The sequence below is a fragment of the Ignavibacteriales bacterium genome (assembly GCA_015709675.1).
Taxonomy (GTDB): domain Bacteria; phylum Bacteroidota; class Ignavibacteria; order Ignavibacteriales; family Ignavibacteriaceae; genus H2-BAC3.
In genome coordinates, this window is record CP054182.1 from 3,633,298 (window position 1) to 3,690,968 (window position 57,671).

General features: G+C 45.4%; 48 protein-coding genes and 1 tRNA gene (2 of these 49 only partly in view). 17 read left to right on the forward strand and 32 right to left on the reverse strand.

Features of this window, described 5'->3' with window-relative positions; genetic code table 11:
- On the forward strand, positions 1 to 1,231 hold the 3' portion of the coding sequence (locus tag HRU80_14335; GenBank protein QOJ29980.1) for a DUF2723 domain-containing protein. The gene continues 761 nt to the left of window position 1, outside the view; the window shows 1,231 of its 1,992 coding nt (coding positions 762-1,992); its start codon lies off the left edge, out of view; the stop codon is at positions 1,229 to 1,231.
- Positions 1,232 to 1,333: 102 nt separating this feature from the next.
- Here HRU80_14335 and HRU80_14340 read toward each other — a convergent pair whose 3' ends face one another.
- From HRU80_14340 to greA, 8 genes are read right to left on the reverse strand one after another with little or no spacing between them, the layout of a single operon-like run.
- Positions 1,334 to 2,422: a DUF4837 family protein gene (locus HRU80_14340; protein ID QOJ29981.1), complete on the reverse strand. Its 1,089-nt coding sequence runs from the start codon at positions 2,420 to 2,422 to the stop codon at positions 1,334 to 1,336.
- 5 nt (positions 2,423 to 2,427) lie between these two features.
- A complete protein-coding gene (locus HRU80_14345) occupies positions 2,428 to 3,105 on the reverse strand; it encodes a dolichol kinase (GenBank protein QOJ29982.1) in 678 nt (225 codons plus the stop codon).
- Positions 3,083 to 5,173, reverse strand: coding sequence for an ATP-dependent metallopeptidase FtsH/Yme1/Tma family protein (locus tag HRU80_14350; protein ID QOJ30567.1), 2,091 nt, complete (start codon positions 5,171 to 5,173; stop codon positions 3,083 to 3,085). The genes HRU80_14345 and HRU80_14350 overlap by 23 nt, the downstream gene beginning before the upstream one ends.
- 19 nt (positions 5,174 to 5,192) lie before the next feature.
- Complete coding sequence (hpt, locus tag HRU80_14355) at positions 5,193 to 5,750, reverse strand: hypoxanthine phosphoribosyltransferase (protein QOJ29983.1); 558 nt, start codon at positions 5,748 to 5,750, stop codon at positions 5,193 to 5,195.
- Entirely contained in the window at positions 5,740 to 7,071 is a 1,332-nt protein-coding gene (tilS, locus tag HRU80_14360; protein QOJ29984.1) for a tRNA lysidine(34) synthetase TilS, read from the reverse strand. Before tilS ends, hpt begins: the two co-directional genes overlap by 11 nt.
- Positions 7,072 to 7,104: 33 nt before the next feature.
- A complete protein-coding gene (locus HRU80_14365) occupies positions 7,105 to 7,740 on the reverse strand; it encodes a riboflavin synthase (GenBank protein QOJ29985.1) in 636 nt (211 codons plus the stop codon).
- Positions 7,721 to 8,827: a bifunctional diaminohydroxyphosphoribosylaminopyrimidine deaminase/5-amino-6-(5-phosphoribosylamino)uracil reductase RibD gene (gene ribD, locus HRU80_14370; GenBank protein QOJ29986.1), complete on the reverse strand. Its 1,107-nt coding sequence runs from the start codon at positions 8,825 to 8,827 to the stop codon at positions 7,721 to 7,723. The genes HRU80_14365 and ribD overlap by 20 nt, the downstream gene beginning before the upstream one ends.
- A gap of 10 nt (positions 8,828 to 8,837) precedes the next feature.
- Positions 8,838 to 9,314, reverse strand: a complete 477-nt coding sequence (gene greA, locus HRU80_14375; protein QOJ29987.1) for a transcription elongation factor GreA — start codon at positions 9,312 to 9,314, stop codon at positions 8,838 to 8,840.
- 664 nt (positions 9,315 to 9,978) lie between these two features.
- Between greA and HRU80_14380 the strand changes: the two genes are divergently transcribed.
- The 3 genes from HRU80_14380 to HRU80_14390 are packed head-to-tail and all read left to right on the forward strand — an operon-like array spanning position 9,979 to position 19,197.
- Positions 9,979 to 12,963, forward strand: coding sequence for a T9SS type A sorting domain-containing protein (locus HRU80_14380; protein QOJ29988.1), 2,985 nt, complete (start codon positions 9,979 to 9,981; stop codon positions 12,961 to 12,963).
- A gap of 5 nt (positions 12,964 to 12,968) precedes the next feature.
- Positions 12,969 to 16,052, forward strand: a complete 3,084-nt coding sequence (locus tag HRU80_14385; protein ID QOJ29989.1) for a T9SS type A sorting domain-containing protein — start codon at positions 12,969 to 12,971, stop codon at positions 16,050 to 16,052.
- 10 nt (positions 16,053 to 16,062) lie between these two features.
- On the forward strand, positions 16,063 to 19,197 hold the full coding sequence (locus HRU80_14390; GenBank protein QOJ29990.1) for a T9SS type A sorting domain-containing protein: 3,135 nt from the start codon (positions 16,063 to 16,065) through the stop codon (positions 19,195 to 19,197).
- A gap of 447 nt (positions 19,198 to 19,644) precedes the next feature.
- Here HRU80_14390 and HRU80_14395 read toward each other — a convergent pair whose 3' ends face one another.
- Together HRU80_14395 and HRU80_14400 are read right to left on the reverse strand one after the other, a co-directional pair.
- The gene (locus HRU80_14395) at positions 19,645 to 22,758 is read right to left on the reverse strand and encodes a PD-(D/E)XK nuclease family protein (GenBank protein QOJ29991.1); all 3,114 of its coding nucleotides are present in this window, start codon (positions 22,756 to 22,758) and stop codon (positions 19,645 to 19,647) included.
- Positions 22,755 to 23,258 carry a class IV adenylate cyclase gene (locus tag HRU80_14400; GenBank protein QOJ29992.1) on the reverse strand — a complete coding sequence of 168 codons (504 nt, stop codon included), beginning with the start codon at positions 23,256 to 23,258 and terminating at the stop codon, positions 22,755 to 22,757. The genes HRU80_14395 and HRU80_14400 overlap by 4 nt, the downstream gene beginning before the upstream one ends.
- 99 nt (positions 23,259 to 23,357) lie before the next feature.
- Here HRU80_14400 and HRU80_14405 point away from each other — a divergent pair, with 99 nt between their 5' ends.
- The gene (locus tag HRU80_14405; GenBank protein QOJ30568.1) at positions 23,358 to 23,999 is read left to right on the forward strand and encodes a hypothetical protein; all 642 of its coding nucleotides are present in this window, start codon (positions 23,358 to 23,360) and stop codon (positions 23,997 to 23,999) included.
- A 2-nt stretch (positions 24,000 to 24,001) separates the two neighbouring features.
- On the forward strand, positions 24,002 to 24,718 hold the full coding sequence (locus tag HRU80_14410) for a DUF2461 family protein (GenBank protein QOJ29993.1): 717 nt from the start codon (positions 24,002 to 24,004) through the stop codon (positions 24,716 to 24,718).
- Positions 24,719 to 25,488: 770 nt separating this feature from the next.
- Here HRU80_14410 and HRU80_14415 read toward each other — a convergent pair.
- Entirely contained in the window at positions 25,489 to 26,025 is a 537-nt protein-coding gene (locus HRU80_14415; GenBank protein QOJ29994.1) for a thioredoxin family protein, read from the reverse strand.
- Between the two features lie 88 nt (positions 26,026 to 26,113).
- Here HRU80_14415 and HRU80_14420 point away from each other — a divergent pair, with 88 nt between their 5' ends.
- From HRU80_14420 to rpsU, 6 genes are all read left to right on the forward strand, one after another.
- On the forward strand, positions 26,114 to 27,571 hold the full coding sequence (locus HRU80_14420) for a peptidase M14 (GenBank protein QOJ29995.1): 1,458 nt from the start codon (positions 26,114 to 26,116) through the stop codon (positions 27,569 to 27,571).
- An 8-nt stretch (positions 27,572 to 27,579) separates the two neighbouring features.
- Positions 27,580 to 28,170 (forward strand): sigma-70 family RNA polymerase sigma factor, encoded by a 591-nt coding sequence (locus tag HRU80_14425; GenBank protein QOJ29996.1) that lies wholly within the window; start codon positions 27,580 to 27,582, stop codon positions 28,168 to 28,170.
- Positions 28,167 to 28,994 (forward strand): hypothetical protein, encoded by an 828-nt coding sequence (locus tag HRU80_14430; GenBank protein QOJ29997.1) that lies wholly within the window; start codon positions 28,167 to 28,169, stop codon positions 28,992 to 28,994. Before HRU80_14425 ends, HRU80_14430 begins: the two co-directional genes overlap by 4 nt.
- Before the next feature lies 1 nt (position 28,995).
- Positions 28,996 to 29,454: a universal stress protein gene (locus HRU80_14435; GenBank protein ID QOJ29998.1), complete on the forward strand. Its 459-nt coding sequence runs from the start codon at positions 28,996 to 28,998 to the stop codon at positions 29,452 to 29,454.
- A gap of 187 nt (positions 29,455 to 29,641) precedes the next feature.
- Positions 29,642 to 30,022 (forward strand): hypothetical protein, encoded by a 381-nt coding sequence (locus tag HRU80_14440; GenBank protein ID QOJ29999.1) that lies wholly within the window; start codon positions 29,642 to 29,644, stop codon positions 30,020 to 30,022.
- A gap of 16 nt (positions 30,023 to 30,038) precedes the next feature.
- Positions 30,039 to 30,233, forward strand: coding sequence for a 30S ribosomal protein S21 (rpsU, locus tag HRU80_14445; protein ID QOJ30000.1), 195 nt, complete (start codon positions 30,039 to 30,041; stop codon positions 30,231 to 30,233).
- A gap of 87 nt (positions 30,234 to 30,320) precedes the next feature.
- Here rpsU and HRU80_14450 read toward each other — a convergent pair whose 3' ends face one another.
- Positions 30,321 to 31,169, reverse strand: a complete 849-nt coding sequence (locus HRU80_14450; GenBank protein QOJ30001.1) for a TIGR00730 family Rossman fold protein — start codon at positions 31,167 to 31,169, stop codon at positions 30,321 to 30,323.
- Between the two features lie 129 nt (positions 31,170 to 31,298).
- Between HRU80_14450 and dacB the strand changes: the two genes are divergently transcribed.
- Positions 31,299 to 32,570, forward strand: coding sequence for a D-alanyl-D-alanine carboxypeptidase/D-alanyl-D-alanine-endopeptidase (gene dacB / locus HRU80_14455; GenBank protein ID QOJ30002.1), 1,272 nt, complete (start codon positions 31,299 to 31,301; stop codon positions 32,568 to 32,570).
- A gap of 361 nt (positions 32,571 to 32,931) precedes the next feature.
- On the opposite strand, the gene HRU80_14460 is transcribed toward dacB, so the two are convergent.
- The 11 genes from HRU80_14460 to HRU80_14510 form a co-directional block, all read right to left on the reverse strand.
- The gene (locus tag HRU80_14460; protein QOJ30003.1) at positions 32,932 to 34,278 is read right to left on the reverse strand and encodes a T9SS type A sorting domain-containing protein; all 1,347 of its coding nucleotides are present in this window, start codon (positions 34,276 to 34,278) and stop codon (positions 32,932 to 32,934) included.
- Positions 34,279 to 34,765: 487 nt separating this feature from the next.
- Positions 34,766 to 35,092, reverse strand: coding sequence for a preprotein translocase subunit SecG (secG, locus tag HRU80_14465; GenBank protein QOJ30004.1), 327 nt, complete (start codon positions 35,090 to 35,092; stop codon positions 34,766 to 34,768).
- A 20-nt stretch (positions 35,093 to 35,112) separates the two neighbouring features.
- Positions 35,113 to 35,186 (reverse strand) — tRNA-Met (locus HRU80_14470).
- A 74-nt stretch (positions 35,187 to 35,260) separates the two neighbouring features.
- Positions 35,261 to 36,100 (reverse strand): M48 family metalloprotease, encoded by an 840-nt coding sequence (locus HRU80_14475; GenBank protein ID QOJ30005.1) that lies wholly within the window; start codon positions 36,098 to 36,100, stop codon positions 35,261 to 35,263.
- Positions 36,101 to 36,128: 28 nt separating this feature from the next.
- A complete protein-coding gene (obgE, locus tag HRU80_14480) occupies positions 36,129 to 37,136 on the reverse strand; it encodes a GTPase ObgE (GenBank protein ID QOJ30006.1) in 1,008 nt (335 codons plus the stop codon).
- Positions 37,137 to 37,139: 3 nt separating this feature from the next.
- Positions 37,140 to 38,789, reverse strand: a complete 1,650-nt coding sequence (locus tag HRU80_14485; protein QOJ30007.1) for a hypothetical protein — start codon at positions 38,787 to 38,789, stop codon at positions 37,140 to 37,142.
- A 196-nt stretch (positions 38,790 to 38,985) separates the two neighbouring features.
- The gene (locus HRU80_14490; protein QOJ30008.1) at positions 38,986 to 39,726 is read right to left on the reverse strand and encodes a succinate dehydrogenase/fumarate reductase iron-sulfur subunit; all 741 of its coding nucleotides are present in this window, start codon (positions 39,724 to 39,726) and stop codon (positions 38,986 to 38,988) included.
- A 24-nt stretch (positions 39,727 to 39,750) separates the two neighbouring features.
- Positions 39,751 to 41,664, reverse strand: a complete 1,914-nt coding sequence (locus HRU80_14495; protein ID QOJ30009.1) for a fumarate reductase/succinate dehydrogenase flavoprotein subunit — start codon at positions 41,662 to 41,664, stop codon at positions 39,751 to 39,753.
- A gap of 1 nt (position 41,665) precedes the next feature.
- Positions 41,666 to 42,352, reverse strand: a complete 687-nt coding sequence (locus HRU80_14500) for a succinate dehydrogenase cytochrome b subunit (GenBank protein QOJ30010.1) — start codon at positions 42,350 to 42,352, stop codon at positions 41,666 to 41,668.
- 140 nt (positions 42,353 to 42,492) lie between these two features.
- On the reverse strand, positions 42,493 to 44,025 hold the full coding sequence (locus tag HRU80_14505) for a potassium/proton antiporter (GenBank protein ID QOJ30011.1): 1,533 nt from the start codon (positions 44,023 to 44,025) through the stop codon (positions 42,493 to 42,495).
- A gap of 1,069 nt (positions 44,026 to 45,094) precedes the next feature.
- The gene (locus tag HRU80_14510) at positions 45,095 to 45,730 is read right to left on the reverse strand and encodes an NYN domain-containing protein (GenBank protein ID QOJ30012.1); all 636 of its coding nucleotides are present in this window, start codon (positions 45,728 to 45,730) and stop codon (positions 45,095 to 45,097) included.
- 307 nt (positions 45,731 to 46,037) lie between these two features.
- Here HRU80_14510 and HRU80_14515 point away from each other — a divergent pair, with 307 nt between their 5' ends.
- Genes HRU80_14515 through HRU80_14525 form a run of 3 tightly spaced genes read left to right on the forward strand, consistent with a single transcriptional unit; the run spans position 46,038 to position 49,379 of the window.
- Positions 46,038 to 46,826, forward strand: coding sequence for a TIGR00266 family protein (locus HRU80_14515; GenBank protein QOJ30013.1), 789 nt, complete (start codon positions 46,038 to 46,040; stop codon positions 46,824 to 46,826).
- 42 nt (positions 46,827 to 46,868) lie between these two features.
- Positions 46,869 to 49,049 (forward strand): DPP IV N-terminal domain-containing protein, encoded by a 2,181-nt coding sequence (locus HRU80_14520; GenBank protein QOJ30014.1) that lies wholly within the window; start codon positions 46,869 to 46,871, stop codon positions 49,047 to 49,049.
- Positions 49,050 to 49,058: 9 nt separating this feature from the next.
- Positions 49,059 to 49,379, forward strand: coding sequence for a YbaN family protein (locus HRU80_14525; protein ID QOJ30015.1), 321 nt, complete (start codon positions 49,059 to 49,061; stop codon positions 49,377 to 49,379).
- A gap of 7 nt (positions 49,380 to 49,386) precedes the next feature.
- Here the strand turns inward: HRU80_14525 and HRU80_14530 are convergent, their stop codons facing one another.
- The 9 genes from HRU80_14530 to sufB form a co-directional block, all read right to left on the reverse strand.
- The gene (locus HRU80_14530; GenBank protein ID QOJ30016.1) at positions 49,387 to 49,560 is read right to left on the reverse strand and encodes a type II toxin-antitoxin system VapB family antitoxin; all 174 of its coding nucleotides are present in this window, start codon (positions 49,558 to 49,560) and stop codon (positions 49,387 to 49,389) included.
- Positions 49,561 to 49,900: 340 nt separating this feature from the next.
- Complete coding sequence (locus HRU80_14535; protein QOJ30017.1) at positions 49,901 to 50,392, reverse strand: Rrf2 family transcriptional regulator; 492 nt, start codon at positions 50,390 to 50,392, stop codon at positions 49,901 to 49,903.
- Between the two features lie 152 nt (positions 50,393 to 50,544).
- A complete protein-coding gene (locus HRU80_14540; GenBank protein ID QOJ30018.1) occupies positions 50,545 to 51,075 on the reverse strand; it encodes a BrxA/BrxB family bacilliredoxin in 531 nt (176 codons plus the stop codon).
- Positions 51,076 to 51,173: 98 nt separating this feature from the next.
- Positions 51,174 to 51,491, reverse strand: a complete 318-nt coding sequence (locus HRU80_14545; GenBank protein ID QOJ30019.1) for a DUF59 domain-containing protein — start codon at positions 51,489 to 51,491, stop codon at positions 51,174 to 51,176.
- Between the two features lies 1 nt (position 51,492).
- Entirely contained in the window at positions 51,493 to 51,948 is a 456-nt protein-coding gene (locus tag HRU80_14550) for an SUF system NifU family Fe-S cluster assembly protein (protein QOJ30020.1), read from the reverse strand.
- The gene (locus HRU80_14555; GenBank protein ID QOJ30021.1) at positions 51,948 to 53,219 is read right to left on the reverse strand and encodes a cysteine desulfurase; all 1,272 of its coding nucleotides are present in this window, start codon (positions 53,217 to 53,219) and stop codon (positions 51,948 to 51,950) included. Before HRU80_14555 ends, HRU80_14550 begins: the two co-directional genes overlap by 1 nt.
- A gap of 2 nt (positions 53,220 to 53,221) precedes the next feature.
- A complete protein-coding gene (gene sufD / locus HRU80_14560) occupies positions 53,222 to 54,529 on the reverse strand; it encodes a Fe-S cluster assembly protein SufD (protein QOJ30022.1) in 1,308 nt (435 codons plus the stop codon).
- Between the two features lie 19 nt (positions 54,530 to 54,548).
- Complete coding sequence (gene sufC, locus HRU80_14565; protein ID QOJ30023.1) at positions 54,549 to 55,313, reverse strand: Fe-S cluster assembly ATPase SufC; 765 nt, start codon at positions 55,311 to 55,313, stop codon at positions 54,549 to 54,551.
- Positions 55,314 to 55,344: 31 nt separating this feature from the next.
- A complete protein-coding gene (gene sufB, locus HRU80_14570; protein QOJ30024.1) occupies positions 55,345 to 56,793 on the reverse strand; it encodes a Fe-S cluster assembly protein SufB in 1,449 nt (482 codons plus the stop codon).
- A 783-nt stretch (positions 56,794 to 57,576) separates the two neighbouring features.
- Between sufB and HRU80_14575 the strand changes: the two genes are divergently transcribed.
- Positions 57,577 to 57,671, forward strand: the 5' end (the start) of a protein-coding gene (locus HRU80_14575) for a PAS domain S-box protein (GenBank protein QOJ30025.1). Its footprint extends 3,706 nt past the window's final position; only the first 95 of its 3,801 coding nucleotides appear in the window; its start codon is at positions 57,577 to 57,579; its stop codon lies beyond the right edge, outside the window.

Sequence of the window (57,671 nt, forward strand, 5' to 3'; positions counted from 1 at the left end):
GCTTTTTATTTTTTTCACAACACTCTTTCTTGTTTATTCATATCTCCCTATACGGGGTCTGCAAAATCCTTCCCTTAACTGGGGAAATCCGGTTAACCTTGAAAATATTATACGGCATATCTCAGGAAAGCAGTATCAGGTATGGATTTTTTCATCAACCGAAGCTGCCCGGAAGCAGTTTGAATACTTCATCAGCCAGATACCGCTTGAGTTCACTCTGAATCTGGTTTTTGTGGCTATCGGGCTGGTTTACTCCTTCCTGAAAGCACGGAAGATGTTTATCTTCCTTCTGATTTCTTTTGTGAGCACGGTTCTCTATGCTATTAATTATGATATCGTTGATATAGATTCTTATTTCCTGCTTGCTTATATCAGCATGGCCTATTTTGCGTTATTCGGATTATATAAGGCCTATCAGTGGCTCGGTGATAAACAATTGCAGCTGGTTCTGCCTGCCTCACTGGTTGCTATTTTCCTGGCGGCTCAGATCTATCTGAATTATGAAAAGATAAACCAGAAGGATAATCTCTCGGTAAAGGATTATACAACTCACGCGCTTCTAACCGCGGATAAACATGCCATCATTTTTACCTATCAGTGGGACTTCTTTATTTCCGCTTCCTACTATTTTCAGTATGTCGAAAAAATGCGGACTGATGTGAAAGTGATAGATAAAGAACTGCTCCGCCGCTCATGGTATTTTCCCCAGCTCGATTCTTTCATGCCGGATATTATGGCGAAAATAAAACCTGAGCGCGAAACTTTCCTCCGGCTGCTGGCTCCGTTTGAAAAGGATCTTCCGTTTGATCCCCAGCCGCTTGAAACTGCTTACCGGAACCTGATGCTCCGGCTTATTGAAACCAATCTCGGGCAGAGGCCTGTATATATTGGCTCCGAGCTGGTTGAAGGGGAGTTAAAGCGCGGCGAACTGATTATGCCTGAAGGTGTGATCCTTATTCCCGACCTCTTCTTCTACCGCGTTACCAAAGGAAATAAATATATCCCCGCTTCTGATCTGCCTGAAGAACCTATACGGTTTCCTGCTTATAAGACATACTATACCAATTTCATCTATCAGAATGCAGCAGCCATGCTCACCCGCAGAATCTTTTATGAACTGCAGTTTAATAAGATGGAAAAAGCAAAGGCATATTATAATTATCTGCGGACTAATTACCCTGAATACACCCCGCCGGCCGGTCTGACCGAAACAATGGAAAAAAGCCCGTAGGAAGTATGAATTTTGAGGTATGAATTATGATTAATAAAAAAGCGCAGGTAACCAGATGAAGTTGCCTGCGCTTTTTTTTGTAAGAAAGCTGCTTCTTAAAAATTACTTTTCTAATGCAGAAAGTTTTTCCTTAATTTCTTTCTCCGTCATCTCAGATTTCAGTCTGAAGGACTGCAGCACCACATCCGCCTGCTGAATCAGATTCCTCTTATAATACTTTGGCGCATAAACTGAACCGTCAAGCATATAGATTCTGCGTGAGGATTCATCATAAAATGTGTAGCTCAGAAATGGTCCCCCCATGAACTTATCCGTCATGTGCCACAAACCCTGGGTAAGGAGTGCGTACCGCCCGTTGAAGTTTGTTTCGGTTACGGTATACGCTGAATCACCAACCACAACGTAATCCTTATCATCACTGGTGCGGATATACTTTTCTGTTATCCGGTTACGGATGGCATAGACGCTGTCCTTATCGAGAAGGGTCGGATCAGCATTATCTATCCAGTGAATAAATATCCAGATCTCAAGCTCGGTATTTGGTGTTCTTCTGATCCAGGCAAACTTATTTTCCGTATCAGTAATGGCAATCTTATAATCTTTCTGCACATAGATTGTCCAGTCAAATTTTTCAAGAAGAGCAGCACCGGCTTTTTTATCTTCAAACTTAGAGCCCATAAGCCCGGCTTTCAGGCGCTCATCACTTGCCTTCTGAAAGCCATAAAGAAGCTTGTCTGAATTCCTGAGAAGTTCATATTCCAGCGTCGCCATATCCTTCGCGGTGATAATCATCATGAGCTGCCCTTTTGCCCAGAAGTTCTTTCGTGAGATAAATGCTCCTTCGCCCCGTTCCATTTTTTCACGGGCACTTGAATCCAGCACTGTTTCTATATACCTGGAAACCTGGCTTCCGCTGTTGAGCGGTGCAATAAAAACCACATTCTTAAACGTCTTTAGATTGTTCAACTGCGTTATATCAGCGCGGCGTATGGTAAACAGCCGCTCTGGCTGCGGAGTTTCAATTTCTTTTTCAAATACCTGGCTGAGTGATTCCTGCAGCTCGGCAAACTCCAGAGAATCGGCAAAAACAAATATTTCATCTTCAAATCCGCGTGCGGGCTGCTGGGTTGTCTCGCAGCCGGAGAATATAAGAAGAGTAGCAGACAGAATGAGACTGTATATATATTTCATGGCTTTTACCTCGGAACGTTTGGCAAAATTAGCTGTACTTCAGGCATAAAAAGAATGAACAGACCCCACATAACAAAGCCCACCGTCATTGGAATAGACAGATTATCATCGGCCCAGCCGTGGGAGATATTCTCAATGATTGCTGCTGCTGCTGCGGCAGCGGCGGCAATAAGATATTCACCAATACCCGCGCCAAGTTTTGGAGTGAAGAGAATTACGATAAGCGCGCTGATAAAGAAAGCAGTGGTTCCGCCCAGACTTTTTTTAAGAAACGGGCGTATCCCATATTTTCTTCCGATGAGCGCCGCGGCAGAATCAGAAATGATAAGAATGGGAAAAGCGGTAAGGAAGAGCACCTTCGGGAAAATAATAACACAAAGCAGCGCTGAAATAAAAACATACGTGGCGCCGTTCAGATTTTTCTTCCTCTCATCAAGCTCATGTTTTCTGAGCATGAATCCGAATACCGTAAGGAAAAGTGATTTTATTCCGGGAGAAAGGTAACGGGCAAGGTCAAGGATGAGGGCCGCGGCAGTTACACCGGCGAGTATATATACAGCGGTTTCCCGGGTAATAAAATAATATATAACAGGAATAGAGAGACTGCAGAGATGAATGCCCTTGCGGATCAGTTCATCTCTGTAGTTAATCTCAGGAGCTTCAGTTCTCAGGCTGCTGTTCATCGGGCTGAGCATCTTCAGGAGATTTTTTTCTCTGCTCGAGCAGCGTCTTTACATGCTCCGGGAGTTCGTCTCCGTTTGACGGGCCCGGTTTTACGACAGCAGGAAGCTTTTCACCCTTCATCAGTCTGTCAATCTCTTCTGCATCAAGAATTTCCCTTTCGAGAAGTTCAAGTGAAAGCGTATGAAGCATGTCAATATTTTCCCGCAGCAGACGCTCGGCAGTGTCCATGCAGTTGTTTACTATTGCTCTTACTTCATTATCTATTTCAATAGCAGTCTGGTCTGAATATTCCCGGGTCTTCTGAATTTCGCGGCCGAGGAAAACTTCTTCTTCTTTCGTGCCGTAATTGAGCGGACCAAGTTTTTCACTCATACCCCACTCGCACACCATCTTTCTGGCAAGTTTGGTCGCGCGTTCGATGTCGTTTCCGGCACCGGTGGTGTAATGATTAAAAACTATTTTCTCAGCAGCACGTCCGCCGAGGAGTACGGCAATTCTCATCTCAAGATATTCTTTTGAGTATGAGTGCTTTTCATCCACAGGCAGATAATGAGTTACGCCGAGTGCTCTTCCTCTCGGGATGATGGTCACTTTGTGAACCGGATCTGACTCAGGAAGCATTTTTGCCACAAGCACATGACCAATTTCATGATAGCTGGTGGTCTTTTTTTCCTGGTCGGAAATTATCATACTCTTCCGCTCCATCCCCATCATTACTTTGTCTTTGGCTTCTTCGAAATCAGACATATCAACTCTGTTTTTATCCTTTCGGGCGGCAAGCAGAGCTGCTTCATTCACCAGATTTGCCAGTTCGGCACCGGCAAGTCCGGGTGTGCCTTTCGCAAGCACATCAAGTTTTACATTCACATCCAGCGGAATCTTTCTGGTATGAACTTTAAGAATTCCTTCCCTGCCTTTTACGTCCGGGCGTTCAACCACAACCTGGCGGTCGAATCTTCCCGGTCTTAAGAGTGCCGGGTCAAGCACGTCAGGTCTGTTTGTCGCGGCTATGATGATAACACCGTTATTCTGCTCAAAGCCATCCATCTCAACCAGAAGCTGATTCAGAGTCTGCTCACGTTCATCATGACCTCCGCCAAGTCCGGCACCGCGCTGGCGGCCGACTGCGTCAATTTCATCAATAAAGATGATACAGGGCGCGCTCTTTTTACCCTGTTCAAACAGGTCACGCACACGGCTTGCGCCCACACCTACAAACATTTCTACGAAGTCAGCGCCTGAAATCGAGAAAAATGGTACTCCGGCCTCACCTGCAACCGCACGCGCAATAAGAGTCTTTCCTGTACCGGGAGAACCTACAAGCAGCACTCCGCGTGGAATCTTTGCGCCAAGTTTCTGAAACTTAGCCGGTTCTTTTAAAAATTCAATAATTTCCTGAAGTTCTACTTTTGCTTCTTCATTGCCTGCCACATCCGCAAAAGTAATTTTGTTATTCGACTGGTTTATCAGTTTGGCTTTGCTTTTGCCAAAGGAGAAAATTCCTCTGGTTCCGCCGGCACCGCCTCCGCCCCCCTGCATTCTTCTCATAAATGCAAAGTAGAGAGCAATAAGGAGCAGCCAGGGAACAAAGGTAATAAGCAGGCTCATCCATTCATTGGACTGTTTGTCAAATGAATAGTTAATGCCCAGCGCTTTCCATTTCTCTTCCTCTGCAACAATCATCGGTTCGGGGAGATAGACAGAAATGTTTCTGACCTTGATTTCATTGATCATTTCTTCCTGTTTAAGCTCTCCCTTGAAGTAGTAATCGTTCAGGTCAGACTTGGTAATGATTGCTTTTTCAATCTTCTGTTCCTGAAGAAATCTCTTATAGTCGTTGTAGCTGACTTCGGCATAATTAACTCCAGTTCCGCGCATCATCTGAATTACGATAACTGCAGCTACAATTACCAGACCCCAGGTAAATACCGTACGGATTATTTTCGTCCAGTCAAATTCATCGTCAGGACGGTTTGAATAGTTTTTATTTCCATCGCCGCCGGAATTCTTGCCGCTCTTTTTCTGGTTTCCGGAATCCTTGGGCGTGTTATCTCTTTTTTCTGTCATAAATTGTTTATTCGTTTCATTATCCATTTTTCTGTTCCTCGCTCAACACATAGACTGCTCTCAGGTTCCGGTACTTCTGAGCGTAATCCAGACCAAAGCCTATAACGAATTCGCTGGGAATAGAAAAGCCAATATAATCAATTTTAAGGTCATATTGCATACTTTTCGGCTTAACCAACAGCGAGACAACGCTCACGCTTGCCGGGTTATGCTCTTTTATCAGGTCTAAAATGTATTTTACGGAAAGCCCTGAATCAACGATATCTTCAACGATAATCAGGTGTCTTCCTTCAATCGTGCAATTCAAATCCTTCAGAAGAGTTACCGAACCTGATGAGATTTTTGCCTCACCGTAGCTTGATAATTTTAAAAAATCCACCTCGCAGTCACCTTCAAAGTGTCTGACAAGGTCTGAAAAAAACATGAAAGATCCGTTAAGCACTCCCACAAAAATGGGGGTCTTTCCTCCAAAATCCCTGCTCAACTGTGCGGACATTTCCTTTGTCCGGACTGCAATCTGCTCTTCGGAGAGCATGGGAACAAACACATCACCGTTAATAACTATTTTATCTTTCATGGCATTGTATCCTGTAATAAAAATTTTCTGATCCGGTTACCTTAAACTTTTCACTCAGTCTCCGTCCCGCAATTGCTGCAATCTCACCCCCGGCTATGATCACCGCTTCCTGCTTCTTTTTGTAAAGCGGAATTCCCGCACTGTTAAGAAAGTCACTGACCAGGACGGTTCCTTTCATACCCAGCGGCTGAAACCGGTCGCCTGCATGCCAGTGTCTGACGGAAATCATGGTGATTTCATTCGCGCTTTCAATAAACTCAGTCCGGGGAGAGCCGGAAAAATCAGTATCCTCTTTTTTTACCCGCTCAAAAGAAATCTCTTTACCCGCAAATATGACGCTTTCTCCGGGTGAAATCCTCACTTCTTTCTCAGAATTTTCCGTTTCCCTGAAGATGATCACATCTTTGGGGGAATAAAAGAGGGAAAAACCTCCTCCAATCTGATACACTCCGGTCTCCGCGGATTCAATAAGCCGGTCACAATCTGTAACAAGAGAAGACGCGGGTTCTGTTCCGGTTTGAGTCAAAATCCTGCTTAAAGCATGTTTTCTGAGCACGGGTTCAAGTTTTCTTACCACCCCGGCATCATATACTGTTTCATTTTCAGCATGCTCTTTACGGGGCAGAACCGCTTCAGCAGTCATTCTGTCAAGAAAATCATTGATTTCCGATGAGTATCCGGCAAAACGGCTCAGTGACTCTTCAGGAGAAAGGTGCAGTTTTTCCCGCACCAGGGGGAGAATTTCATTCCTGATGACATTCCTTGCGTATTCGGAGGAATCATTGCTGGCATCTTCCCGCCATATATATCCTTCGGAGGCAAGCCATTCCCGTATCTCTCCCGGAGTAAGTGAAAGCAGCGGTCTGATAAAACTGCCTCTGAGAGGAGGGATTCCGGATAACCCGCGCAGACCGCTTCCTCTGAAAAGATGAAAAAGTACTGTTTCAGCTGAATCATGCTGATGATGCCCTGTCGCGGTTTTGGTATATCCGTCATGCTCCATCAGTTCTTCAAAAAACTGATAACGCAGCTTTCTTCCCGCCTCCTCCTCCGATAACCTGAAGTCGGATGCATAGTCCCGCACGTCTGCTTTCCGGCAGTAAAAGGGAACTTCATATTCAACGGCAAGCATCCGGCAGAATTCCTCATCGGCATCAGAATCACTCCCGCGCAGTCCGTGATTCAGATGGGCGGCTCCGAGTTCCAGATGATATATACCTTTCAGTTCAAGAAGAAAACGGAAGAGAAAAACCGAATCAGCCCCGCCGCTCAGTGCAATCAGCACCTTATCTCCCTTGTGAAGGAGTCCCTTTTTTTTCACAAATCCTGCGGTTCTTTTAAGCAGGGGGTGCATTTACCAGCCTTGTTCCTTCAGCCACTCTTCAGTAATCGCCGGTTTTTCCTTTATGCCTGCAGCGTTCAGTATATACTTGCCCAGCAGGTCAAACTCAAGATTCACACGGTCACCGGTTTTCCGGTCTTTCATGGTGGTCACTCCCCAGGTGTGAGGAATAATTGCTACGCGGAACCAGTCATCCCCTTTTTCGGCCACAGTAAGACTGATGCCGTCAATAGCTATAGAGCCAACCGGGATGATATATTTTGAAAACTCTGCCGGATACTGCACCGTTACCAGCCAGCTGTTGCTTAATTGCTGCAGTGATGTAATCTGACCGCGGGTATCAACATGGCCGGAAACAAAGTGTCCTCCAAGCCGGGTAGTTGGGAGCAGGGAGCGTTCAAGATTTACTCTGTCCCCCTGCTTCAATAATCCAAAGGTGGTTTTTTTCAGAGTTTCCTCAACAGCCTCAACGGTAAATTCACCGGGAGCGGCATGAATTACCGTCTGGCATGCACCGGAGACATTAATACTGTCACCTGTTTGTATATCTGATGTAACAACTGATGCTGCTATGGTAATTCTTCTACCAAGCCCCGCGTTCTGAATCCTGCTGATAACCCCTGTTTCTTCAACCAGACCGGTAAACATGTTTTAAGCTCTTTTCTGTTCTGAATGTCAGGCAGATATCTGTACCGCTGCTGCCCGTGGCGGTGTGCAAAAGCTGCGAACCCTGAGGAACTCCCCCAAACTCGGGATGGATAAAATTTTCCCCTCCGGCGATCATCTCAGTGGTTATATATATAATAAACTCATCAGTAAACCCGGAAGCAAGCAGGGATGAAGTAAGACGCGGTCCTGATTCCGCCATCACGGACCCGATTCCCTTTTTTCCGAGAACTGAAAAAACTTCATGAAGCAAAAGAAAACCCCGTTCATCCTTGCCGACCTCAATAACCTCAGCACCTTTCTCTCTCAGAAGCTCAGCTTTGGCACGGTCCTGATCCATGGCAGTGAATATATATACTTTCCGGCCGGCAGCAAAAAGCCGTGCAGAGGGAGATATACTAAGAGAGGAGTCAAGAATTGCAACCGCGGGATTCCTCCCGGCTGCTTTTCTGACCGTAAACATCGGATCATCAGCCGTTACGGTGCCGGAACCGGTGAGAATAAGATCATATTCACTACGCAGCCGGTGTACCATGGCTGCCGACTCGGTACAGGTGAGCTGTGCCGGCCTGCCCGGCTCACGGTTTACTTTACCGTTGAGTGACGCCGCGGTCTTGACCAGTATATACGGCATGCCGGTTGTGATATGTTTCAGGAAGAATTTTATTCTTTCCTTACATTCATCCTCAAGCAGCGGAACGGTCACATCAATACCCGACTCAATAAGTTTTTTAACCCCTTTGCCTGAGACCAGCGGATTCGGGTCCAAAGCGCCAACCACAACGCGGCTGATTCCTTTACTGATAATCAGATCGGCGCAGGGGGGTGTTTTTCCGAAATGGGAACAGGGTTCAAGGGAGACATACATTACTGCCCCGGTGAGATCTGCTTCGGCTGAATTGATGGCATTAACTTCGGCATGGGGTCCGCCATATTTCTGGTGGTACCCCCTGCCAATAACTTTTCCTTCTTTAACGAGCACACATCCTACCATCGGGTTCGGACTGACCTGACCCGCCCCCTTGCCGGCTAATTCTAAAGCCAGCCGCAGGAAGTGTTCATCGTTCAAAAAGTCTGCCTTAGTTTAATGATAAAATTTCCACCTCGATGGTACCCGCGGGCACTTTAATCGAAAGTTTATCCCCGAGCTTTTTGCCCATCAGCCCCTGGCCAATCGGACTGGTCACGGAGATTTTACCGCTGTTCATATCTGCTTCCTCGGGGGAAACCAGAGTATATTCCATTTCCTTATTCGTCTTAAGATTACGGATTTTTACCGTAGAGAGAATATGAACCTGCCCCTGCGGAAACTGGCTGAAGTCAATAACACGAGCTCTGCTGAGAAGGCCTTCCAGTTTGCTCAGGCGCATCTCAAACAGGCCCTGGGCTTCTTTGGCGGCATCATACTCTGCATTCTCTGATAAATCTCCATGGGAGCGGGCCTCAGAAATTTTCTGAGCCATCTGGGCTCTCCCATTGGTTTTCATCAGTTTAAGTTCATTTTCAAGCTCAATAAGGCGTTCCTGAGTCAGGTAAACCACATTGTTATCAGACATAGCTACTCTCAATAAGTATGAATAGGTGTATTTAAAAAAAATACCACCGCTTTTGGCAGTGGCAGTACAAACTTACGGAAAATGTTACCCTAAAGCAAGGTCAATCAAAGGAAACGCACAATTTACGATGTACGATGTCCCCCTGGGTGCAATTAGGGGAAAACCCGCCTGATCGGCAGGCGATAAGGTAATACAATATCCCTCAGAATGTAACCGCGGGGAGTGAAACTGTAAGCCCGGTACCGGCCGTTTTTTAAGAGAAGCCCCGTCAATTTCGGGAATGAGGATAAAGGATAAAACACCGGATTAGCAGTTTTTTTGCTGCTCATGAATTAGTGCAACACCTCTTGCGACGCCGCTCACAGCGGAATGAAATTCAATCTGCATCACACAAAAAAATTTTTGCAATTTAAAATATTCTTCTATTTTTACTCCCGGTTGTATTACAATTACCGTTTCACACTTTTACACTTTTTGTAGTCCTTTAGGTTCGCTGGTTCCCGTTGTCTGAGATTTAACCTTTAAGAAAGGATTCACCCTCTTGTTCGCTGTCAGTTAAAACCGCTTTTCCATGCAAGCCCAGGAAATGCTATGCCCATACCGGGGAGTGCATTTGTGCATTCTCCGTACAACCATATTTTTCCCATCCGGACGGAGATAAACTATGTTCTTTCCCCCGCGCAGAATTCTTTTGTTCTCACTTTCGATAGTTATACTTTTGGCTTCAGGAGTAAAGCCCCAGTCATGGAGCTGGAAAAATCCTCCCGCCGGTTCAGGTTTTATCTATGATGTAGAATATCTGGGTGGCAGCCGATGGATAAAGGGGGGAGAAGCCGGAGCAATTTTTCTTAGTACCGATGACGGCACTTCCTGGTCACAGGTTTTTAACCCCATGGGTAACCGCGCAATCAAAGATATTTTTCAGCTCAGTTCATCCGTGCTTTATGCTGCAGGATACGGTACTCCTGAAGCTGAGCCTTTCCGCATAATTAAAAGCACTGACTCAGGCAGTTCATGGAACGCGGTTTTTACCGGCTCACACGCGGGAGAAAAAATCTGGGTTTTCAGTGAAGATGTGTTTCTTGTGCTTCTCTCAGGAGGAGGCTTAATCAGAACCACAGACGGCGGCGTGACTTTCTCAGACAATATATATATGGGGGCCTCTGATAATTTTAACGAACTCTTTTTTATTAATAATCAGACCGGGTTTGCCTCCGGTGCGTCAGGTTATCTGGCTAAAACAACTGACGGCGGACTGACCTGGACTGCCGTATTCGCCGACCTGAACGCGGGCTTTAACTGTATCTGGTTTACTGATGCTCAGACCGGGTATTTCGGAAGCAGCTTCGGACGCATCATTAAAACTACAAACGGAGGGCAGACTTTTTCTCTTTATGAAACCGGCACCTTCGACTCATTCAGCGATATCGTTTTTTCCGGCAGCTCAACCGGCTATGCGGCGGGTTTGTTTGGTGCTGTCTACCGCACCACCAACAGCGGTGCAACATGGGTGAAGGAATCTGAGCAGTCCGGCCAGTTTTATGATATATACAGCATCAAGGCAAAGAGTACCGGTACAGCCATAGCCGCGGGTGCTTATGGGAACATGATTAAGCGGAACAATTCTCCTGACTGGTTCTTCCTGCAGCATACTCCGCTGGCTTCAGTTACTTCAATGGACTGGGCTGATTCACTCCGGGGATTTGCAACTATGTCAACCGGTCATCTACTCCGCACAAGCAACGGTGGTGAAACCTGGTCATCAGTTCTCATGAGGGAGGGTATATATGCTGACAAAGTCATCTTTGCGAATCAGAATCAGGGAACACTATTCATAGGCGCGGATTCAGCTTTTTATACATCAAACGGAGGAAATACCTGGAGCCGCTTTGCTCTTCCTGAAGGGACTTTTTCAATTGCCGAAGCACACTTCCCTGATAATCAGACAGGATACGCTGTAGGGCTTGCCGGAACGGTATTAAAAACCACAAACGGAGGTGCTTCATGGTTTTCACTGCCAATGGCTCAGGGGGTAAATCTGGATGATGTCTTTTTCCTGACTCCTCAGAAGGGCTTTGTGACCTCCTATTTCGGAGGCACTTACCGCACAACAAACGGAGGCACTTCATGGCAGCTTATTTCCGGTCTTGAGGGAACTGCTTCAAGTCTCAGCTTCCCAACCCCGATGATTGGATACTCAATAGGCGCGCCGGGCTATGCATTTAAAACAACTGACGGCGGTGATACCTGGTTTCCCATTACCGTTCCTGACAACAACCACCATTCTGTTGAATTTACTTCAGCAGAAACAGGATATACTGCCGGAGGCACAGGTTATATATACAAAACAACCAATGGCGGAGCATCCTGGGTGCTTGAACGTGCGGGAATCGGCACGCTTGACCAGACAGTCTATGATCTTGATCTCAATCCGGACGGCGGGCTCTGGGCAGTAACCGCATTCGGAGGCATACTCAAAAAAACCGGAACCGATATACTGGCAGTACAAACGCTTTTTTCTCCTTCAAATATGAGCACCGGTCTGCCCCTTATGCTTTTATTCCAGTGGAAACCTTTCCCTGATGCAGAGTACTATCAGATTCAGTATTCAGTTTATCCTGACTTTTCCGATTCGGTTACTGAACTGATAAGTACTTTTACATTTTATCAGATGATTGATGAACAGCTTGATTTGGGCAGAAGATACTACTGGAGAGTGAGGCCGGTGACTTTTGGTGAGCCGCGCAGTTTCTCGGATACATGGTGGTTTGAAACCTACGATCCTCCTTTGTTTCTGGGCGATGTTGATCTGAACTCAGCCGTGCAGTCGTACGATGCATCAATGATACTCCGGCATATTGTTTCTGCAATTCTGATAAACAAGCAGCAGAAAAGAAACGCGAATGTCACCACAAATGAAGCAATAACCTCCTTTGATGCCTCTGTTGTGCTCCGTTATATAACAGGTCTGGTTACTTCGCTTCCCTACGCCGAAACCGGAGCCACATTGGCGCATTTTCATTTCCTTAATCATCAGCCAGTGAATGATACTGTATCGGTGATTCCATTGCAGCTTTCAGACGGGGCCGGTATTTTCTCACTTGATTTGCTGGCTTCAGCCGGAGCCGGAATGCGGATAGACAGCATCCGTTCAAGAAGCGCGAATGTTATGAAAGCTGATAAGGCTGGATCAGACAAGGCAGGAATTGCGCTTGCCTCAGCATCTCCCTTCTGGATTGATTTCACCGGAGAAGCAGTGTGGATATATATCACCCATCCCCCCGGTCTTGAACCTCAGTTAACGGTTTCTTATCAGTTTAATGAATCAGGCGCGCAGATTATTACGTACGGAGCACCAGCCTCATCTGAAACGAATTCAGTACCGGCTGAGTTTTCCCTGTTTCAGAACTATCCGAATCCTTTTAATCCTGAAACCATTATCCGGTTCTCACTTGCCCATGAAGGATTTACCGAAGTCAGGATATATGATATACTCGGGAACGAGCTGACCCGCCCTGTTTACGGCATAATGAAAAGCGGTGCACATGAGATCCGGTTTGACGGCAGCAGTTATCCTTCCGGAATATACTTATGTGAACTGCGGTCAGGGGGTAAACGCTCTATCATCAAAATGCTACTGGTGAGGTAATTAGTATGAACAGACAGATACGTTTTCTGCTTTTAGTTCTTTTGCTCATTATCTGTGATTCACAGATTTCCGCCCAGCAATGGACGTGGAAATTCCCTGCCGCCAGCAGCAATTTTCTCTATGCGATCAGGCATATATCCGGTGAAAGCTGGATTACAGCGGGCGAACAAGGGGTAATTTTTAAGACAACTGATAACGGAAGTTCATGGAGACAGATACAAAACCCCGCAGGGAACAGGGATTTTACCGACCTTTACGCCGTTAATGGTTCAGTTATCTATGCCGCAGCGAACCGGAGTGATGAGATACCGCACCATATTACCATTAAAAGCACGGACGGAGGTGAAAGCTGGTTTGAGATTGCCTCAGTAAGTGATGCCTATTTTTATAAACTGCAATTTCTTACCGAACAAACCGGCTATGCATTGGCTGGGGAAAGAATCTACAAGACCACAAACGGCGGCCAGAGCTGGTCTGCACCTGTATATATCTCAACCGTTTACAGCATCTCTGATTTTCATTTTATCAATGAAACCGACGGATTTGCAGCAGGAGCATTCGGCGCGTTTGCCAAAACAACAGACGGCGGTGCAACCTGGACCACTTCAGTAAGCCCCTTCTCTTCCGGCCTGTATACTGTCTGGTTTATCAGCAGCACAACCGGTTTTGTTGCAGGGCTTTCCAATCAGATAGGAAAGACCACGGACGGCGGTGCAACCTGGAGCGAAACTACGTTAGCTTCGGCAACCGCATTTAATGAGATACAATTTTCCGGCAATACAGGAATCGCCGCCGGGTTCTTCGGTATGATCTACCGCACTACCAATGCAGGCCAGACATGGTTGCCTGAGTCAGTGCCCGGTTCGGCTGGCGAATATATACTGTCAGTCTCCATGAATGGTACAGGAACCGCAATGGCCGCCGGGCAGTACGGCGCAATCTACCGCCGCACAACTGAACCGGTCTGGTATGAAGTTAACCCCAGAAGACTTGCCTCAGCTACTTCAATCACATGGCCAACTGTGCAAAAAGGATTTGTAACACTTTCCAGCGGTCATCTGATGTCAACCAGCGACAGCGGCAACACCTGGAATGAACAGCCGCTGATTGAGGGTGTGTACGCAACCAAAGCCGGTTTCTTTGACCCGGACCATGGCGTTGTTTTCACCTGGTCTGATACATTCTTTTATACATCAAACGGCGGAACCTCTTGGATCAAACGCGTTATTCCCTCCGGTGCCACACCGCCAAATGCCGCAAGTTTCCCCGGGCTTTTTACTGGTTACGCGGCAGGAAATAACGGTTCAATTCTTAAAACCACTGACGGCGGACTTAACTGGGTTTACTCACGCGGACCTGACGGCGCCAGCATCCATGATATACATTTTATCAATGAAACAACTGGCTTTATTACAAGCGCGGGCAACGGCATTCATAAAACAACCGACGGCGGTGCAACCTGGGTCAGGAAAGCGTATTATCTGGCGCTCTCAATTTCATTCCCCACACCGTCAACCGGTTACGCTGCCGGGAGCGGAAGTTACGTACTTAAAACCACTGACGGCGGAGAAAACTGGGTATCCGTTACGGTGCCCAATACCGCGCTCAACAGTTATTCCACGCTCTTTGTTACGGATAAGATTGGATATATCAGCGGGCCCCATATATACAAAACCACTGACGGCGGCATTAACTGGTTTGCCGAACGGGACGGAATGGGTTACTCCGACCGGGTTGTCTATGATATAGACCTTTCACCTGACGGCAGCATCTGGGCGGTAAGCAGTTCAAGCGGTATACACAAATTGAACGAACCTCCCGCAACGGGAGGAACTCTGATACTCCCCGTAACTCAGGCAGTGGCAGGTGACAAGGTTCCAATTGATGTTTTTATAGATGTACCATTGAACAGGAATTTTCTCTCAGCACAATTCAGTTTTAACGGTTACGGATCAAACCTTATCTTTGACTCGCTATCCACATCAGGCAGCATCAGTTCGAATAATGACTGGTATACCTCGGTTAACAGTGCTGATAATACCATACGCTTTGCCGCTTCCGGAACCTTCCCTCACCGGGGCGCGGGCATCCTTGCCAGACTCTGGTTCACTGTTGCACCTGGTGCATCGGGTATTCTGCCGTTAAACTTTCTCTCTGCTCTGATTGATAACGGTGCTGCCACAACGGATACCATGAACGGAAGCATCTCACTGCTTGTGCCCAACTACGGCGATGTGGACCTGAACGGGTTTGTTCAGGCTTACGATGCATCATTAGTACTACAATACTCCGCCGGAATAATCCCTCTGAATCTCCAGCAGAAACTGAACGCAAATGTCACTACTGATGCCACAATTTCAGCATTCGATGCATCTGTTATCCTCCGGTATATCACCGGACTGGTTACTTCCCTTCCCTACTCAGGAAGTTCGATGACCCCCGCGCGTATTTTTGCTTCCGGACCAGAATATATACAGGACGGAATCGCCCGGTTTATTCTTTACGCAAATCAGCCTGAGAATATATTTTCACTTGATACAAAAATTTCCATGTCCGGAAGCGGATGGGAAGCAGACAGCATAAGTTTTCCGGCGCTTAATTCGCTTGTTTCCTCTAAGAAAACACATGATGCATTTGCTCTCTCCGTGGCCGGTACATCACCCCTCTGGAACAATCAGGCAGTCCCTCTTGGTACAGTATATGCAATTCGCAGGAATCACTCTGCAGAACCACCCGTGCTCAGCATTCTGTACCGTTTTAACGAAGAGCCGTTTACCGAATACCTCTCCCCGGGTGTAACCGGGTTACATGAGGAAAACACGATTACTGAATTCACTCTGCGGCAGAATTATCCTAATCCTTTTAATCCCTCTACACGAATAACCTATACTCTTCCGGCTGATTCTTATATCCGAGCTGAAGTATATGATAATCTCGGAAGAGTTGTTTCAGTTGTTGATGAAGGATGGAAAACAAGCGGAACGCACACTCTTCAGTTTGAGGCAAAAAATCTTGCTTCAGGAATATATCATCTGAGAATTGCAAAAGGGGATGAAACAAGAATTATTAAAATGATTTACTTAAAATAAGGAAATACAAATGAAAAAGCTTCTTTGTCTCTGGCTGTTCGTTTCCGTAACCCTGTCTGCACAGTTCAGCTCTCAGGCACTTAATCCGAATCCATACTACGGCAGAATAAAAGCTGTAAGCCATCGTTCTGATTCAGTGCTTTATTTTGCTGCCGAGCTGAACGGAGTGGTATCAATTTACAAGCATAATCCCATGGTTCCGGGAGAGCCGGTTCGTAAACTGAGGGAGATTGGCTCAGGATTACCAGTTCTTATAAATCAAATGAACTTTAATTCTTCCGGATTCGGATTTGTAGTTACTGCTACTTTTGCCAGCTCCTACACATATTATCTTTGGATGACTACCGATGGCGGCATAACATGGATTCAGCGGTTGTTGAATGACGATTTCGACCGGCTTGAAATGAAAAGCCCTGAGGAGGGTATATATGTTTCTCTGTCTGGTAAAATTTCAAAAACCACTAACGGCGGCAATACCTGGTCTGCTCTTTCCTCACCCGGGCTCTCCGGCAGATTTATACGGGATATTGCTTATAGCGCCAATGGACTGATGACGGCTGTAACTACGGATACGATTCTCTGCAGCAAAGATGGAGGTGACACTTGGGATTTTATTCAGTCATTTGCGCCGGACAACTGGATTGTAAAGGCACAAAACCGGCTCTCCTCAGTTAATGCAGTTCTCACCGAGAAGGGCAATATCGTTAATATTATTCTGACCGGCGGTACCGGGGGGATGTACACGACTTCAACACTAAACACCGGTATCACTGCTATTACCCGTTCTGACCTGGGAGAACAAAATATTATTCTGTTCTCTGATACAAAAGATTCTCTTTATTTATTTTCCTCTGAAGGTGTACAAAACCGTTATCCCGCGCAAAATATTTCTTATCTCTATTCAGGCGGCTCTGCAAGATTTGCTTTTGTTTATTTTGAGAATACAATTAGACTGACTGAATCCGGAATTCTTAACTTGCGTAATTTCAACGGACGAATCAATAACATATACCATCTGGATTTTTTCAATGCATCGGTAGGATACTCAGCAGGATATAACACGCCTGCACTAAAAACTACCGACGGCGGAAAAACCTGGTCCGAAATTTTTGGAGGGGTATCAGGATATGTTTCAACCCGTGTGCAAACGATTTCCGAAAATCATGTTATCATGCATTTTCAGCAATCAGGAAGCGGATCCGGAAAAAGCTTCCTCGTTGCAACCAATAACGGCGGCATGAGCTGGCAGGACATAACCAACCCTGATCATTTTAATGTCAGAGCATTTCAATTTCTTACTCCTCTATTAGGTTATGCAGTGGGAGACAATGGCATACTTTTCATTACACAGGATGGCGGGAATAACTGGAGTGTATTGTCTCATATAACTGATGGAAATCCCTTACTGCTTTACTTTTTCGACAGAACACACGGATGGGCTCAGATTGGTGCAAAACTCATGCGCACTACTAACGGAGGAGTGAGTTGGGATTCTACTGCAAGCAGTTATTGCATGAAACTTGCTTTTGTAACTCCTCAAATTGGTTTCGGAGTTTTTGGCTTTTCTGAATCATCAATCTTCAAAACCACGGACGGCGGAACAACCTGGTCATACAGTCCCTCATTCAGGGAAAGTGATGTGCTGCCGGTTGACGAAAATATCGTATACAAAGCAGATGTTTATGGTCAGGTAAAGTACTCAACGAACGGCGGGAGCACCTGGGCTGAAATTCTTACCACTCCTGCCGCTTTTGGCAATAAACTGGACCTCATTAATAAAAAGACTATTATCAGTTATTACTCTCAAAATAACACTGTTTTCAGGATAAGTAACAGTGCCGGAAATATCATTTCAATTCCTGAAATGTATGCATTAAACGAAGATACCGTTGAAATTCCGGTTCAGTTAATCATCCCGCCTGGCAGAAAGTATCAGTCGGTACAATTTAACATCAGCGGATATACAGACAAGCTTACCTTTATTGATGCCCGCTTTAACAACACTTTGCTTTCCGGTTCCGACTGGCTGCACAGCATTAACCCGGCATCAAACACCATCCGGTTTGCCGCCTCTGCACCCGTTTCGATGTCAGAGAGTGGTACTCTGGTTAAACTCCGTTTCAGAGTAAACTCAGCCTTGAATGAATATATACCGCTGAACTTTTCTTCGGTACTTTTTAATACAGGACTTGTGCCCACAGATACCCTGAACGGCTGGGTGAAGATTCAGCAGGTCAATCTTGGTGATGTTGATCTTAACGGAAGCGTTCAGGCATATGATGCATCCCTGGTACTTCAGCATATTACACTGCCTGGCGGACTGCCTTTAAGCCCCCTGCAGAAAAGGAATGCAAACGTTACCACTGACAACACAATTTCCGCACTGGATGCTTCTGTCATATTGCGGTTTATAACAGGAATCGTAACTTCGCTTCCATACGGCGGCAGCGGAGCAGCAGCAGGTGCAGCAAATATGACAAACATACAGGCAATCCCCGGACAGTCTGTGGACATCCCGCTTCAGCTTGCCAACGGAAACAATATTTACTCGTTTGAAGGTAATTTCGCCTACGACGAAAACCTGCTTGAATTCACCTCACTGCAATGGCCTGCAGCGGTTGTCTCCTTCGTGAAGGAGTTCAAACATTCTGACGGACGTATATATATTGCCGCTGCCGGGGTAAATAAACTTGACAACCTGCAGGGAGCACAGATTGCTGTACTTCGTTTCAGGGTAAAGCCGGGTGCTGCAACGGCATTAACAGAGGTAACCCTCGAGAAACTCCGGCTTAATGAAAATCCGGTTGTTGTTAACGCAGCGTCATCGATAATTTCAATCACCACTGGTTTGGAAAATGAAACCGGAATACCAGTTCAATATTCATTGGGACAGAACTACCCGAATCCGTTTAATCCTTCTACCACTATTAGTTTTGCGCTCCCTCAGGAAGGCAGAGCAGTTCTAGAGCTGTATGATATTATGGGCAAGCACATCGCCGTTCTGCTTGATGAATACAGGCAGGCTGGATATCATTACTACACTCTGAACACTTCAGAGATAACCGGCCTCACTTCCGGAATTTATTTCTACCGCTTGCGTTCAGGCGCTTTCACCGATACGAAAAAACTTATTCTGCTGAAATAACCATAAAGCACAAAAGGCCGGAAAAACTTCCGGCTTTTTTTATTTTGAACAGTTACGTTACTATTGTGAGGTGGTAAACAATTGGGAAATAATTTATTCGGATTTATTTAAGGACATAAAGGATAGTAATGACAGCCAGGATAAATTTTCCCTTTCAGATTATAAAAGCAGTAAGTATTTCGAATCCGTTTTCATCCGCGTTGCCTCTGCATCCGTTTAAAATCTGCGTGCCATCGGAGGAATATCGTGTTAACCTCAGATAATTGGCCACCCACGCTACGGGTTAAGAGAAGATATGGTGAAATTTGGTACTAATAATAGATTACCTATACACGGTTCAGCGCACGGTATGATGTTGAGATTTTCTAAAAATTCTTGATGAGTCTTAAACAAGGTTATTCAACCAGTGCATTCACCAGTCCTACTTTGCTTCACCTCTACGGGACACTATTCCTCCGGCACTTCTTCCCTTTCCCTCACCCGGCAGATATCATGAAACGCACAGTAGCTGCATGGTGCCGCTGAGGGTTTATAATCCTTCAGCAGGGTAAATTTGCCGCTATAGATACTGCCGGCGTATTCCAGTATTTTCTCCCGGTTTTGAGCCATCATTTCTGACTGATACTCCTTCATGGCAGCAAGATGATCCGGTTTTTCTAAGTTCTTCCGGCTGGTGCTTTTATCCCTGATTTTCTTTTTCTCAACTTCTCCCTTCCTTTTGTCAATTCTGTATATATACATTTCCGCCGGTTCATAATCCCCCGTAATTCCTGCCTCCTTAAGCACCCTTCCTGCCACCGACATATAGAGAGGAAGCTGCAATGACCTTCCCTCCTTCATATCCGTTGCTCCGGGAATTTTACTTCCGGTTTTATAGTCAACAACCGAACAGATGCCAAGTGTTTTATTAACCTCTATGCGGTCAATTACTCCTTTCAGAACAAACGTATGCTCCTGACTTCCGGGTAGTGTATATTCTGCAGAGAACTCCTTTTCAAACAGAACAGGCTTAAAAATCTGTTCACGTGCCTCATTTTCCAGAAACTCGTAAAGCAGTGTACCGGTATCATTATTATCCCCGCCAACAATTTTTAGCCGGTCATACATGGTTACCGGTGTATCAAAATTGATGCTGCTGAATACCTCTTCAGCAATCTGTCTGATAACGGGGTAATCCTCATCCGGCACAACCTCATTGCCGTTCTTTCCCTCATAAAACCTGCGGAATACCTCATGCAGCAAATTACCCAGTTCTACTGCCTTTATACCGTCTTCCGGCTCCTCATGTTCTTTAAGACTGAGTATATACTGGTAGTAGTACATCTGCGGACACTTCTGATAGCTTTCAAGCGAACTCACCGATATCCTTGGCTTAAGCTTCCCCGCGGCAAGAATCTCCGGCGGAATAATTCCGGCATATTCTTTTGCTGCTGTATCATTATTCCTTCTCAGTTTTTGCAGTCTGATTTTTTCTGCAAGGTCCGGTTCACCAGGTATATCCGGCACTGCATTACCAGGAGAGTAGAGCAGCCGGGAATTATATTCAGCCGCTTCCAGCGGGGCATAAAATTTCCCGCCTCCAGCCGAAGGAGTCAATGGTGTCAGTTCAAAATCATTTTCAAACTCCCTGAGCAGCACTGATGGCGAAAACTCTCCCCTGCTTCCGCGTACAGGTGAAGAAAGAACCAGGGTTTCCTTCCAGGCAAGCAGCATCTGGTAAAAAAGGAATGCCTGTCCGCTTGCATGAATACGCTCATCACCCGGGATCTCCCTTCCGAAAAAGAGCTTTTTGCGGTATGGCACCGGAAAGTTACCATCATACAGTCCGAGCACAATCAGCGCTTTGAACTCAAGCCCTCGTATCTCCTCCGGTGTGGTCACCAGCACCTGTGCATCCGGCTCCTCACGAAGGTTAAAACGGGTGGTGCGTATAATTGTCTGCACCATTTCGCGGTAATGTGAGGGGGGAAAAACCGTATCCGGCTCCTCTGATATATATATATCAAGCGCTCCGAAAAGCTCCGAAAGAAAATACTCAAAACCGGCAATGACCAGCTCGGCATCTGCTCCCGCGGTAAGAATTTTTCTCTTAAAACCTGAAGCGGAAATAAATTCACTGAAAAGTTTTCTGAACTCAGCCGCGGTGCGGTTTACTCTGAACTCCTTATGCCACCCCCGGATCATTTCCAGTACTCTCTTCAGTTCAGCGGCAATCTTTATATACCGCTCACGGTTTCTTGCTTTCTCCTCACGTTCCCAGAAAGAGGATTTCCTGGCGATCTGATCCATCCAGCTCCGGTAACCGCGTGTCACGCGCAGTTCTCCGGCTATTTCATGAAACTCTGAGAGTGTCAGCCATGTCGGCAGGACACCGCCTGAAATTAACGCCGCAAGATCTTTGTGAAAATAGTCCCCCCCCTCAATAGTAAAAAGCTTTGAAAAATAATTGAGCAGGGGAACGGAGCCAAGGCGGTACCGGTCGGTCAGATTAAGCGGAATGCCGGACTCCGCGAAGGTGGTCCGTAAAAGTGATGCATAGGAGGATATATCATTCACCACAACGCAGATTTCACCTGGTTTATATCTTCCGGAATCAAGCCACTGTGCTGTCAGTCTTACCGCCTCAGTCACTTCATGAAGCGGAGTCTCGGGTGTGGTTTTATATATACTCCCGGTGAATGAAGTATTTTTCGGTGTCTGATTATCATAATCAGAAAAAAACCTTCTGCGGAGCTGCTCACCAAAACTCTTCCCTCCTCCGGCGGGCTCAGTTTCCGCGGCCTCAAGAAATCCCGCAGTCTTTAACTGATCGGCTGTTTTGGCAATTCCTCCGAACAATCCAGGATTTCCTGAAAAGTAATCCAGCGTTACGGTTACATTCATCCCCTCCGATCCGGCGATTTTATTAAACAAATCAATTTCAGGATTGGCAAATTCGGTGAATCCGCTTACCAGCAGCGTCTCCGCGTCCGGAAAAACCGCCCGGAATATCTTCCCGAACTGCTCATCATCCAGACTGCCGAGCCGGACTGATGCAAGTGAATCATCCGTGAGCGACTTTTCTTCAAGCAGCGCGTAATATCCTTCATACGCGTTGGCAAAATCCATTCCTTTCCGTTTCATTGAAGCAGAAAGTTCTGACTCCTCAAGATTCTCAAGCAGATCCTGATGGGATATATTATAGCGTTTATATTCGGTTATGGCATGATGAAGATTTTCCAGCAGTGTTGCAGGTATTTCCCTGGTAATCTCCCCGCCAAAAAACATCTCCGTGGTTTTAAGAACCTTCCTGAGAAGATATAAACCCTGCACCTGGCTTATATATTCCGGGCTGTCCGGGAGCCGTTCATACAGTTTTCTGGTGAGCGTTGCATACGTTTCAACGTAGAGTGTTCCTGAAATTTTTCCGGGCAAAGATTCAATAATCTGTCGCACACGTTCACGCACCCTCCGGTTTGTGGGCACCAGAATAATCAGTTTCTTTAAGTCCTGGTGATTAAGATACTTCTGCTCGAGCGCGGTGGCATCAGGTATTCTTTGCTCTCCCCTGAAGAGGATCATAATTGTTTCTCCTTTAGCAGATTGCTGTATGATTTCCGTATTGATGAATATTTTGCCAGTTCCAGATGCCTGAAAAGAAAGTCAAACTCCTCCTGCGCCTCTTCCAGAGTGGTGGTAACAACCGCTTCAAGTTCAAGAAACTCACCAAGACCGGTAACGGTATCAAGATGAATCCGGGTATTTTTATACATATAAAGTTGCCTGACCTTTTCCACCGTCACATCCACCGTAAAAATCCGGGCAAAATATTCCTCGGCATCATCAGGTACATGAAGAATATGATAATCAGATTTTCTCTGGCTGGAAATCTCATCACGGTTATAAAAAATAAGTTCATTTCCCTTTTCCTGCACCCGGAGTTTCAGCAGCCCCTTCTCATTCCGGTAATAAACATCCTTTTGCCTGATCAGGGCGGTGTAACGGCAGTCACATCCGGCCAGTCTTTCAAGGATTTCCGTGAAGGAAGGAACGGCTATTTTGATTTCCAGATTGGATGGCATAAATTTTTACTATTGAGTTTGAGCAGGAAATTATTTAATCTTGTCACTAAATTATAATAATTGTTTCCCAAAGAAAACATGATGCTGGAACTCAGGAAAATATTCTTACTTGCGCTTGCCGGACTGCTTTTATCCGCCCCCGGGGTTAATGCCCAGGGTATTGGTGAAATGGCCCCCGAAAAAGAGCCGATCGTCTTCCCGGAGAACTCCTGGGGGGTTGACCTCCTTTTTGGAGAAGGTGGCTTCGGACTGGGCACCTTTTACCGGAAACAGCTTAACAGCAGTTTTACCTTTTTCGCCGATTTTTCCATCTCCGAAACCAAGGATGACAAGGAAATTGAATACATTGACTATTACGGCCAGCCGATTGTATTCGGCAAAAAGAACCGTCTGCTGCTCATGCCTCTGAATTTCGGGGCACATTACCGGTTGTTCGACCAGGTCCTGAGCGATAACCTGCGGCCTTACATCAATTTTGGCTTTGGCCCCTCCATGATCGTGACCACCCCCTACTCCCGTGAGTTTTTTAACTCTCTGGGCTACGCTCAGGCAAAATACACTGCCGGCGGTTATATCGGCTTCGGAGCCAATTTCGGCCTGGATAAAGAGAATCTGGTCGGTATTAACCTGCGCTACTATGTTGTCCGCTTCTTTGACGAAGGGGTGGAAAGTCTCTACGGCAAATTCAAAAAAGATGTCGGCGGATTTTACCTGACTATCAACATCGGCTCGCAGTATTGAGCGTGGAGCATTTCAGGGGATTCTCCAAAAAAACCTTTGCCTTTCTGGCAGGCATTGAAAAGAACAACAACAAGGACTGGTTCGATGCCAGCCGCGATATATACGATCAGGAGATAGTCGCTCCGGCAAAAGCATTCGTTACCGATATCGGGGAGTTCTTCCGGCTACTTTCTCCCGGCATCAGGACCGCTCCGAAGTTCAATGAAACTTTGATGCGCATGAATAATGATATGCGTTTCTCAAAAGGGAATCCCTACCGCCCCTATTTCCTTATCCACTTTGGGCGCTTTAAGCTTGATTCAGAGTTTTATATATTCCTGGATAAAAAGGGCATTGATATCGGGCTCTTTCTGAATAAATCCAAAGGAGAAGAATTTTACTTCAGGCAGAATATGGAAACAAAGCGGGAATTCATGACGGAGATCTTTGACCGCTGCGGCATCAGCGGAAAATTTTCTCTCATGAAACTTGACAAAATGCCTGAGATGATGCACCAGAAATTTATTCCCCGTAAACACTATGATGATCTGCTCAAACTGAAGTTCGCACTCATCGAAAAACATTATCCCCTTACCAGCCGTATCACCACCTCAGCTTCATTAGTTACCGAGGCCATTAAGATATTTTCCCGTTTATATCCTGTTTATTGTTTTTCCGTTTCCGATAAACCCGAAAAACTGATCAGCGACTTCGAAAACAAACTCGGAATACCGGAGTAAAATTAGTAGTTAGGAGTTCGTAAACAGGGAAGATATATTGACAAAAGCCGCAGCGGTGATATATCGTTTCTGTCAGTTAAGATTATATATATCTTTCCCGCGTATAGAACAAACCTCATCCCCAGCCCTTCTCCTTGGAAAGGAGAAGGGAGCCGGAACCCAAGCCGGGTAGCGGCGATATATTAATAACACGCCACATCAACGACATAACCAAACCCGCAGCGCGGGTGACCCGTTAATAGAAATTCGATCAAAATCCACGCAGTTTAACCCGCAGCGCGGGTGACCCGTTAATAGAATTTCAATCACCCCACCAATCCCAAGCCGCGTAGCGGCGGCATATTAATAACACACCGCATCAGCCACACACCCAAGCCGCGTAGCGGCGACATATTAATAACACGCCACATCAACCACGCACCAAAAGCCGCGTAGCGACGGCATATTTCTGGACTACACACATTCTTCCCTGATACGATGTGTTCCCAGTTCTTCCCCTAGACGCCGCCTCCCCCATTCTTCCCAGAGACGACGTAAATGCTAAATATTTTTACAAATAAAACATCCGGCAAGCATTTGCATCGTCTTTACGAAAAACAACACCGGTCCTTCTGTAAAGACGATGCAATCACTATATAAAATGTATATAAACACAATACCCCTGTGATTGCGTCGTCTCATTGCGTAATGTGGTTATGGCATCCCAGTTGTCTAAAAAAATCTCTTCTCTTGTCAGTTTTCAATTATCAATTTCCATTCTCCATTATCAATTAATTTTTCCATTTTATGCTGCACCCCACCGCGTAGGTTTCGGGGACGGAGACTTCTTTCCCTTCAAGCAGTTCGTTTAATGCATCTTCAAGATATCTGGTCTGCACCCGTTCCGGTTCGCGCCAGTTGTCATCTATCTTTCCGGTGTACACCAGCCGCCGTTCATGGTTAAATACATATAACTGCGGTGTCGCCGATGCTCCGAATACGCGCGCGGTTTCCTGAGTTTCATCGCGCAGATAGATAAAGTTAAACTGCTTTTCTTCCGCACACTTTTTCATTTCCTCAAAAGAGTCTTCCGGATAGGAAGCAGAGTCATTCGGGTTGATAGCAATAATCTGCACCCCTTTTGCCCCGTAGCGTGCCTGAATATCCTTTATCCTCTCCTCGTACGCCTGAACATAGGGGCAGTGGTTGCAGCTGAAAATTACTGCCAGTATCGGTTTTCCGGCAAAATCACCGGATTCATATGTTTTGCCGTCAACCGCGGGGAGTCTGAAGTGAGGCATCAGGTCAGTTAAGCTGAGTTCTGACATTTTGATCACCCTTTCTGTATCATGATTTCATTTCCGTTAAATTAATCATTATTTTACTTCTGCTAAAAGAAAACCCTTTACGGCAGTCATGAAACATATCCTCTTTATATTTTTTGTAACGGTGTTTGCAATGAAAGCTCATGCGCAGAATTTCGCCAATGATCTCTATCATGCTTACGGTAATTATCTGGAACGGTCAATCCAGACCAGACGCTTCCCTCCGGATGATTATATGAAACTGATGGAACAGTTTGTTCAGTCCGGACTTCTCTCAAAAGAGAATCTTGGCAGATCAGTCTCAGGCAGGGAGCTAAACCTCTACCGCTGGGGCAGGGGGGAGACCCGCATCTTCCTCTGGTCACAGATGCACGGGGATGAAGCAACCGCCTCGCTTGCGCTGCTGGATATATTTCACTTTCTTGCCGATACACACTCCTTCCGGCACGACAGGCAGATAATGCACGATGCTGTTTCCCTGTATATACTCCCGCTGGTGAACCCTGACGGCGCTGATGATTTCACCCGGCGCAACAGCATTGCCATTGATCTTAACCGGGATGCTCTCAGGCTCACTACCCCTGAAGCCAGAATCCTGATGGAGACCTATCTCCGGCTAAAGCCCCATTACGCTTTTAATCTTCATGATCAGCAGCCGCGGTACTCCGCAGGCAACTCGCATAACGTGGCAGCTATTTCATTTCTGGCCCCTGCACCCGATCAGGAAAAAACCATTACCCCGAACCGCCTCCTGGCTATGAAGGCAATTTCAGGAATGACGGAGGTTCTTAATAAAATCATCCCCGGCCATACAGCTAAATATGATGATACCTTTGAACCACGGGCATTTGGTGATAATTTCCAGAAACTCGGCGGCGCGACCATTCTTATTGAATCAGGAGGCTGGCCCGGTGACCCCGAAAAGCAGTTCATCCGTAAGCTCAATTTTATCATCATGCTCGAGGCTTTTCACAGAATAAGCCGCGGTGGTGTTGAGCTCCTTTCAACAGAGCTCTATGACGCACTCCCCTTTAACGATACCCGTCTGTTTGATGTTATCTACCGAAACTGTTCCTATCTGGTTGATGGTCAGCGTTTTACCGTTGATATTGCCGTTAACCGCTATGAATCCGTTCAGCCCGATGGTAAACTGATGGGTTATTCTGAAGTTGAAGAAATCGGCGACCTTTCCGTGTTTTACGGGATGGAAGAGTATGACTTCAACGGCTATGAAATTACCGCGGGGTCTTTGCCCGAAAAGCTTTACTCTCTCCAGGAACTCACCCCCGAGGTTGTTTCCGGATTGCACAAGCAGGGTTTTCACACAGTTCGAACAAATGCCAGGAAACTTGGCGGGAATTTTAGTAAATTAGGAGTTAATCTTATACTGAATTCCGAAAGAGAGCTTCCTGACCGGCTGATGCTGAACAGGAATGCAAGTTTTGTGGTCCGGAAGGACTCAAAACCTATTTACCTGGTTATTAACGGATACCTTCTCTATCCCTCAACGGGAGCCGGCTTTGTAAGAAATGGTACTATCATCAAATAAAGATTTTCATGAGCAAAACGTATAATAGTCAGGACCCTCTTTACGCTGACTTTGAGCGTGAGGCAGTGCCCCACATGGATGCACTCCATAATTTCGCCCTGCGGCTTACCGGCGATGAGGATGACGCAAACGACCTTCTTCAGGAAACCTACCTGAGAGCATTCCGTTTCTTTGATAAATTCGAGAAAGGAACCAACTGCAAGGCATGGTTGTTTCGCATAATGAAGAACTCGTACATCAATGCCTACCAGAAAAAGAAGAAAACCCCGGTACAGCTCGATTACGAGGAAGTAGAAAAATATTATGAGAATGTTAAACCATCCAATCCTGATGAAGCTCACCTTACAGCAGATACATTTGAGAATCTCCTCGATGATGAAGTTTCCCAGGCAATTGCAAAACTGCCGGAGGATTTCAGAACAGTGATTATACTCACTGATATTGAAGGATTTACCTATGAGGAAGTCGCGGAATTTGTTGACTGCCCTATAGGCACCGTACGCTCCCGGCTGCACCGCGCGCGCAAAATGCTTTATACAGAGCTGCAAGATTACGCTCAGGAAAAAGGTTATCTCAGCAGTGATGAGAGGATGGCTTGAGCAGGGATATCAGATTTTCAATAACCGCGCTTGTTGACGGTGAAATAAACGATCAGCAGGAAGCTGAAAAACTGCGCAGCATCATCTCCGCGGATAAAGAACTTGCCGTTGAGTATGAAGTTCAGAGCGCCATTAAAAAAACCGTACGCAGCCGCTGCGCGTTTCATCCCTGCCCTGAGGATGTAAAAAACAGAATCCTGAATGAAATTAAAAGATCAGGCGGGCAGAAAAAAACCACTGTTCTTTACCCCCGCTTCACCATTAGTGCGGCAGCAGCAGCAGTTATTTTAATCGGGTTTTTCATTCTGAACAGTCTTACAGCCAGTGAGAATCTTATCGCTCTGCAAAGCGGTGATAACAATATGATTGTGCAGGCGGTAACAAACTTCTCGAGTATTAAAGCCGGCAAGCTTACCCCGCAGATTGTAACAGCTGATGCAGAAAAGATACAGTCGTTCTTTGCCGAAAAAGGTGTGGTTTATGCAACTGCCATTCCTGCGGTTAAAGGGTGTTCACTTCTCGGCGGAGTGGTTTCAGAAGACAGAGGAGAAAAGCTTGCTCATCATGTGTATGCTGATCCTGAAGGAAAACTGATTTATGTGTTCCAGGCAGATGAAGCACATTTCCTGCTCAAAAAAACTTTGGCACTTTCTGATGAACTGTGGGAAAAACTTGAATCTGAAAATGCCTACTTTGCTGAAAGAGACAGTTACTCGCTTGCGGTTTTCCGGAGCGGCAGAAATATTTCTACCATCGTCTCTGATCAGAAACTTGCTACCCTGAAGGAAGAACTTTCATCATATTACACCAACGGAGTCAACTGATATGGTAACTATTTCCAACATTCTCCTTTCAACTGATTTTAGTGATTTTTCACTCTCGGCTGCAGACTATGCCGTAACCCTTGCAAAGCAGAATAATGCATCTCTGCACCTGCTGCACGTAATTGAGAAAACCCCGCCAATTCTGGCAATCCGCTCCCTTGATCTTTCCGAAGATGCCATCATGAAAAGCATCCTTTCAGAAGCACAGGAAAACCTTGACCGGGTGGTTAAGAAGCTGGAATCTGAATCAGGCCTGACTATTAAAGCGTCAGTAGTCCGCGGGATTGACTATCAGGAAATTGTTGACTATTCGGCTGATAATAACATTGATATGATAGTTATAGCCACACATGGCAGAACCGGTCTTCTGCATACCCTGATCGGTTCGGTAGCTGAAAAAGTAATCCGATATTCTAAAGTGCCGGTTTTGGTGGTAACACCGGGAGAGTCAAAATCCTGATTCTCAAGAAACAGGCTCCTTACCGCATCTCCGTTTTTGTTCTGTCCGGGTATCAGTACCCGGACACCCCGACTGATAGTGCCGGGATTTCACCATTTCACTCCGCACTCTCCCGAAATCACCCCTCAAGTTGGTTTTCAGGTAATGATTTAGTAACTTTAAAGTCTATTTTTTTTACGGCATTGTAATGGCAAAAACTAAAAACATCGAATACTATTGTAAATTCTGTCAGTCGGTTACCAAAATGGAACGGACCGCGGAAATTGTCAGCGGGGATGAGAACAAGGTGTGGGCAAAGTGCAAAAAGTGCCGTCAGAAAATGATTGTAGATCTTACGCAGTATGAAGAAGCGGTCAGAAGCAAAGTCCCGGAACTTGATACCGCAACCGGAATTACCTATTCCCCCATGCGGTCATATAACGTGGGAGACTCCCTCTTCCATGAAAAACTGAACGATTTCGGCGTGGTTGTTTCCAAAGAAACCACCTCCGGCGGAAGAAGCTCAATTGTCGTAAAATTTCAGAATTCAGGCGAAAAAAAATTAATCGAAACAATAAATCCACAGTAAAAGGCAGGTGAAATAAGTGGTAGGTATTACCTTACAGGAAAACGAGAATATTGATAAGGCGTTAAAGCGCTTTAAGAAAAAATATGAACGTTCCGGTGTACTGAAGGAGTTCAAGAAAAGAACATTCTTCGTAAAACCTTCTGTTAAAAAGAGAATGGAAAAGATTAAAGCTGCACGCAGAGCGTACAGAATGGATCAGCTTTCAGACTAATTTTCAGAATTCAGGGAACCTGACTCCTGCTGATCAGGTTCCCTTCTTTTTCAATCATCAGCTTCCCCCTCCGATTACTTATTCCCCTTAGAGACTGATAGGCGACTCCGCTCTGCGTCTTTTTAAATAATACTTTTCAAGGTGTTTTGTTATCACATCGTATGCTTCATCAACCGTATTGCAGAACTTAAAGAGATCAAGATCCTCTTTATTAATCATGCCGTGCTCTACCAGAGTATCCCAGTTAACAAGAGATTTCCAGTATTTTTCGTCATACACCACAATGCTTAGCTTTTTCTTAATCTTCAGGGTCTGAACCAGAGTCAGGATTTCAAAGAGCTCATCCATAGTGCCGAATCCGCCCGGGAATGCCACCAGCGCTTTTGCCAGATACGCAAACCAGAACTTTCTCATAAAGAAATAATGGAAATCAAAAGAAAGCTGCTGAGTGACGTATTTATTTCCGGACTGCTCAAAGGGAAGACTGATATTCAGTCCGACAGAGTATCCTCCTGCTGCTTTGGCTCCTTTGTTTGCTGCCTCCATTAACCCGGGGCCTCCCCCTGTGCACACAATAAAGCGCTTTTCATCCAGTCCAAGATCAATAGACCAGCGGGTAATTCTCAGCGAAAGTTCAACAGCATCTTCATAATATTTGGACATATCAAGCAGCACCTGGCTTTTACGCAGCTGTTCCGCAAAGTTCGGTGTGGATTTTGGATCTGATGATTTTATCTTATTGTAATTTTTCAGGGCATCCTTGCGGGGCAGCAACCGGGCTGAACCGAAGAAAACAATAGTATCCCAGACGTTAAGTTTGCGGAAACGGGCTTCAGGTTCAACATATTCTGACATAATCCTGATCAGACGAGCATCAGGAGAGTGGAGGAATTCCAGACTTTCGTATGCTTTCAGCTTCTTTTTTTCTTCTGCCATACTTTTACCAGATTTTTTACTATTCATAAATGATTGAATTACTTATATTTAGATTCACTTTGCTCATTATTCACTTGAAGGGTGTTCGTGGTGGTCACCGTTAAAATGAATTAACAAGACTCTAAAGGTATGAATTTTTTTCTTTTTTTTCTTCTCTTTTCGGCATCTCTCTTAGCCGGAGGGAAAACAACCATATTAACCGCTGAAAAAATTGATGAGATACTCGCAAAACTCCCGCGCGGAACAAAGGTCTCTATTCTCGCAATAAATCCTCTTACCGGAGATACCATTTACCAGAAGAACGCCAGCGACATTCTGATTCCGGCTTCAAACACCAAACTCTACACCACCTTCACAGCAATAGAAAAGCTTGGCAAGGATTTCCGGCTCAAGACTTCCCTTTTCACCCCAGATAAATCCATCGAAGACGGGGTGATTGACGGCAATCTTTATATTAAAGGATTTGGTAATCCCCTCCTGACCTCGGAGGATGTCCTCTCGATGGCAGACGAACTCCGTGCGATGGGCGTTATGAGTATCAATGGTGATATTATCGGGGATGACAGTTATTTTGATAAAGCCTATTCCCGTGAGGACTGGATTGAGGATGAGGCAAACCTTGCACCCCTTGCACCGGTTTCAGCACTGGTGGTTGACAGAAATAAGAAGCAGATTGTTAAAGTCCGCCGGAAGAGAAAAAGAATCAGTTATATCAACGTGGCTGACCCGTCGCTTAATGCTGCGGATATTCTCTATAAGTCACTCAAAGAAAAAGGCATCTATGTAGGAGGCCGGCCGGCAAAAGGGAATACACCGGAGGGTTCTTATGAACTTGCTTACAGAAGTGTCACTCTTCAGGAGGTAATTTCAATCGTCAATAAACGGAGTGATAATTTTCTCGCGGAATGCCTCTTTAAGGTTGTCGGCGCGGCAGAAAGCGGAACTGAAGGAAGCGGTTTTCATGCGGCAAAAGCGGTGAAAAAGTTTCTTGATAAAAATGATATTTATGATGAAGGCACTGAGATAGTTGACGGATCCGGACTATCCCGTTTTAATCTTACCTCAGCAGCCGGACTCTCCAGCCTGCTTGAATGGGCATACTTTCATCCGGATTATTTTGACAATATATATAACAGTCTTTCAATTGCCGGAGTGGACGGCACACTTATCGGCAGGATGAAAAGCGGTTCAGCAATGCATAATTTCAGGGGTAAAACCGGTACTCTGCGCGGAACCTCATCAGTATCCGGATATCTGAAAACCATATCGGGGGATGATCTTATCGTATCAATTATCTTCTTTTATCAGGCCAAAGGGCAAAACTACTGGAAGTCCGTAGAGGACAGAATAATAGGGCTGCTGGCTTCTGAATTCATTGAATACGAAGAAGAATTTAATTGATAATTGAAAGCGGAGAGTGGAATATTAAATTTGCATGATGTTCAAGCCGTGTTCATCAGCGTTGGGTAAGCATCCGTAAAATCAGTGTGCCCTTTTGGGGGTTTGGGGGATTATTTATAGTTACAGCCTTAAGACAGATTCCCATCTATCCGTACGCATATAATCTTAACGGTTTTGAGCGAGATCATTAAGCCTGCCTTCATAAAGAAATAAACTCTGCGGAACTTTGCGGGGAACTTATCTTACTTTGCGTTTATTTTTTCCCTGATGAAAGACAGATGATCATCTGTGTTGAGGAGCGGAGACTTAAGAGTTTGGATATTTTTCAACATTAACTGATCCACTATCATTGGATTCACGCTTACTTCATCAACAGCAAACGCTGAGTTATAACTGATTCACCAAATGTTGCCCGAACAAAATACACTCCAGAAGCAAAACTTTTACCACTGAACTTTAGAATAACATTATCACCCTTCACTTCAGAATTAAACAATTCAGCAACTCTTTCCCCCTTTAGGTTATATATAATTACAACTAATTTCCCGCTTTGAGGAAGACGCAACTCAATGGTTGTCCTTGGGTTAAAAGGATTTGGGAAGGATTGCAACATCTCGAATTTCTTATCGTTTATTTTAATGTCGTTGCCTTCTAAAGATGTTACCGCTGGCTTGGTATCAAAGGTTATAGTTTTCCAGGCATTAGTGTAAGTCTCAAAACCCCAATCACTAACACCAGCCTCTAAAACACGGTAAGTATTACCTTCGCTACCACCATAAAAATCAATACCGATTTGAATTGCGGCTTTACCGGTAATGCGATAAGAAATCTGAGCAAAGTATGAGGTGTGCTGCGGACTAGTTACTGCTCTGGGCCACTGTGAATTCCAGAAATGCCAAACCGTATCTCGATGTTGGTTTGGATAAAAAACTAATGCTTCGTTTTCATTAATGGCCGGCATTGGTGTGTGTTGATCAAACTCCGGAGGGAAAAATGGATAACGCCAGTATAGTCCACCATCAGAAGTCTGATTAAAACCTGAAATATATTCATCTGTAGTCAGTAATATATCTCCTGAGGCTGTTCTTGCATATAATCTCAGATAATCAATTTCAACTTTAACCGGCATATCATAATTATTATCTGTAATTACTGTGGCCCAGGCAACAACCTGATTGATATCCGGATTCGAATGAGATGGATTGTTCGGGTAATGAATCTTGTAAAACGGCCAGTGAACTTCGGGCGGAATGCGATCATTGACAATTGACTGCCCCGTATCATCCACAGGCATAATTGAACCATTTGATGAAAACTTGTAGTGAATATTTCCATCCGATTGAACAAAAGAATTACTCAGAAGTACATCATTGACATAAACCTTGGCATAAATGATTCTGCTTAATCCCGCTTCTTTCGTAGAAACGTAGTATGGCTGGCCAGAATTAAACGGCGGTAGTGTATAACGTGCATAAAACATAAACGGCTCACCTACATTCAATTGTTGTGCTTCAAATGAATAGGTGTTTGATGACAATTTTGTCATCGGCGTAAAATCCCAATTACCACTCGTAACGATAGCGGGATTTACGGGCTCAAAATAAGGAAAAACAATAGTTATCCTATTGGAGAAAGCTTCCGGCTGGGCGAGGGTGTGATCAAAAATGGACAAAGCAGCGAAAATCAACAGAACTAACAGATGGTACATGGTGCTACTTTCATTATGAGTTATTGAAATTTCTCCGTAAAGAAATACACCCCACGGCATCCGAAAAATAAGAGTAAAATAATATAAAAATTTCTAATTTTTTATTTTTTTCAGAGAAATTTTCCTTCTCAAGGAACTTCCTTGCCACAGACTAATTCTCAGCACCTTAGCAACTTTTTGCGAGATTATTTCCGACTTAAGCTGCAGATAATTGTTAGTCGTTACTGAGATTGAGATAATTCATAGCATTCTTCTTTCATGATCGAAGTGACAGGGAAGCTGCTCTCAGATTTATGAAACAGGTAAGATACAAATCTGATTATTTATACTCCATAATTCAGAATTTAAAACCAGATTGTCCTATGTCACCACAAAGATAATCTTTGCGTCTTAGTGCGAATTGCTCTTTTACTCTCCTGCTCACTCATGATCCATTTAAAACAAAAAAGCAGGCCATTGTGACCTGCTCTTTTAGTAAGCTTACTTTTTAGTTTCCTGAAGGGGGCGCCTGAGGAACCGAAGTGCTCGGAGGAACACTGCCTGAACCCTGGATAATACTGTCTCTGTTATCAAGTTCCGCACTCGGAAGGAAGAACAGATTGATAACAACAGCGAGAATAACCAGCACACCTGCAAGCCACCAGGTGGTTTTGCTCAGAAAGTCCGCAGTTCTGCGGCTGCCAAAAACCTGGCCAACCTGCCCGGCCCCGCCTAAGGTACCGGAAAGCCCTCCGCCTTTGCTCGCCTGAACCAGAACGATTCCGATGAGCAGTACGGATACTACTATTGAAAGCACCATTAATAATGTGTACATAAAAACTACTCCTTAAATTGTAGCGGGGGAGGGATTCGAACCCCCGACACACGGATTATGATTCCGTTGCTCTAACCTACTGAGCTACCCCGCCAGAAAATAAATATTTTCAGACAGACTTCTAATGTAAGGATTTTTATAAAAACTTAAAAATACCTTGTTAAAAAATCAGGGCAGTTTGCTCCGGATATTTGCCTGGTACTCGTCCCTGAAGATTCCGGTTCCGTTATCAGAATAGCGGTACTGAGGCAGCCCCAGAGTCTGAATCCGCTGATTTGCCGAAGCGATCCGGTCGATCGGGTCAGGATGAGTGGAAAAGAAGGTCTCCAGGCCTGAACCGCCGGTTACCAGCCCGTCAGCCTGCAATTTTTCGAAGAAGAATTTCACTCCTCCGGGGTAAAACCGGGTATCCCGCAGATAGGTGATTGAATACTCATCACTTTCATCCTCATTGGCGCGGCTGTTGCCCAGGAATGCCAGACCTACAAAAAGGTTGGCTGCAATCTCAGCGAGCTGTGAGGGATTTTCACCAAGGATCAGAGAGAAGAGCACGGAGATGCCGTAATACTGCGTCATTCTCTGAGTTGCATGACGGCGCTCAGCATGTGCTATTTCATGACCCAGCACTCCTGCAAGCGCAGCTTCGGAATCAAGATATTTCAGCAGGCCGGTATAAACATAAACCGGACCTCCGGGGAGCGCAAATGCATTCAGGATTGAATCATTATCAACAATCTCCAGCGAATACTTGTAGATGTTCTTTTTCGCGACTTTAGGAGAAGCAAGAATCTCATTAAAAATATTATTAACAATGTAATTCTTCAGCGATTTATCAGCATTATATATCGGATATTCCGCGGAATTGTTGTTGATCTCCTGGCTTACCTCCAGACCGAGCTGAACATCATCAGCATCGGAGAAGATATTAATTCCGTCTTCGCATGAAGAGATGCCAAAAGCCGTTATTACAATAAACGAGAGGCTTACAATGATTTTCTTGAGTTTCATATTGCTTTTATTCCTCGGGTCTTTTAACTCAGTCAATTAATTTTTCTTTTTCGGATGATATTTCCTGCCAGCATTTATCAAGAATTTCCTGAATACCAAATCCTGCTGCTGAAGATATCACGTATACTTTTTCGTCATAATCTCTGAACTTTTTCTGCTGAAGCTTAGACCATTCGCTTTCTTCGATTATGTCACACTTGCTGATGGCAATAATCTTTTTCTTTGCCGCAAGCGAAGAACTGTAGAGTTCCAGTTCATTCAGCAGAGTATCATAATCCTGCTCATGTGTCTCCGATGAAGCATCAATCAGAAAGAGCAGAATTCTTGTCCGCTCAATGTGGCGCAGAAACTGCAGGCCAAGCCCTTTGCCTTCATGCGCACCGGCAATAATTCCCGGTATATCAGCCACGGTAAAACTGTTAAAATCTTTATATCGTACAATTCCGAGATTCGGTTCAAGTGTTGTAAACGGATAATCTGCAATCTTTGGCTTCGCTTCTGATATAACGGAGATTAGTGTTGACTTCCCCGCGTTCGGGAAACCAACCAGCCCGATATCAGCAATCAGTTTCAGTTCAAAAATGAGATTTCTCTCTTCCCCCGGTTTTCCGTTTTCAGCATACCGGGGTGTCTGATGCACCGCGGTTGCAAAATTGCTGTTTCCCTTTCCGCCGCGCCCCCCTTTTGCCGCTAAAAATTTCTGTCCCGCACCCGTAAAATCACAGAGCGTTTCACCCGTATCTTTATCTTTCACCACAGTGCCGACCGGAACCTTTACAAAGATATCCTGGCCGTATCTTCCGTCACGGAGTGCGTTCGCTCCGTTATCCCCTTTCCGGGCTATATATCGTTTCTGGTAGCGGAAATCAAGCAATGTGCTCAGATTAGCATCCGCGATAATATATACGCTGCCGCCGTCTCCGCCGTTGCCGCCGGCCGGTCCGCCTTTGGGCACATATTTCTCCCTGCGAAATGCAACTGCGCCGTCGCCGCCATCGCCTGATTTTACGAATACTTCTGCGTAATCAACAAACAAAACTTATTTTCCCCCTCTGAAGTATTCTTCAATTTTTGCAGTAAGCAGATTAGCTTCCTTGCTGGTGAGTGTATTTATCTTATAGGTATAAAAAACGGATTTCAATAACGTCTGCGCCTGTTCAAAATTCTCACACTCCGCAACACTTTCCATCGTGCTTACAAAGTCAAGACTATCGTTGTTAAAAATTTCTTCAACAACCCGCATTGTCTCACGGGTTGAGAAGTACGAAAATAAATCACGAGCCGGTTCTTCTTCCTCTTCTTCATCATCAGGTTGTTTTTCCGGTTCTGCTTCCGGCTCCGGAACCTGAATTGAAACCGGTACTTCGGCTGCCGGTGCTGAAGTCAGTTCTTCCGGCAAAGTCTCCGCGGCTTCAGCGGCTATATCCTCTGCTGAAGGACTTGTATATATATTATTCTCAGCAGAGAGGGTCTGGTCTGCCTGAAACTCAGGAATAGTTATCGTAAATGCCGGGGTTCGGGAATCGGTATAATCGATTCCCTGCGATGCCGGAGTCTGATCACTACTTTCCTTTTTCTCTTCTTCAGGAATTACCATCTCTTTCAGTCCGCTGTGAGGTTCAGCATCTTCCTCTTCAACTCCTTCCGGAAATCTAACCGGTTCAGCCGGCATCGATCTTCCCGGTTGAGGTATTACCGGCGGTGCGGCAGGAGTTTCTGACTCATCAAGCAGTTCATCAAGCGAAATGGAGTCTTCCTCTCTTTTGCTGCCTGAGGGTTCAGCATAATCAATTTCTTCCTGCTCCGGGGTCTGAAGTGATGCGCCTGATCCAAAAGAAAATCTGCCCCGCTCTATTGATGATAACGAGTCAGAATTATATTCTTCGGCAAGTTCCTGATTCAGTTTTTCCCTGAGCTCGCGGTCAAGCGAAATGGCAATATTGCTGTACATGGCATTCTTAAAGTCATCTACCTCAAAACGCCTCTTCATATCTGTTGAAAGTATCGTCCTGATTTTGGATATATACATCCCGAGATTTTTTTCTTTCAGATACATCTCAACTGCAGCAACCGGAATGAGCGATTTGTTTACATCACCGGCATTAAAAAAATCAGCCATGGAGGTTAGTGCCGTATCAATCATTGCCTGCGTCTGGCTTTCCACAAGCAGTCTGGTCAGATTATTTACGACCGATTCAAATTCCTCATACCGGAATTTCAGAATTTTTTTCTTCTCCAGAAATTCTGAAGTCACCTTCCGGTAAAAATCATAATAGTACAAATAGCGGAGGAGAATCTGTACCTCTTCAGCGCTTTTTTCTTCATCCTCTCCGAAGATGAACCGGGAGAGCGTTGCTTTCGGCCTTAGCAGCAGGTGTACATTAAATTGTACTGCCTGAACAACCAGTTCCTTAATATCCTCAAAGGGCAAAAGTTTGTGCTGCTTTATGATATCCCCTATTGCGTTAAAATGGGGGGATACTTCAGGCAGGGTGTAATCAAAAAGGGACTGTTTGATAATTCTTTTTCTGTCCCGGTAAAAGAGATAATCCAGCTCTGCCGAGATGTACTGAAAAATTGCGGGATGAACCCTGGCTGAGGCAAGCCCGTCAAGCGTAAAGAATGCACCCAGCTTCCGAATCTTATTGATATTGAAGTCGGAGATGTATTTTATTTCTTTTTCAAACATCACGAAACCGCACCAGGATTATAAAAAAACTAATTTCAAGTGGCAAATTTAGCGAAAAATACCCATTAAAGGGAGAGAAAACACCCGCCCAACTTGGCTCCCGAGCGGAGTCGAGGGACGGTTCCCGAGCGGAGTCGAGGGATAAAAAAAGCCCTCCGGTTTGGAGGGCTTTGGTTTTCCTTGTGGGAGGAATTGTTTAGAGAACGCTTGCCCTTATGAATTCTCTGTTCAGACGGGCGATATTGGTGATGGAGATTTCCTTCGGGCATTCAGCTTCACAGGCACCGGTGTTGGTACATGAACCGAATCCTTCTTTATCCATCTGCGCAATCATGTTAGTCACACGGGTTTCACGTTCGGGATGCCCCTGCGGTAGAAGTGTGAACTGTGATACCTTTGCTGAAACAAAGAGCATAGCCGAGGCATTTTTGCAGGCAGCAACGCAAGCGCCGCATCCGATGCATGCCGCTGCATCAATCGCCATTTCCGCCTGGTCATGAGGAATAAGGATTGCATTTCCGTCAGGGGCTGAGCCGGTTTTAACGGAGATGAATCCCCCCGCTTCCATGATGCGGTCGAATGCTGTGCGGTCAACCACCAGATCTTTAATGACCGGGAAAGGTTTAGCTCTCCAGGGTTCAACATGAATAGTTTCGCCGTCATTAAACGACCTCATATGAAGCTGGCAGGCAGTCACACCTTTCTTAGGACCGTGAGCCCGGCCGTTGATATACAAACTGCAGCTTCCGCAGATGCCCTCACGGCAGTCATGGTCAAATGCTATCGGTTCTTCATTTTTTTCGATCAGGCGTTCGTTCACCACATCAAGCATCTCAAGGAAAGACATATCAGGGGATATCTCAGGTGCCGGATAGGTTTCAAACTTGCCTTCACTCTGCGCGTTTTTCTGACGCCATACTTTTAAGGTTATTTTCATTATGTTCCTCGTATTACAATTCTCTTATTTATAACTGCGTTTGCTTGGTGATACTTCTTCGAATACCAGAGGTTCTTTATGCATCTGATAACCGTTGTTTTCGCCTTTATATTCCCAGGCAGCTACGTAAGCATAGTTATCGTCATCACGCAGAGCTTCACCTTCTTCGGTCTGATATTCCTCACGGAAGTGACCGCCGCAGGATTCATTCCTGTGCAGCGCATCCTGAGCCATCAGTTCGCCAAGTTCAAGGAAGTCTGCCACACGGCCGGCCTTTTCAAGGGACTGATTAAGCTCGGCAGCATCACCGGTAACACGCACATTTTGCCAGAATTCATCACGGATTTTTTTGATCTCTTCAACCGCGAACTTCAGCCCGTCAGCATTGCGGCTCATCCCGACATAATCCCACATCACTTTGCCAAGCTTCTTGTGGTAATGGTCAACGGAGTGCTCACCTTTTATTGAAATCAGTTTATCAATGCGTCCGCGTACTTCACTTTCTACGCGCTTAAATTCATCATGATCGGTTGTAACTTTGTCGAACCCGCCTTCAGCGAGATATGCACCAAGGGTATACGGAATAACAAAATAACCGTCTGCAAGACCCTGCATCAGCGCACTCGCGCCGAGGCGGTTAGCACCATGATCAGAGAAATTTGCCTCACCCAGGACGAAGAGTCCGTTAATGTTGCTCATCAGGTTATAGTCAACCCAGAGGCCGCCCATGGTATAGTGAACTGCCGGATATATACGCATCGGCATTTCGTAAGGATTCTCTGCCGTGATCTGCTTATACATATCAAATAAGTTGCCGTATTTTTCGGCAATTTTATCTTTTCCGAGCCGTTTGATTGAATCAGCAAAGTCCAGATATACTGCAAGTTTACTGGAACCCACTCCTCTGCCTTCATCGCAGACAGCTTTTGCATTGCGTGAAGCAACATCGCGGGGGACAAGGTTTCCGAATGAGGGGTATTTCCTCTCAAGGAAATAATCACGCTCATCTTCAGGAATGCTCTGCGGGGCACGGGTATCACCCGGATTCTTCGGAACCCAGACTCTGCCGTCATTACGAAGCGATTCGGACATCAGAGTTAATTTGGACTGATGATCACCCGATACCGGTATGCAGGTCGGATGAATCTGCACATAACAGGGGTTTCCGAACAAAGCACCGCGCTTATGTGCACGCCACGCAGCGGTTACGTTTGAACCTTTTGCATTGGTAGAGAGATAATAAACGTTTCCATATCCGCCGGTTGAAAGAAGAACCGCATCAGCCAGGAACCGCTCAATAGCGCCTGTTACCATATTTCTTGCAATGATACCGCGGGCTTTTCCGTTGATGATAACCAGGTCAAGCATCTCATAGCGGCTGTACATCTGAATATTGCCAAGCCCCATCTGTTTAGCCATGGAGCTATAAGCACCAAGCAGAAGCTGCTGCCCGGTCTGGCCGCGTGAATAAAAGGTCCGGGAAACCTGAGCGCCGCCAAATGAACGGTTATCAAGGTAGCCGCTGTACTCGCGGGCAAAGGGGACACCCTGAGCCACGCACTGGTCAATGATATTTACGCTCAATTCAGCAAGACGGTAAACGTTCCCTTCACGGGCACGGTAGTCGCCTCCTTTTATGGTATCATAAAACAGACGGTATATACTGTCACCGTCGTTCTGGTAATTTTTTGCGGCATTTATGCCGCCCTGCGCGGCAATGCTGTGCGCACGGCGGGGGCTGTCCTGAAAACAGAATGCCTTTACCTTATAGCCCATCTCCGCAAGAGATGCAGCGGCTGATCCGCCCGCAAGTCCGGTGCCTACGACAATTACTTCATATTTTCTTCTGTTAGCCGGATTGATAAGTTTAATATGTGCCTTATAATCGGTCCATTTATCAGCAAGTTTACCCGCAGGAATTTTTGAGTTCAGTTCCATATCAGTTTCCTCCTGTGGATTTGTATATATATAAAAAGTAGAGCGGCACATACGCAAAGAGCAGAGGCACCACTATCGCGTAAAAAAGCCCGAGTTTCTGTATCAGGGGCGTGAATTTTTTATGGTTCAGCCCGAGCGTCTGAAACGCACTCTGAAAACCGTGATTCAGATGAAAACCCAGCAGCACCATGGCAACAACGTAAAACCAGGTATATACCGGATTCTGAAACGCGCTTACGACCGCCTGATAGAGGGTTTCTTCGTGAGTTGCGCCCATCCAGGCAGTTACCTTATGGTCAACAAAAAAGCTTTTCAGGTGGATCACAAGAAAGATAAAGACGATGCTTCCGGTCCAGACCATAGTGCGGGAAAAAAACGAGCTGTTTTCCGAAGGGCGGTTTACCGCGTAATCAACCGGGCGGGCTCTTTTGTTTTCCAGTGCGAGGCGGAATCCGTTAAAGGCATGAAAAATAAAACCAAGGAACAGCACCACTTCCATGATCAGAATAACCGGGTTTGTTTTCATGAACTCTGAGTATTGGAGGAAGGCAGCGCCGTTGTCATTTTTTAGCAGGAGGAAATTTCCCGAAAGGTGAACAATCAGGAATGAGATCAGAAAGAGTCCGGTAATAGCCATTACCAGTTTCTTGCCGACAGACGAGGTAAAGGTTTGAGATAACCAACCCATTAAATTTTTATCCTTATGATTTTTAATTAATGGAATAGGGCAAACTTAATCAAAATTCCGTTTCACTTCAAAGGAAACATTGCAACATTATATCTTTTATCTCTGATATATGAGGATTTTCCCAAAAACCTTTTCCTTATTTACTCACCTTTCGGCGGCTTCTGATCCTCCCCTGAGGCATCCCTTTCAGGTTCCCGATTCGGCGTTATCGCCGGCCGGCTCAGTAATTCGCTTACCGTACGGAGTGCTTCCTTCTCCTCCGCCATAATAATCAGGATATCCCCCTCCTGCAGCACCGTCCCGCCGGAAGGGGTTATGAACTTCTCCTCCCGGTTAATCATTGCAATGTGGGCATTCCGGGGGAAATGAAGATCAACGATCCTCATCCCGGAAATGGCACTGCCGTGAGGAACAAAAAACTCCATCAGTTCACTTTTGATACTTTCGCTCAGTTCTGATTCAAGCGGAGTCAGTTTCCGCTCATGTTCCTCAACCAGCAGTTTCAGTTTGCCGGCAACAAACGGAAGAGTAGTCCCCTGAACCACTACCGAGGCAACTGAGATAAAAAAGACCACGTTAAATATCAGATCTGCATTTTCAACCCCGTATATAAAGGGATAGGTGGCAAAAACTATAGGAACCGCACCGCGGAGTCCGACCCAGGATAAAAACACTTTTTCCCTGAATTTAAGCCGGGTCAGCAGCAAACTTAACATGACCCCGGCCGGACGTGCAACAAAAATCAGAATTGCCGCGACGAGGAATCCCGTTCCAAGCACCGGAAGCAATTCTGAAGGATAAACCAGCAGCCCGAGGGTGAGGAACATGACGCTTTGCATCATCCAGGCAACACCGTCAAAAAACTTGACAAGACTTTTCTTATGAATCAGACTGCTGTTCGCCAGAATTACGCCAAATAGATAAACCGCCAGAAATCCGTTTCCGCCAAGAAGATCAGTCACGGAGAAAACAAAGAGCAGCATCGCAGTCAGCAGAACAGAGTAAAGACCTTCGTACGTGAGATTTATTTTATTGATGACTATCACCCCTGCTTTGCCCAAAGCGTAGCCAAAAATTCCGCCTATGGCCATCTGTTTAATCAGAAAGAAAATCTGCTCTCCCATATTCAGTTCACCGGCTGTAATAATATTTATACATGCCAGCATCAGGATATAAGCCATCGGGTCATTACTTCCGCTTTCAAACTCCAGGGTGGAGCGGGTCTGATGATCCAGTCCCATATCCTTTGTCCGGAGAATGGAAAATACGGCCGCAGCATCGGTTGAGGATATAATGGAACCGAGAAGGAGTGCATAAATAAATTCAAGCCCGACGATTACATGAAGCAGGGCTCCAACGGTGAGTGCGGTAACAAAAACCCCTATAGTTGAAAGTGCAATCCCCCGCCAGAACACCGGTTTAATGCTCTCCCATTTAGTTTCAAATCCGCCTGAAAAAAGGATGAAACAGAGAGAAATAATCCCGATAAACTGGGCCAGTTTGGGGTCATCAAAATAGATGCCGCCGGGACCATCCGAACCGGCGAGCATGCCAATGCCAAGAAAGACAATCAGCGCCGGAATGCCAAGCCGGGAAGAGGTCTTGCTTGCAACAATCGTCAGAAGCAGAAGCAGCGACCCGAGCAGAAGGATGTTTTCAGAAGATATTTGCATTATAGCCGGGAAAATTGCGAAAAATCAGTATTGAAATGTAAGGAATTGAAAAAGGATGGGAAAGAGGGGGGGGTAACTTATAATAAAGCTTTTGACTTTGATTGGGAATAATTGCAATATTGCACTAAAGGTTTATGCCCTTTTAATAGTCGATCTGATTTTTATCGCTTCTGGATAAGTTTAAAATGAAGATTTTAATTTTAGTACTTGTAACTATTATTTTAGAGAAGTAGTTCTGAGCACATTTAGGGAAAAGATTTTTGAGAGGGTGTTTATTTATTCATCAGTTTTAATCCTCGTCGTAACAATTGCATACATCTACGTATTGCTATTTAATTATCACACAAAAAAGAAAGCCAAAGATTTTTATTAGAGTATAGCAAATATAAAATACTAGCAGATAGTTTAAGTTTCGACTACAAAATTAAACAAATTTCTAAAGACTCATGGTTTAATAGATATTAATCTTCCCTTAAAAAAACAGGGGATACGATCACAAGAGCAATCATAAAGTCTGTTAGATTCGATAGTTCAAAATAATGGGATTGATGAATTCCGGAACTATTCAACTCCCGAAAAAAAATTCTAAATGGATATAATATATATTTATAACTCGAACTTAAAGAATATATTTAAAGATAAGAAAATCACAACCGCTGAAGAAGAAAAATGTATAGAGTCGTTAAAATACTCTAAAATAGAAGACTCTCTTTGGGCTAAATACGTAAAATTATAGTCTGAAATTTTTACGAAAAAGTGAAAGACGGAATCGTAAAATCCACAACACTAATTTCGTTCATACTTCTCATTCCAAGATATTTCTAATATGGATTAAGGTGGAGTTGCAAAACAATTAAAGAGAAACCTAAAGATTCCGAATCTCAGATCAAACTTTTATTCTTTAACTATCATTTTAGGATAATTGTGCAAACTAGGCTATAATTGCTGAACGAAGGATAATTATCACTTTGCGGAAATTCTTTAAACTTCCAAAGTTATTTTTTAATTTCCCCTGAGAATAACTGTGTTTAAGATGTAAGATGAGCCTCACCAATCCAAACAGTAATGTTTAACTCCACTCTGCAGGCTTTTTTAATACAAACCCATCAGCTTTTTGAACTTCTTCGGGAAATTGACTATTCGATAATTTCGCCCGGCCAAGAGTAAGCGAACCTTTAGCTTGAAGTGCGACAGAACTATTATACCTTTTTGGAGGGAATGCAACGAAAACTCTTTTATTTGAAAAGCATTCATGTACTGCTTTTATTGGCGGAACCAGATCGCTATCCCCCGAAATAAGCATTGCCATATCGTATTTATCCTGATACGCATCAATGATCATCTGGGTTACAATATTCACGTCAGTCATCTTCTCATTATAATTCGCCCAGATATTTCCACAAAGTTTACACTCAACCTTGTCCCGCTGATAGTGTCCGTAATAAATCTTTATGCCCACTGATTCCAATGCTTCCAAATAAATTGATTGTCTCTTTTGTTTATCAGGATTATTACTAACACGGCTTGTAAAGTATTTAATTTCTTCAAGCTTCTGATTGGGTTTTAATAGTGATTCCGTTAAGGTACGCAAATTCAGCCATTTAAGTTTTTCCAACCCAGCTTCAAGCATGCCGAAATAGATATTAAAACCGTCTACATAAACAGCTACCCGTTCTTTTTGCAAAATATTCTTTGAATTTTCCATTAATTTTTATATTTTTGTATCCTTAACATCACCAGAGATAGCATCTCCGGTCCGACGCTCCGCAAGGAGCGTTTCTTTTTTCTACCTGTCTGGTTTCTTTTATTAAATGGTACCGAAATCCTACCCATTTCTTATGCTAAAATAAACCCTTTAATCTAATTTCCCATCTTATTGAAGTGTAACAATAAAAGAATCAGATTTTCTTTAAAAGTTGTCACACCCCTCCCATCCGATTTACCGTGTGTTAAATACCCCTTTTATTGTAAATTGCGGTTCTTTTCAACCAAAAATCAGCAGAATTATCACTATGAGATCTCACGAAATAGACTATGAAATTTACGGCGATGATATGCAGGTCATCGAGGTGGAACTTGATCCGGGGGAAACCGTTATAGCCGAAGCCGGCGTAATGAACTGGATGGAAAACGGCATCGAATTCGAAGCCAAAATGGGGGACGGCTCTGATGCCAATGAGGGCTTTATGGGTAAACTCCTGAATGTGGGCAAACGGGTGCTCACGGGTGAATCTATATTCCTTACGCACTTCACCAACCACGGTTCCGGTAAAAAGAGGGTTGCGTTTGCCGCCCCTTATCCGGGCAAGATTATCCCGATTGACCTTACCAAATTCGGTGGCCGGCTCCTCTGCCAAAAGGATTCGTTCCTCTGTGCAGCCAAAGGCACCCGCACCGGAATTGCCTTCACCCAGAGATTCGGTGCCGGACTTTTCGGCGGTGAGGGTTTTATCCTCCAGAAACTTGAAGGTGACGGCCTGGCATTCATCCACGCAGGCGGAACCATTGTAAAAAAAGAATTAGTTAATGATGTGCTGCGCATTGATACCGGCTGCATTGTGGCGTTCACTGACGGACTGGATTATGATATTGAACGTGCCGGCGGGCTTAAATCGATGTTCTTCGGTGGTGAGGGGCTGTTTCTGGCGACCATCCGCGGAACAGGTACCGTTTATCTGCAGTCGCTCCCATTTGCCCGGCTGGCTGACAGGATCCTCGCTCAGGCACCCATGGCAGGCGGTGCACGCAAGGATGAGGGCTCAATCCTTGGCGGTCTTGGCCGCATGATTGACGGCAATTAGTTTATATGTATCAGAATTTTATCCAGAGTTAAAGGAGAAGTAATGAAGTTCCAGTATCAGATGTTGTTTATTTTCTTTTTGTTTCTCGCCGCATCTGCTCTGCCGCAGAAGAATCTGACTGTTGATGAGATATATACCAACAAGAGTTTTGCCGCCAAATCAGTCTCAGGGCTGAAGTGGCATCCGCAGGGTACCGGTTTCTCATTCTCCAGATATGATGCCGGAACAAAGGCAATGAATGTTCATTTCTTTGATATTGCCGGAAAAGATACAACCCTTCTGATTAAAGGGGCTGATTTAAAATCCTCAGATGGTGAGCAGATTACCCTCTCAAACTATGAGTGGTCCCCTGCCGGAACCCATTTAATGATAACCGGTGTGCTGCCTGCCCGCTCACTCAAAAGCGGCGGAACGTTTTATATATACGACGTGGCAAAGAAAGCCGTAACCGCGGAAGTTGCATCAAAAGAGCAGCAGATTAACATGCAGTTCTCGCCTGACGGAAAAAAAATTGCCTTCTCGCGCGGGCACAATCTTTTTGTGTATGACCTCCCCTCGGGCACCGAGCAGCAGCTCACCTTTGACGGCTCTGATGTGGTGCTGAACGGCGTATTTGACTGGGTATATGAAGAGGAGTTCAGCATTATCCAGGCCTACGCATGGTCGCATGACTCACGCTATCTGGGCTACTGGCGGCTTGATCAGACCAATGTTCCTGAGATAAAAATCCAGAAATGGGATTCCCTCTATCTGAACTCTATTGATATGCGCTACCCCAAAGCAGGCGACCGCAACTCGCAGGTGAAAATCGGCATCTATGACCTGAAATCAAACAAGAATGTTTTTGCCGATCTCGGAGCCGAAGAGGATATTTACGTAGCACGGATAAAGTTTAATGCATTCAGCGGCGATCTGTGGATTCAGCGCCTGAACCGTCTGCAGAATAAACTTGACCTTCTGAGCGCCAATCCGAAAACCGGAAAAACCAGACTCATCTATACCGAAACTGATGATGCCTGGGTTGAGGTGCATGATAATCTTTTCTTTCCCACCATCAGTGAAAAGGGATTCCTCTGGACTTCCGAAAAAGACGGTTATAACCACATCTATCATTTCTCTGATCAGGGAAAACAGATAACACAGCTCACCTCAGGCAAGTGGGATGTGACTGATATTCTCGGCTATGATGAAACCACCAACATGGTTTATTACACTTCTAAAGAGCGGGGGGCAATGTATTCAGATCTCTATATGGTGCGGGTTGACGGTTCTGAAAAGAAGCGCCTGACCGATGAAGCAGGTACGCATGATATTTCCCTCTCCCCCTCCTGCGCGTATTATGTTGACCGTTATTCAAACGCAAACACACTCACCAATACGTATCTTTATTCCCGCGAAGGAAATAAGATTAAAACTCTCGCTGAGTCTGATATGTCCGTCTTTAAGGACTATAACCTTGCTAAACTTGAGTTCCTGACTTTTAACACTTCAGACGGGCAGGATCTTAATGCTTATATCATAAAGCCGGCTGATTTTAATGCCGCAAAGAAATACCCCGTTCTTATTTTTACCTATGGCGGGCCCGGCTCACAGGTAGTTAACGACCGCTGGGGCGGAGCAAACTTTCTCTGGCATCAGATGCTTGCACAGAAAGGATACATTATTTTTGCGGTGGATAACCGGGGAACCGGCGGGCGCGGAAGAGTGTTCAAGAAGCAGGTGTACAAAGACCTCGGCAATTTTGAAGTGCAAGATCAGGTTGAAGCAGCAAAATATCTCGGAGCTCAGCCCTGGGTTGATGCTTCACGGATTGGCATATGGGGGTGGAGCTATGGCGGTTACAATGCAGCCCTCACCCTGATGAAAGGCGCTGATTACTTTAAGGCTGCCATTTCCGTTGCGCCGGTCACACACTGGAAGTTCTATGATACCATCTATACAGAACGTTATATGCAGACTCCGCAGCTTAATCCTGAAGGATATGAAAACAGCGCGGTACTTGCTCATACCAATAAGCTTAAAGGAAAGCTGCTGTTGGTTCACGGCACAGGAGACGATAATGTCCACTTCCAGAACGCGGTAAAGCTGGCTGAGAAACTGATTGCCGAAGATAAACCTTTTGAAACCATGTATTATCCTGAGAAGGATCATGGTATTCACGGCGGAAAAACCCGGCAGCACCTATTTAAAATGATGACTGAATTTATTGAGAGAAATTTATAACAGGAAGTAATGCGGCAGGCAATTAAAAACAGGAAAGTTGCTGAGTCTCACTGGCTCAGGGTTACCTATTTTATCCTCGGAGTAGTATGTACAATAACGGGCATCATTGGTTTTATCGTTCCGCTGATGCCCGGGACAATATTTTTGATTATGGCTGCATATTTCTTTGCCAGAAGCTCAGAGAGATTTCTGGACTATATACTGACCAACAAACTGTTCGGCCACCATATTCAAAACTTCGTTGACGGCGGCAGGATGCCGCTCAGAGCGAAGATCGTAACCGCCGGACTTATTTTTATCTCAGTCCTCACGGGGATCCTCCTCCTCTAAAGAAGAATTATTTCTTCTTTGCAGCCTTCTTAGCTGGTTTAGCCTTGGCTTTTGCCTTCGGGGCTTTTCCGGCAGCTACGAGAGCAAGTCCTGCATGCACCACAGCTTTCTTTGTTTCCAAGCCGGAAGCTTTCAGCGCCTTTGCCATCAGCTTATCGTCAATATCGATCAATGTTTTCATACCGGTTCTCCTTAATTGTTGTTAAATAATAGATTTTTGGTAACCACGGAGTTAAAATAATAAAAAAGTCAATACAAAAAGCAAGAAAAATCTTCAGGAGGGGGTGCCCCTATATACCGGACAGGGGGAAGAGGGTATATAAAATTTCTCCGGCTGACCGGGCTATATACATAAAGAAAAGGTAATAAAATCAGGGGTCCGGGCTGCTTTTGCCGCCGGCCCGCCCGCTTAAACGGGATTTTTCCGGGTATATCCGTATGACATTTATCACACATATACCCGTGCCGGTGAACCGGCTGTAAACTGGGTTTTAAGGGAGTGTTCCGGGGTGAACCGCCTGTCAGGCGGGTTTTTGCTGATTTCTGAGGGACTGCTGCTCTTCTTCAAGAAGGGCATAAACAAAGCTTGCCGTTTCTTCTTCCTTACCAAGCATATCAGCGAGTGTGGTCTTTGAGAGGATGGAATCAACCGCAGTCTGCACTGCCCTCCAGAGGGAGCGGATGGAGCAGTCTATGGTATGCGTGCAGATGGATTCATTTCCGGTAAAATCAGAACAGAAGGATGATTCAAAAAATTTGCCTCCGAGAACCGAGAGCACTTCCCCGACGTTTATTTCTTCAGGAGGACGGGTCAGCCGGTATCCTCCGGATGAACCGCGTGAGCTTTCAATAAAACCGCCTAGGCGCAGAATCCTGAGGAGTTTGCCTGCATTGGCCTGCGAGAGGCGCTCAGCCGAACTGATCTCGGGTATGGTCATTCCGTCTTCTGACTTGTTTTTAGCAATGCGCAGAAGGCAGCGCAATCCGTATTCTTCCTGGGAACTGAATTTCATCGTCTATATATGTTTCGTAAATAGTTCATCTGAGGCCATCTGCGGGAGAAAACATCTCCCGCAGAACCGCAGCGTTAATCATTTTCAAGCAACGTACATTGTTAATTGTACATTATACATTGAATTACTAATTACTCATTCCTGATTACTAATTAACCTTTGTACATCGGAATTTTTGAACCGCACATTTTGGCATGCTGAACCTGTGCATAGTGTTCAGGACTTACAGAGGGGCCTTTGGCGCTGCAGTGTTTTTCAAATGCGGCTTTCAGTTTGTCGGCAATTTGTTCAAAGGTGTAACCTTCAATTTCGTATCTCGGCATAAAATAAACCGGCTCACCGTTCTTGAAAATAGCCATGCTTGGTGATGAGGGGGGTGCAGGAATATAGCTGCGAACCAGATCTACTGCATCGCGGTCCTGTCCCGCGAAAACGGTTGTAAGTCTGTCTGGAATCACTGCATTCTGCAGGGCAAGAGATACACCCGGTCTGGCACCGCCGGCAGCACATCCGCAGACTGAGTTCATTACAACAAGTACCGTCTTGTCGTCATTAACCTTAATTGCCTTTTCCACATCTTCCGGGGTACGGAGTTCCTGTATTCCTACGGCTGTCAGTTCATCGCGCATTGGCTGAACTGCTTCTTCATCATACATGGGAGGTCTTTTCAGAACATTTAACATAGGTTATTCCTTTTTAAGATTATCGTTAATATATATACACACAAGTCGTCCGGCTTTCCCCTGCCCCGCGGTTCTCTCACCGCATGAATATCGTTTTTCTATAAGAAACCAAGTTCAACCATGGCCACCTCACTCATCATATCTTTTGACCAGGGGGGGCTCCAGGTGATTTCAATTTTTACATCGGTGATGCCCTCAATGGTGCGCAGTTTGCTCTCCACTTCTTTGGGAAGTGTTTCAGCAACGGGACACATCGGGGATGTAAGCGTCATGATAACAGTCAGCTTTTTATCTTCGTCAAAACGGAGCTGATAAATCAGCCCGAGTTCCCAGATATCCACCGGAATTTCAGGATCGTAACAGCTTTTAAGCACCGCTATTACTTTGTCTTTCAGAATTTCAGTTTCGTCACTCATATTATTCAGTTATGACTTTTTCTTGTTCGTTTTTAATTGCGGCTATCAGCGTATGCCAGGCAAGTGAGGCACACTTGACTCTCATGGGAAATTCCTTTACTCCCTCAAGCACAGCAAGTTTGCCAAGCTGTTCACGGTCAGAATCAGTTACGGTATTGCCCATGACAAGTGCATGAAACCGGTCAAAATCCTTCTGCACTTCCTCAACGGTCCTGCCTTTGACGAAAGCAGTCATCAGAGAAGCGGATGATTTTGATATGGCGCATCCGTTACCCTGGAATGATATATCCTTAATGATGCCGTCTTCAACCGAAAGGAAAATTTCAACCTGGTCTCCGCAGAGAGGGTTATGCCCTTCGGCGTGATTGGTATAAAACGGCAGTATTTTGTAATTACGCGGATCCTTATAGTGATCCAGGATTACCTGCTGGTAAAGTTCCCTGAGCTCGGGATTCATTATTTAAACACCTCGAAAACTTTTTGAAGAGATTGAGCAAAATAATCAATCTCCTCCTTTGTGTTATAAAAACCCAGCGACAGCCGTGCCGTTGCCGGAACTCCAAGCCGCTTCATTACCGGCTGAGCACAATGATGACCGGTGCGGATGGCAACCCCCTCAAGATCAAGGATGGTGCCGGTATCATGCGGATGAATGCCCTCAAGCTGGAATGAATAGACACTGCTGCGCACTTTGGGCTCACCCAGCAGTTTTACTCCGGGTATTTTCCGTAATACTTCACCGGTATATACCAGCAGAGAATTCTCATAATTCTGAATCGCGTCAAAGCCGATTTTCTCTATATAATCCAGCGCCGGTCCCATACCGATTACCCCTTCAATATTCGGGGTACCCGCTTCAAACTTATAGGGGAGTTCGTTATAGGTTGTTTTTTCAAATGAAACGGAAGCAATCATATCCCCCCCGCCCTGATACGGAGGCATTTTCTCAAGCAGTTCTTTTCTTCCGTAAAGAACACCCACTCCGGTCGGAGCGTAAAGTTTGTGCGCGGAGAAAACGAAGAAATCACAGCCAAGAGCACGGACGTCAACCGGCTGATGCTGCACAGACTGAGCGCCGTCAAGCAGAACCGGTATTCCCCGTTCTTTTGCGGCCCGGATAATTTCTTCAACCGGATTGACCGTTCCGAGTGCATTAGAAACATGCACAACCGAAATAAACTTTGTCCGGTCAGATAGAAGCGAATGGAAATGATCCATATCAAGATCACCATTGTCATCCATTCTGATAACCTTCAGTATTGCTTTTTTCTCCTCACAAAGCATCTGCCAGGGGACGATATTGGAGTGATGCTCCAGCCATGAGATGATGATCTCATCCCCTTCCTGTATATATTTCCTGCCGTAGGAATGAGCCACCAGATTTATTGCCTCTGTGGTGCCTCTGGTAAAGATAATTTCTTTTGAGGAAGATGCATTCAGATAGGATGCAACCTGCTCTCTCACCCCTTCATATTCAAGAGTTGCCTTCTGGCTGAGCAGATGCACACCCCTGTGTATATTGGCATTAGTCGCTGAATAATATTCAGCTATCTTGTCTATCACACACTGCGGCTTCTGGGTTGAAGCAGCGTTATCAAGATACACAAGCGGCTTGCCGTGCACTTCGGTCTGCAGGATCGGAAAATCTTTTCTGATCTCATAGACATTAAACGCGGATGCAGCAGTCTGCTTATCCTTTAGAGCACCAGAGGCATTTACTGAAGACATGATTATGATAACCTTGCAGCTATTTTAGCTTCGAGATAGTCACGCAGATCTTCAAACTTCATCCGGTCAACCAGATCATCAGCAAAAGCGTTAATAAGAATCGAACGGGCAAGCTGATCACCGATTCCGCGAGCTTTTAGATAAAAGAGCGACTCTTCACTGAGCTGTCCGACGGTTGCACCGTGGGTACATTTTACGTCATCAGCGAAAATCTCAAGCTGCGGTTTGGTATCAATCAGGGCCTCTTCACTCAGCAGGATGGTTTTGTTTTCCTGGAATGCATTGGTCTTCTGTGCATCCTGGCGAACCATTACCTTGCCGTTAAATACTCCGCGCGCTTTGCCGTCGAGCACTCCTTTATATAACTCATGGCTCTGGCAGTGGGGCATTGCGTGATCAATCATCGTATGATTATCAATAAGCTGTGTGCCGCCTGCAATAAAAAGTCCGTTAAGTGTTCCCTCTGAATTGGGGCCGGTGAAGCGAGTGCTCATGTTGGTTCTTCCGATGGCAGAACCAAGCGCGATATTCAATGAAGTGTAGCGGGAGCTCCCCTCCTGTGTTACTTCAACATTGTTGATGTAATAGGAATTCAGATTCTCTTCCTGAATCAGAATGTGACTAACCGAGGCATTTTCAGCGGTATATATTTCAGTCACGCCGTTGGTGAATGATGAGGTTTCATCAAGACCAGCATAGGTTTCAATCAGATCCAGTTCAGCACCCTGCTCAGCAACAATCAGGTTGCGGGGGCTAACCAGCAGATTTTCCGCATTCTTCTTAACGTAGATAATTCTGACCGGCTTTTCTGCAGCGACATTTTTTCCGATGTGGATAAAAAGTCCCTCAGCAACGAAAGAAGTGTTTAGCGCGGCAAAGATATTGCCTTTCAGATCAGCTGTTTTATTAAAATAGGTTTCAGCGGCAGAAATCTTCTCCGTAAACGCCTCTTTTATGGTGGTGATTGTTACTCCTTTAAGAGAACTAAAATCACCTGAAAGCTCATGATTCAGTTTACCATTAACAAAGACGATATTAAGATATTTGTCAATGTTATAAAAGAACTTCTGCAGTTCAGATATTCCGACCGGTGCAGCAACAGCTTCTGTGGTGAATTTCCTTCCGGTGATCGGGGTGATATTGGTGTACTTCCATTCTTCATCCTTCACCGTTGGAACGCGCAGCGAAAGAAACTCTTCCAGCGAGGCTTTGCGCACCTGATGGAATTCCGACTTACTTTCACCGTTCATTCCGGCCTCAGCCGTCAGAAAGCTGTTTTTCAGCAGCTCTTTAAAATCTGTTTTTTCCATATATATAACTGTCTTCCTCTTAACCCATCACGAATTCTTCGATATGATCTTTCACCCAGTCATATCCTTTGTCTTCAAGTTCAAGAGCAAGGCCTTTGCCGCCTGATTTAATAATGCGTCCCTGATAGAGCACATGCACAAAATCAGGCACAATGTAATTCAGCAGGCGCTGATAGTGGGTAACCACGATGAATGAATTCTCTGGTGACTTAAGAGTGTTAACGCCGGTTGCAACAATACGGAGCGCATCAATATCAAGCCCTGAATCTGTTTCATCAAGAATGCCGAGTTTCGGCTCGAGCACCGCCATCTGGAAAATTTCATTTCTTTTCTTCTCACCGCCTGAGAATCCTTCATTCACTGAACGGCTGAGCAGATCCTGCTTCAGTTCAACAAGCGCCATTTTTTTCTTAATGTGAGCAAGAAACTCAACTGCATCAAGGGGTTCCTCTCCGCGGTATTTTTTAATTTCATTAAGTGCATTCTTCAGCAGATTGGTGTTTGAGACACCCGGAATTTCGACCGGGTACTGAAACGCAAGAAATACACCTTCTCTTGCCCTGTCTTCAGGAGAAAGGTCAAGCAGGTTTTTTCCGTTGAAGATCACTTCACCTTCTGTTACTTCATATTCTTTGCGTCCTGCAAGTACCGAAGCAAGGGTGCTTTTCCCCGAGCCGTTCGGTCCCATAATTGCGTGCACTTCACCTTTATTAATTTTCAGGTTGATGCCTTTTAATATCTCTTTGCCCTCAATGCTTACTCTGAGGTTTTTAATTTCGATCATTGCTGTTTCCTTATTTTTCAAAATGTATATATTAACCTACGCTGCCTTCAAGGCTCACGCTCAGGAGTTTCTGCGCTTCAACGGCAAATTCCATCGGCAGTTCTCTGAAGACTTCCTTACAGTAGCCGTTTACGATCATGTTAACTGCATCTTCATTAGAAAGGCCTCTCTGATTCAGATAAAAAATCTGATCTTCGCCAATTTTTGAAGTGGTTGCTTCATGCTCTACTGTTGCTGTAGGGTTGTTAATTTCAAGATAGGGGAAAGTATGCGCGCCGCAGCGGTCTCCGATAAGAAGTGAGTCGCACTGAGAATAGTTTCTGGCACTTTTTGCTTTCTTGCCGACACGGACCAGTCCGCGGTAAGTATTATTGCTTCTTCCGGCTGATATACCTTTAGAGACAATGGTACTGCGGGTATTATTGCCAAGATGAATCATCTTGGTTCCGGTATCTGCCTGCTGATAGTTATTGGTAACCGCAACGGAATAAAACTCTCCGATTGAGTTATCCCCCTGCAGAACGCAGCTCGGATATTTCCAGGTGATGGCTGAACCTGTCTCAACCTGAGTCCAGGAGATTTTTGAGTTAACACCTTTGCAGAGTCCGCGTTTGGTCACAAAGTTATAAATACCGCCTTTGCCTTCTTTATCACCGGCATACCAGTTCTGTATGGTGGAGTATTTAATTTCAGCATTGTCAAGAGCAACCAGTTCAACAACGGCTGCGTGGAGCTGATTTTCATCACGGCGGGGGGCAGTGCATCCTTCCAGATAGCTTACATAACTTCCCTCTTCAGCCACAATCAGCGTTCTTTCAAACTGACCGGTGTTGCTTGCGTTAATGCGGAAGTAGGTGCTCAGTTCCATCGGGCAGCGCACGCCTTTTGGTATATATGCAAAAGAGCCGTCGGTAAAGACTGCGCTGTTGAGCGCTGCGTAGTAGTTATCGGTAGCGGGAACAACCGAGCCGATATATTTCTTAATAAGATCGGGATGCTCTCTGATTGCCTCGGAAATTGAACCGAAGATAATTCCAAGCTCTTTCAGTTTTTCCTTAAAGGTAGTAGCAACCGACACGCTGTCAAACACCGCGTCAACGGCCACACCGGCGAGCGCTTTCTGCTCTTCAATAGGAATACCCAGTTTGTTGAACGTTGCCAGGATTTCCGGATCAACTTCATCAAGACTGTTTAATTTCTTAATATTCTTTGGTGCTGAGTAATAAATGATATCCTGAAAATTAACCGGAGGATAATCAACATTCGGCCATTTAGGCTCTTTCATCGTGAGCCACTGGCGGTATGCCTTCAGGCGCCACTCAAGCATCCATTCCGGTTCCTCCTTTTTGGAGGAAATGAGGCGGATAATGTCCTCATTCAGTCCTTTTGGTGCCTCATCGGTCTCGACATCGGTAACGAATCCGTACTTGTACTCTTGATTCGCTAATTCTTCAATTTCGTTAACTTCTGTAGAACTCATTCGCTTTTCTCTGACTTTTCCATTTTTGTGATACAAACTTAGTCAATCTATACAAAAAAGTCAAGATTGAATCAGAAAGTTCCCGAATCAAGTGAGAATTGTGAATTATGAAGTATGAAATCCCGGGTATCCGCCGTCTTTGAAGCCAGGGAAAGGTATGAACCATCCTTTCATGTTATTCCCGACCATCCCAATTCCGGTGTCCGACCACCCCTCCCCTCGACCCCCTCGACTCCGCTCGGGGACCAATCGCTCGGGGGCCATCCATCCCGGTGTCCGAGCGGAGTCGAGGACCATCCATCCCGGTGTCCGAGCGGAGTCGAGGACCACCGGGCACCTCCCCACCCAGTGTCCGAGCGGAGCCGAGGACCACCGGAGAACCATCCCAATCCCGGTGTCCGAGCACCCCTCCCCTCGACCCCCTCGACTCCGCTCGGGGACCAATCGCTAGAGGACCATCCATTCCGGTGTCCGTACATCTCCTCCCGGTGTCCGAGCGGAGTCGAGGACCACCGGGCACCTCTCCATCCAGTGTCCGAACACCCCTCCCCTCGACTCCGCTCGGGGACCAATCGCTCGGGGAACAGCCCCTTCCGGCGTCCGAGCAGAGCCGAGGACCACCGGGAATATGTTTCACTTTCTGAATACTCAAGATTTTTTATCCAATTTCTGTAATATGTTTTATATTAGCATATCATTATGTAATTTTTACAGATTTCCAGCGGGCTTGAACTGGGTTTTACAGGTAGGTAGGGAAACATTTAATTAATTATTACTGAAACCATGACGCTGTCTGCTGGTTCTGAAAATATTTCCCATTTAAACGGAGCTAACAACGGGTATCCCTCCGAAAGGGTGTTTATTGCTAATTCTTCTCG

Bases quoted from the DNA above. Each gene is read 5' to 3' on its own strand.
- HRU80_14340 (QOJ29981.1), bottom strand. From the start codon at position 2,422: ATGAAATATATATACAGTCTCATTCTGTCTGCTACTCTTCTTATATTC.
- HRU80_14345 (QOJ29982.1), bottom strand. From the start codon at position 3,105: ATGAACAGCAGCCTGAGAACTGAAGCTCCTGAGATTAACTACAGAGAT.
- HRU80_14350 (QOJ30567.1), bottom strand. From the start codon at position 5,173: ATGACAGAAAAAAGAGATAACACGCCCAAGGATTCCGGAAACCAGAAA.
- hpt (QOJ29983.1), bottom strand. From the start codon at position 5,750: ATGAAAGATAAAATAGTTATTAACGGTGATGTGTTTGTTCCCATGCTC.
- HRU80_14365 (QOJ29985.1), bottom strand. From the start codon at position 7,740: ATGTTTACCGGTCTGGTTGAAGAAACAGGGGTTATCAGCAGGATTCAG.
- greA (QOJ29987.1), bottom strand. From the start codon at position 9,314: ATGTCTGATAACAATGTGGTTTACCTGACTCAGGAACGCCTTATTGAG.
- HRU80_14380 (QOJ29988.1), top strand. From the start codon at position 9,979: ATGTTCTTTCCCCCGCGCAGAATTCTTTTGTTCTCACTTTCGATAGTT.
- HRU80_14385 (QOJ29989.1), top strand. From the start codon at position 12,969: ATGAACAGACAGATACGTTTTCTGCTTTTAGTTCTTTTGCTCATTATC.
- HRU80_14390 (QOJ29990.1), top strand. From the start codon at position 16,063: ATGAAAAAGCTTCTTTGTCTCTGGCTGTTCGTTTCCGTAACCCTGTCT.
- HRU80_14395 (QOJ29991.1), bottom strand. From the start codon at position 22,758: ATGATCCTCTTCAGGGGAGAGCAAAGAATACCTGATGCCACCGCGCTC.
- HRU80_14400 (QOJ29992.1), bottom strand. From the start codon at position 23,258: ATGCCATCCAATCTGGAAATCAAAATAGCCGTTCCTTCCTTCACGGAA.
- HRU80_14415 (QOJ29994.1), bottom strand. From the start codon at position 26,025: ATGTCAGAACTCAGCTTAACTGACCTGATGCCTCACTTCAGACTCCCC.
- HRU80_14420 (QOJ29995.1), top strand. From the start codon at position 26,114: ATGAAACATATCCTCTTTATATTTTTTGTAACGGTGTTTGCAATGAAA.
- HRU80_14425 (QOJ29996.1), top strand. From the start codon at position 27,580: ATGAGCAAAACGTATAATAGTCAGGACCCTCTTTACGCTGACTTTGAG.
- HRU80_14435 (QOJ29998.1), top strand. From the start codon at position 28,996: ATGGTAACTATTTCCAACATTCTCCTTTCAACTGATTTTAGTGATTTT.
- HRU80_14440 (QOJ29999.1), top strand. From the start codon at position 29,642: ATGGCAAAAACTAAAAACATCGAATACTATTGTAAATTCTGTCAGTCG.
- HRU80_14450 (QOJ30001.1), bottom strand. From the start codon at position 31,169: ATGGCAGAAGAAAAAAAGAAGCTGAAAGCATACGAAAGTCTGGAATTC.
- dacB (QOJ30002.1), top strand. From the start codon at position 31,299: ATGAATTTTTTTCTTTTTTTTCTTCTCTTTTCGGCATCTCTCTTAGCC.
- HRU80_14460 (QOJ30003.1), bottom strand. From the start codon at position 34,278: ATGTACCATCTGTTAGTTCTGTTGATTTTCGCTGCTTTGTCCATTTTT.
- secG (QOJ30004.1), bottom strand. From the start codon at position 35,092: ATGTACACATTATTAATGGTGCTTTCAATAGTAGTATCCGTACTGCTC.
- HRU80_14475 (QOJ30005.1), bottom strand. From the start codon at position 36,100: ATGAAACTCAAGAAAATCATTGTAAGCCTCTCGTTTATTGTAATAACG.
- HRU80_14485 (QOJ30007.1), bottom strand. From the start codon at position 38,789: ATGTTTGAAAAAGAAATAAAATACATCTCCGACTTCAATATCAATAAG.
- HRU80_14490 (QOJ30008.1), bottom strand. From the start codon at position 39,726: ATGAAAATAACCTTAAAAGTATGGCGTCAGAAAAACGCGCAGAGTGAA.
- HRU80_14495 (QOJ30009.1), bottom strand. From the start codon at position 41,664: ATGGAACTGAACTCAAAAATTCCTGCGGGTAAACTTGCTGATAAATGG.
- HRU80_14500 (QOJ30010.1), bottom strand. From the start codon at position 42,352: ATGGGTTGGTTATCTCAAACCTTTACCTCGTCTGTCGGCAAGAAACTG.
- HRU80_14505 (QOJ30011.1), bottom strand. From the start codon at position 44,025: ATGCAAATATCTTCTGAAAACATCCTTCTGCTCGGGTCGCTGCTTCTG.
- HRU80_14510 (QOJ30012.1), bottom strand. From the start codon at position 45,730: ATGGAAAATTCAAAGAATATTTTGCAAAAAGAACGGGTAGCTGTTTAT.
- HRU80_14515 (QOJ30013.1), top strand. From the start codon at position 46,038: ATGAGATCTCACGAAATAGACTATGAAATTTACGGCGATGATATGCAG.
- HRU80_14520 (QOJ30014.1), top strand. From the start codon at position 46,869: ATGAAGTTCCAGTATCAGATGTTGTTTATTTTCTTTTTGTTTCTCGCC.
- HRU80_14525 (QOJ30015.1), top strand. From the start codon at position 49,059: ATGCGGCAGGCAATTAAAAACAGGAAAGTTGCTGAGTCTCACTGGCTC.
- HRU80_14530 (QOJ30016.1), bottom strand. From the start codon at position 49,560: ATGAAAACATTGATCGATATTGACGATAAGCTGATGGCAAAGGCGCTG.
- HRU80_14535 (QOJ30017.1), bottom strand. From the start codon at position 50,392: ATGAAATTCAGTTCCCAGGAAGAATACGGATTGCGCTGCCTTCTGCGC.
- HRU80_14540 (QOJ30018.1), bottom strand. From the start codon at position 51,075: ATGTTAAATGTTCTGAAAAGACCTCCCATGTATGATGAAGAAGCAGTT.
- HRU80_14545 (QOJ30019.1), bottom strand. From the start codon at position 51,491: ATGAGTGACGAAACTGAAATTCTGAAAGACAAAGTAATAGCGGTGCTT.
- HRU80_14550 (QOJ30020.1), bottom strand. From the start codon at position 51,948: ATGAATCCCGAGCTCAGGGAACTTTACCAGCAGGTAATCCTGGATCAC.
- HRU80_14555 (QOJ30021.1), bottom strand. From the start codon at position 53,219: ATGTCTTCAGTAAATGCCTCTGGTGCTCTAAAGGATAAGCAGACTGCT.
- sufD (QOJ30022.1), bottom strand. From the start codon at position 54,529: ATGGAAAAAACAGATTTTAAAGAGCTGCTGAAAAACAGCTTTCTGACG.
- sufC (QOJ30023.1), bottom strand. From the start codon at position 55,313: ATGATCGAAATTAAAAACCTCAGAGTAAGCATTGAGGGCAAAGAGATA.
- sufB (QOJ30024.1), bottom strand. From the start codon at position 56,793: ATGAGTTCTACAGAAGTTAACGAAATTGAAGAATTAGCGAATCAAGAG.